This is a genomic window from Paenibacillus sp. PDC88, from assembly GCF_900106725.1.
Classification (GTDB): domain Bacteria; phylum Bacillota; class Bacilli; order Paenibacillales; family Paenibacillaceae; genus Paenibacillus; species Paenibacillus shunpengii.
Genome location: NZ_FNNT01000004.1, coordinates 57,672 through 115,342 on the forward strand (window position 1 = coordinate 57,672; position 57,671 = coordinate 115,342).

At 47.3% G+C, this 57,671-nt stretch carries 51 protein-coding genes and 2 riboswitches (1 of these 53 only partly in view); of the genes, 32 read left to right on the forward strand and 19 right to left on the reverse strand.

Annotated elements, in window-relative coordinates:
* Positions 1-641 carry the 3' end of a polysaccharide deacetylase family protein gene (locus BLW49_RS13605; RefSeq protein ID WP_076313457.1) on the forward strand. 796 nt of this gene lie to the left of the window's left edge, so the window shows 641 of its 1,437 coding nt (coding positions 797-1,437); its start codon lies off the left edge, out of view; the stop codon is at positions 639-641.
* Positions 642-716: 75 nt separating this feature from the next.
* Here the strand turns inward: BLW49_RS13605 and ilvD are convergent, their stop codons facing one another.
* Both ilvD and BLW49_RS13615 read right to left on the reverse strand, forming a co-directional pair.
* Positions 717-2,405, reverse strand: a complete 1,689-nt coding sequence (gene ilvD, locus BLW49_RS13610; protein ID WP_076313456.1) for a dihydroxy-acid dehydratase — start codon at positions 2,403-2,405, stop codon at positions 717-719.
* A gap of 164 nt (positions 2,406-2,569) precedes the next feature.
* A complete protein-coding gene (locus tag BLW49_RS13615; protein WP_076313455.1) occupies positions 2,570-2,824 on the reverse strand; it encodes a KGG domain-containing protein in 255 nt (84 codons plus the stop codon).
* A gap of 277 nt (positions 2,825-3,101) precedes the next feature.
* Between BLW49_RS13615 and BLW49_RS13620 the strand changes: the two genes are divergently transcribed.
* The 5 genes from BLW49_RS13620 (at position 3,102) to mgrA (ending at position 7,569) form a co-directional block, all read left to right on the forward strand.
* Positions 3,102-4,070: a sugar kinase gene (locus BLW49_RS13620; RefSeq protein WP_090725139.1), complete on the forward strand. Its 969-nt coding sequence runs from the start codon at positions 3,102-3,104 to the stop codon at positions 4,068-4,070.
* Between the two features lie 72 nt (positions 4,071-4,142).
* Complete coding sequence (locus BLW49_RS13625) at positions 4,143-4,811, forward strand: bifunctional 2-keto-4-hydroxyglutarate aldolase/2-keto-3-deoxy-6-phosphogluconate aldolase (RefSeq protein ID WP_076313453.1); 669 nt, start codon at positions 4,143-4,145, stop codon at positions 4,809-4,811.
* A gap of 64 nt (positions 4,812-4,875) precedes the next feature.
* Complete coding sequence (locus BLW49_RS13630; protein WP_256209753.1) at positions 4,876-5,661, forward strand: HAD family hydrolase; 786 nt, start codon at positions 4,876-4,878, stop codon at positions 5,659-5,661.
* Positions 5,654-6,394: an NAD-dependent protein deacylase gene (locus tag BLW49_RS13635; protein ID WP_090725142.1), complete on the forward strand. Its 741-nt coding sequence runs from the start codon at positions 5,654-5,656 to the stop codon at positions 6,392-6,394. Before BLW49_RS13630 ends, BLW49_RS13635 begins: the two co-directional genes overlap by 8 nt.
* A 176-nt stretch (positions 6,395-6,570) precedes the next feature.
* On the forward strand, positions 6,571-7,569 hold the full coding sequence (gene mgrA, locus BLW49_RS13640) for an L-glyceraldehyde 3-phosphate reductase (RefSeq protein ID WP_076313451.1): 999 nt from the start codon (positions 6,571-6,573) through the stop codon (positions 7,567-7,569).
* A 129-nt stretch (positions 7,570-7,698) separates the two neighbouring features.
* On the opposite strand, the gene BLW49_RS13645 is transcribed toward mgrA, so the two are convergent.
* On the reverse strand, positions 7,699-8,568 hold the full coding sequence (locus BLW49_RS13645) for an AraC family transcriptional regulator (protein WP_090725143.1): 870 nt from the start codon (positions 8,566-8,568) through the stop codon (positions 7,699-7,701).
* Positions 8,569-8,822: 254 nt separating this feature from the next.
* Between BLW49_RS13645 and BLW49_RS13650 the strand changes: the two genes are divergently transcribed.
* The 11 genes from BLW49_RS13650 (at position 8,823) to BLW49_RS13700 (ending at position 23,343) form a co-directional block, all read left to right on the forward strand.
* Positions 8,823-10,001 carry a galactokinase gene (locus BLW49_RS13650; protein ID WP_076313449.1) on the forward strand — a complete coding sequence of 393 codons (1,179 nt, stop codon included), beginning with the start codon at positions 8,823-8,825 and terminating at the stop codon, positions 9,999-10,001.
* Positions 10,002-10,005: 4 nt separating this feature from the next.
* Positions 10,006-11,007, forward strand: coding sequence for a UDP-glucose 4-epimerase GalE (galE, locus tag BLW49_RS13655; RefSeq protein ID WP_076313448.1), 1,002 nt, complete (start codon positions 10,006-10,008; stop codon positions 11,005-11,007).
* 13 nt (positions 11,008-11,020) lie between these two features.
* Positions 11,021-12,625: a UDP-glucose--hexose-1-phosphate uridylyltransferase gene (locus BLW49_RS13660; protein WP_256209775.1), complete on the forward strand. Its 1,605-nt coding sequence runs from the start codon at positions 11,021-11,023 to the stop codon at positions 12,623-12,625.
* A 163-nt stretch (positions 12,626-12,788) separates the two neighbouring features.
* Positions 12,789-13,952 carry an iron-containing alcohol dehydrogenase gene (locus tag BLW49_RS13665; protein WP_076313446.1) on the forward strand — a complete coding sequence of 388 codons (1,164 nt, stop codon included), beginning with the start codon at positions 12,789-12,791 and terminating at the stop codon, positions 13,950-13,952.
* 906 nt (positions 13,953-14,858) lie between these two features.
* Positions 14,859-15,380: an NfeD family membrane protein gene (locus BLW49_RS13670; protein ID WP_076313445.1), complete on the forward strand. Its 522-nt coding sequence runs from the start codon at positions 14,859-14,861 to the stop codon at positions 15,378-15,380.
* A gap of 45 nt (positions 15,381-15,425) precedes the next feature.
* Positions 15,426-16,955 carry a flotillin family protein gene (locus BLW49_RS13675; protein ID WP_076313565.1) on the forward strand — a complete coding sequence of 510 codons (1,530 nt, stop codon included), beginning with the start codon at positions 15,426-15,428 and terminating at the stop codon, positions 16,953-16,955.
* Between the two features lie 124 nt (positions 16,956-17,079).
* On the forward strand, positions 17,080-17,928 hold the full coding sequence (gene glcT / locus BLW49_RS13680) for a glucose PTS transporter transcription antiterminator GlcT (RefSeq protein WP_076313444.1): 849 nt from the start codon (positions 17,080-17,082) through the stop codon (positions 17,926-17,928).
* A 328-nt stretch (positions 17,929-18,256) separates the two neighbouring features.
* On the forward strand, positions 18,257-20,302 hold the full coding sequence (gene ptsG / locus BLW49_RS13685; RefSeq protein ID WP_076313443.1) for a glucose-specific PTS transporter subunit IIBC: 2,046 nt from the start codon (positions 18,257-18,259) through the stop codon (positions 20,300-20,302).
* A gap of 216 nt (positions 20,303-20,518) precedes the next feature.
* On the forward strand, positions 20,519-20,794 hold the full coding sequence (locus BLW49_RS13690; protein ID WP_076313442.1) for an HPr family phosphocarrier protein: 276 nt from the start codon (positions 20,519-20,521) through the stop codon (positions 20,792-20,794).
* The gene (gene ptsP, locus BLW49_RS13695) at positions 20,787-22,499 is read left to right on the forward strand and encodes a phosphoenolpyruvate--protein phosphotransferase (RefSeq protein WP_090725145.1); all 1,713 of its coding nucleotides are present in this window, start codon (positions 20,787-20,789) and stop codon (positions 22,497-22,499) included. Before BLW49_RS13690 ends, ptsP begins: the two co-directional genes overlap by 8 nt.
* Before the next feature lie 313 nt (positions 22,500-22,812).
* Complete coding sequence (locus tag BLW49_RS13700; protein ID WP_090725147.1) at positions 22,813-23,343, forward strand: GNAT family N-acetyltransferase; 531 nt, start codon at positions 22,813-22,815, stop codon at positions 23,341-23,343.
* Between the two features lie 132 nt (positions 23,344-23,475).
* Here BLW49_RS13700 and gcvPB read toward each other — a convergent pair whose 3' ends face one another.
* From gcvPB to gcvT, 3 genes are read right to left on the reverse strand one after another with little or no spacing between them, the layout of a single operon-like run.
* Positions 23,476-24,960, reverse strand: a complete 1,485-nt coding sequence (gene gcvPB, locus BLW49_RS13705; protein ID WP_090725500.1) for an aminomethyl-transferring glycine dehydrogenase subunit GcvPB — start codon at positions 24,958-24,960, stop codon at positions 23,476-23,478.
* Positions 24,961-25,007: 47 nt separating this feature from the next.
* Positions 25,008-26,360: an aminomethyl-transferring glycine dehydrogenase subunit GcvPA gene (gcvPA, locus tag BLW49_RS13710; protein ID WP_076313438.1), complete on the reverse strand. Its 1,353-nt coding sequence runs from the start codon at positions 26,358-26,360 to the stop codon at positions 25,008-25,010.
* Positions 26,360-27,493 (reverse strand): glycine cleavage system aminomethyltransferase GcvT, encoded by a 1,134-nt coding sequence (gcvT, locus tag BLW49_RS13715; RefSeq protein WP_090725501.1) that lies wholly within the window; start codon positions 27,491-27,493, stop codon positions 26,360-26,362. The genes gcvPA and gcvT overlap by 1 nt, the downstream gene beginning before the upstream one ends.
* 294 nt (positions 27,494-27,787) lie before the next feature.
* Positions 27,788-27,930: riboswitch (glycine riboswitch) on the reverse strand.
* Between the two features lie 235 nt (positions 27,931-28,165).
* Here gcvT and gcvH point away from each other — a divergent pair.
* Positions 28,166-28,558 carry a glycine cleavage system protein GcvH gene (gene gcvH, locus BLW49_RS13720; RefSeq protein ID WP_076313437.1) on the forward strand — a complete coding sequence of 131 codons (393 nt, stop codon included), beginning with the start codon at positions 28,166-28,168 and terminating at the stop codon, positions 28,556-28,558.
* Between the two features lie 181 nt (positions 28,559-28,739).
* Here gcvH and BLW49_RS13725 read toward each other — a convergent pair whose 3' ends face one another.
* The 4 genes from BLW49_RS13725 to BLW49_RS13740 all read right to left on the reverse strand — a co-directional run bounded on the left by BLW49_RS13725 (position 28,740) and on the right by BLW49_RS13740 (position 32,465).
* Complete coding sequence (locus tag BLW49_RS13725; protein WP_090725149.1) at positions 28,740-29,252, reverse strand: hypothetical protein; 513 nt, start codon at positions 29,250-29,252, stop codon at positions 28,740-28,742.
* 107 nt (positions 29,253-29,359) lie between these two features.
* A complete protein-coding gene (locus tag BLW49_RS13730) occupies positions 29,360-29,584 on the reverse strand; it encodes a cysteine-rich CWC family protein (protein WP_076313435.1) in 225 nt (74 codons plus the stop codon).
* Between the two features lie 56 nt (positions 29,585-29,640).
* Complete coding sequence (locus tag BLW49_RS13735; protein ID WP_083655904.1) at positions 29,641-30,255, reverse strand: hypothetical protein; 615 nt, start codon at positions 30,253-30,255, stop codon at positions 29,641-29,643.
* A 206-nt stretch (positions 30,256-30,461) separates the two neighbouring features.
* Positions 30,462-32,465, reverse strand: coding sequence for an endonuclease MutS2 (locus tag BLW49_RS13740; RefSeq protein WP_090725151.1), 2,004 nt, complete (start codon positions 32,463-32,465; stop codon positions 30,462-30,464).
* A 583-nt stretch (positions 32,466-33,048) separates the two neighbouring features.
* A riboswitch (TPP riboswitch) is annotated at positions 33,049-33,159 on the forward strand.
* A 97-nt stretch (positions 33,160-33,256) separates the two neighbouring features.
* Between BLW49_RS13740 and thiM the strand changes: the two genes are divergently transcribed.
* From thiM to BLW49_RS13805, 13 genes are all read left to right on the forward strand, one after another.
* Entirely contained in the window at positions 33,257-34,099 is an 843-nt protein-coding gene (gene thiM, locus BLW49_RS13745) for a hydroxyethylthiazole kinase (protein WP_090725152.1), read from the forward strand.
* Between the two features lie 3 nt (positions 34,100-34,102).
* Entirely contained in the window at positions 34,103-34,915 is an 813-nt protein-coding gene (gene thiD / locus BLW49_RS13750) for a bifunctional hydroxymethylpyrimidine kinase/phosphomethylpyrimidine kinase (RefSeq protein ID WP_090725154.1), read from the forward strand.
* On the forward strand, positions 34,912-35,565 hold the full coding sequence (gene thiE, locus BLW49_RS13755) for a thiamine phosphate synthase (protein ID WP_090725156.1): 654 nt from the start codon (positions 34,912-34,914) through the stop codon (positions 35,563-35,565). The genes thiD and thiE overlap by 4 nt, the downstream gene beginning before the upstream one ends.
* Before the next feature lie 351 nt (positions 35,566-35,916).
* The gene (locus tag BLW49_RS13760; protein WP_076313431.1) at positions 35,917-36,732 is read left to right on the forward strand and encodes a creatininase family protein; all 816 of its coding nucleotides are present in this window, start codon (positions 35,917-35,919) and stop codon (positions 36,730-36,732) included.
* Positions 36,733-36,748: 16 nt separating this feature from the next.
* On the forward strand, positions 36,749-37,555 hold the full coding sequence (locus BLW49_RS13765; RefSeq protein ID WP_083655903.1) for an ABC transporter ATP-binding protein: 807 nt from the start codon (positions 36,749-36,751) through the stop codon (positions 37,553-37,555).
* A 37-nt stretch (positions 37,556-37,592) separates the two neighbouring features.
* Positions 37,593-38,915, forward strand: coding sequence for an FAD-binding oxidoreductase (locus BLW49_RS13770; protein WP_305954043.1), 1,323 nt, complete (start codon positions 37,593-37,595; stop codon positions 38,913-38,915).
* A 36-nt stretch (positions 38,916-38,951) separates the two neighbouring features.
* Positions 38,952-39,839, forward strand: coding sequence for an ABC transporter permease (locus BLW49_RS13775; protein ID WP_083655902.1), 888 nt, complete (start codon positions 38,952-38,954; stop codon positions 39,837-39,839).
* A 58-nt stretch (positions 39,840-39,897) separates the two neighbouring features.
* Entirely contained in the window at positions 39,898-40,935 is a 1,038-nt protein-coding gene (locus BLW49_RS13780; RefSeq protein ID WP_090725158.1) for an ABC transporter substrate-binding protein, read from the forward strand.
* A 144-nt stretch (positions 40,936-41,079) separates the two neighbouring features.
* Positions 41,080-42,462, forward strand: coding sequence for an amidohydrolase family protein (locus tag BLW49_RS13785; protein WP_090725160.1), 1,383 nt, complete (start codon positions 41,080-41,082; stop codon positions 42,460-42,462).
* Positions 42,453-43,736 carry an amidohydrolase family protein gene (locus tag BLW49_RS13790; protein WP_090725161.1) on the forward strand — a complete coding sequence of 428 codons (1,284 nt, stop codon included), beginning with the start codon at positions 42,453-42,455 and terminating at the stop codon, positions 43,734-43,736. Before BLW49_RS13785 ends, BLW49_RS13790 begins: the two co-directional genes overlap by 10 nt.
* 411 nt (positions 43,737-44,147) lie before the next feature.
* The gene (gene pulA, locus BLW49_RS13795) at positions 44,148-47,039 is read left to right on the forward strand and encodes a type I pullulanase (protein WP_090725163.1); all 2,892 of its coding nucleotides are present in this window, start codon (positions 44,148-44,150) and stop codon (positions 47,037-47,039) included.
* 246 nt (positions 47,040-47,285) lie between these two features.
* Complete coding sequence (locus BLW49_RS13800) at positions 47,286-47,912, forward strand: 50S ribosomal protein L25 (protein ID WP_076313424.1); 627 nt, start codon at positions 47,286-47,288, stop codon at positions 47,910-47,912.
* 258 nt (positions 47,913-48,170) lie between these two features.
* A complete protein-coding gene (locus BLW49_RS13805; protein ID WP_090725165.1) occupies positions 48,171-48,413 on the forward strand; it encodes a hypothetical protein in 243 nt (80 codons plus the stop codon).
* 124 nt (positions 48,414-48,537) lie between these two features.
* On the opposite strand, the gene BLW49_RS13810 is transcribed toward BLW49_RS13805, so the two are convergent.
* Genes BLW49_RS13810 through BLW49_RS13820 form a run of 3 tightly spaced genes read right to left on the reverse strand, consistent with a single transcriptional unit; the run spans position 48,538 to position 49,675 of the window.
* Positions 48,538-49,107 (reverse strand): manganese catalase family protein, encoded by a 570-nt coding sequence (locus tag BLW49_RS13810; protein WP_090725167.1) that lies wholly within the window; start codon positions 49,105-49,107, stop codon positions 48,538-48,540.
* A 23-nt stretch (positions 49,108-49,130) separates the two neighbouring features.
* On the reverse strand, positions 49,131-49,397 hold the full coding sequence (locus BLW49_RS13815) for a spore coat protein CotJB (protein WP_047913248.1): 267 nt from the start codon (positions 49,395-49,397) through the stop codon (positions 49,131-49,133).
* Positions 49,398-49,456: 59 nt separating this feature from the next.
* Complete coding sequence (locus BLW49_RS13820) at positions 49,457-49,675, reverse strand: spore coat associated protein CotJA (RefSeq protein WP_076313405.1); 219 nt, start codon at positions 49,673-49,675, stop codon at positions 49,457-49,459.
* A gap of 314 nt (positions 49,676-49,989) precedes the next feature.
* Between BLW49_RS13820 and BLW49_RS13825 the strand changes: the two genes are divergently transcribed.
* Positions 49,990-50,352: an HIRAN domain-containing protein gene (locus BLW49_RS13825; protein ID WP_081872670.1), complete on the forward strand. Its 363-nt coding sequence runs from the start codon at positions 49,990-49,992 to the stop codon at positions 50,350-50,352.
* Positions 50,353-50,363: 11 nt separating this feature from the next.
* Here the strand turns inward: BLW49_RS13825 and BLW49_RS13830 are convergent, their stop codons facing one another.
* The 6 genes from BLW49_RS13830 to fabV all read right to left on the reverse strand — a co-directional run bounded on the left by BLW49_RS13830 (position 50,364) and on the right by fabV (position 57,573).
* Positions 50,364-51,482, reverse strand: coding sequence for a glycosyltransferase family 4 protein (locus BLW49_RS13830; protein WP_177178739.1), 1,119 nt, complete (start codon positions 51,480-51,482; stop codon positions 50,364-50,366).
* Between the two features lie 205 nt (positions 51,483-51,687).
* The gene (locus tag BLW49_RS13835; protein ID WP_090725171.1) at positions 51,688-52,974 is read right to left on the reverse strand and encodes a glycoside hydrolase family 27 protein; all 1,287 of its coding nucleotides are present in this window, start codon (positions 52,972-52,974) and stop codon (positions 51,688-51,690) included.
* A gap of 132 nt (positions 52,975-53,106) precedes the next feature.
* On the reverse strand, positions 53,107-53,991 hold the full coding sequence (locus BLW49_RS13840; protein WP_090725172.1) for a helix-turn-helix transcriptional regulator: 885 nt from the start codon (positions 53,989-53,991) through the stop codon (positions 53,107-53,109).
* Positions 53,992-54,119: 128 nt separating this feature from the next.
* Positions 54,120-55,184, reverse strand: coding sequence for an aliphatic sulfonate ABC transporter substrate-binding protein (locus BLW49_RS13845; RefSeq protein WP_090725174.1), 1,065 nt, complete (start codon positions 55,182-55,184; stop codon positions 54,120-54,122).
* 20 nt (positions 55,185-55,204) lie between these two features.
* Positions 55,205-56,053 (reverse strand): ABC transporter permease, encoded by an 849-nt coding sequence (locus BLW49_RS13850; protein WP_090725176.1) that lies wholly within the window; start codon positions 56,051-56,053, stop codon positions 55,205-55,207.
* A gap of 317 nt (positions 56,054-56,370) precedes the next feature.
* Complete coding sequence (gene fabV, locus BLW49_RS13855) at positions 56,371-57,573, reverse strand: enoyl-ACP reductase FabV (RefSeq protein WP_090725178.1); 1,203 nt, start codon at positions 57,571-57,573, stop codon at positions 56,371-56,373.
* Positions 57,574-57,671 lie beyond the last annotated feature (98 nt).

Here is a 57,671-nt window from a genome sequence, read left to right on the forward strand (position 1 = left end):
AGATATTCCATATGATTACCAAGCTGAAGACGATAACGCCTCAAGATCCATTCTTGCATTATCGAGTGCGTCCTTATCAAGGTAAAGCCATTGAGCTGCCGGATGGTCACTCCCTGCAAAAAGGGGACGACATCATAGAGCTTCATTTTGATAATAAAAAGCTGTATCAGTTAGGAACTTCTTCAAAAACTTCTGTTCATCTCGCAATCCGTATGATTCGGACCATGGAGAAGCAGCTGCCTGATCTCGTGAAGATCGCAGCCCTCGACCCGGAAGTGGCTAATGCGAAGGCATTATACGGGGTCAGCATGATCAATCGTGGACCCGAACAGTTTGGATTCTCGGTGCTGGATCTCCCGCGTGGTTTGTTTGCAGCATCAACGTCAGTGTATTTAAAAATACTGCTGAGTGTAATACATCCGGAAGGTCAAGGCAGATTAAGAGAAGGCAGTCAGCAGATGACTCCGAAAATGATCGTGATGCCGATGGATATTTTATTTGACCGTTTCGGTGACGGACTGAAGCCTAAAAAAGAATCCGTATTTGACCAACGAAGCACAGCTAAAACTGCCTATTCAGAAGAAGAAGATATTTCTATAGCAGGCAATGCGGATTTAACGCGTACTCCGCCTGTGGCATAACAGGTTATTTATCGGAAAAAGAATAAGGGATCCAATGCCATTTACGCATTGGATCCCTTTTATTTATATGTGCAATTATATTTTCAGGACACCGCCGTTGCTGGCGTTGGTAACGAGTTTGGAATAACGAGCCAAATAGCCTGTTTTTACTTTGGGTTCAAACTCGGTCCATTCTTCGGCACGACGACGTTCCATCTCTTCCTCACTGACAAGCAGTTCGATCTTACGATTATTCAGATCAAGCTCAATGATGTCTCCATCGTGTACAAACGCAATCGGTCCGCCTTCAGCAGCCTCCGGAGAAATATGTCCGATACTGATTCCTCTGGATGCACCGGAGAAACGTCCGTCCGTGATCAAGCCGACTTTGGCACCAAGACCCATACCGACGATTTGGGAAGTTGGAGCAAGCATTTCTGGCATACCTGGTCCGCCCTTGGGTCCTTCGTATCGGATAACGACAACATGGCCTTCTTTTACTTTGCCGTTGGCAATGCCTTCAAGAGCTTCTTCTTGAGAGTTGAAGCAAATGGCAGGGCCTTTGTGATAACCGCCGACAGATGGATCTACGGCACCAACCTTGATAATGGACCCTTCTGGAGCCAAATTACCGAAAAGAACGGCAAGTCCTCCGCGTTCGGAATGCGGATTATCCAGTCTGTGGATAACATTCTCGTCCAAGATTGGAGAATTCTCTACGTTCTCACGTAAAGTTTTCCCGGTAACCGTAATGTTCTCTGCATGAAGTGCGCCTGGCTTCTTGAGCAGCTCGTTTAGTACGGCACTTACGCCGCCTGCATTCTGCACATCCTCGATATGATAGTCGGAAGCAGGAGCGAGCTTGGACAAATGCGGTACGCGGTTAGCGACTTCATTGATACGCTCAATTGGATATTCAATGCCGGCTTCATGAGCAAGAGCTAGTGTGTGAAGCACAGTATTGGTGGAACCGCCCATCGCCATGTCCAGGGCAAATGCATTGTCAATTGCTTCTGGTGTTACGATATCACGCGGCTTCAGATCCAGCTTGATCAGTTCCATCAGCTGAGTGGCTGATTTGCGAACAAAATCACGGCGCTCAGGCGCAACAGCCAGAATCGTACCATTGCCTGGCAGTGCAAGTCCTAGTGCTTCAGCAAGACAGTTCATGGAGTTCGCTGTGAACATACCGGAGCAGGACCCGCAAGTCGGACAGCCGAATTGTTCAAGCTCGAGCAGGCTCTGATCATCGATCTTACCGGCTTGATATGCGCCGACACCTTCGAATACAGAAGTAAGCGACAAAGCCCGTCCGTTCTTATCACGGCCCGCTTTCATCGGTCCGCCGCTGACGAAGATGGTCGGAATGTTTACACGAAGAGCACCCATCAGCATTCCTGGCGTAATTTTGTCACAGTTCGGAATGCAGACCATACCGTCAAACCAGTGAGCGGATACGACCGTTTCAACGGAGTCGGCAATGATATCACGACTTGGCAGCGAATAACGCATACCGATATGTCCCATTGCGATCCCGTCATCAACACCGATCGTGTTGAATTCAAATGGAACCCCGCCAGCTTCAATAATAGCTTCTTTTACAATCTTTCCGAATTCCTGAAGATGAACATGACCTGGTACAATATCGATGTATGAGTTACATACGGCGATAAATGGCTTGCCGAAATCCTCTTCTTTTACCCCGGCTGCACGAAGCAAGCTTCGATGCGGCGCTCTGTCAAAACCTTTTTTAATCATGTCTGAACGCATTTTTTTTGGTGCCATGATGTCTGTTTCCCCCCAAGAATCAAATATGGACTAGCACGATGAACAGTCCCTGTTCCTGTGCTGCTTTAAAGAGCTAATAATAAGAATCTAATTTAAATGAGTCTATCACAGATCACGTCATATTTCTACAAATTTAAGGTGATTTGTGGGGGGCTATAAACCTAACGAAGGCCTCCTTTACGTCCGATTTCTCGATAGAAGCTCCGATCATGAGAGCGAGCAGTGGCCTTTCCGCCTTTGCTGCCAATTTCTTGATAAAAGTCAGAGCTGTGATTTTCTGATGTGGTCTCGCCGCCTTTACGTCCGATTTTTTGATAGAAGGATCGATCATACTTTTTGGATGTTGCCTCTCCTCCGAGGCGCCCAGCTTCTGCACGGGTCATCTTGGGGCGATTTCCTTTCAGCGATTGTGCCATGGATGAATCACTCCTCTTTCTTAAAATGGTGTTAAGGATATGCTTGTACTTACCACGAGCAAAAATAGATGAAACGGATAAAATTTCAAAATTTTGGATATATGTCACCAAATTTAGCCAAGTCGAGTAATTGCCTGTTTTATTTTGAGGAAAAAACATATGAATTGTAGATTGACAACGGTTCCATGGATGATAACAATGGAATAAGTAAACGAATTTGAAAGTATGCGCACCTAAATGGAAATGGGAAGGGTACAAGAGAGAGGGAGGGATTGGTATGGGAAATCAAACAGAATATTCTTCGCCTGAAGTCATAACGTTCGGTGAAAGTATGGGTTTGTTTACGGCACAGGATACACGCGGACTGGAATATGCGAGCACATTGTCCAAATCCTTTGGCGGCGCTGAGAGCAATGTTGCAATTGGTCTGGCGAGACTAGGTCACCGTGCAGGCTGGTTTGGAAGACTGGGTAACGATGCGCTGGGTCAGATGATATATAAAGCTATTCGCGGCGAAGGTGTAGATGTCTCCCGTGCTCTACTGATTGAAGGTGAACCTACAGGACTCATGATCAGAGAAAATGTGCCGGGCAAATCATCTGTACATTATTATCGCAAATTTTCGGCTGCAAGCCAGATGACGCCTTCAGACCTTGATATTGACTACATTTCGCGAGCAAAAATTCTGCATGTTACAGGTATTACTGCAGCAATCAGTGAATCCAGCAGAGAGACGCTTCTTGAAGCCGTTCGGATCGCTAAGCAGGCAGGTGTGCTTGTTAGCTTTGACCCGAACCTGCGGCTGAAGCTATGGACACTTCAAGAGGCTAGACCTGTCCTGCTGTCCCTTGCACAAGAGGCTGATTATTTTCTTCCGGGGCTGGATGAACTAAAAATGCTCTATGAGGAAGAGAATACGGATAAAATATTCGATCGACTAAAACAGCTGGATGCTGTCTCCATTGTTAAGGGTGGTCCGGAGGTGATCTATGTACTGCAGCGGGGCTCTGTAGAAGAAGTTCCCTTCGTAAAGGCGGATCAAGTTATAGATACCGTTGGTGCAGGCGATGGCTTTGGTGCAGGCTTTTTATCCGGTATTTTGCAAGGCTTGAATCCTGTCCAGGCAGCGGGCATCGGCAGTCTCACGGGAAGTCTGATGGTTCAAGCGGTAGGTGATTGGGAAGCGCTCCCGACAGCGGCTGAGGTTAAGGCCAAGCTCAGCAATGCTCAACACATAGAACGGTAAGTAATTATATTAGGACGTTCATCTCCATGTTATTGTAATCCATTCATTAATCATACGAAGGGGATAAAAACAATGAAAAAACTAAAGCTGTTACATAAAATGTTTGAACAAGGCGTCGTTGCTGTACTTCGTGCGGATTCGGCCGAACAGGTTGTTCAGATGGCAGAGCAGGCGATTGCTGGCGGCATCAAAGTCATTGAGATCACACTGACCGTACCTGGAGCACTGCAGGCCATCGAACGTTTGAGCCAGAAGTATTCCTGGAATGCAGCGAATGAAGAGGAGTTTGCCATCATCGGGGCTGGGACGGTGCTGGAGCCGCAATCTGCACGTGCTGCGATTATGGCAGGGTCGGAGTTTATCGTAGGCCCAGCCTTGAATCCGGAGACCGTCAAATTGTGTAATCTGTACCGTGTCCCTATTCTGCCGGGAGTGATGACGATAGCCGAGGTTCAGTCGGCCTTGGAGCTTGGTGTAGATGTGGTTAAGCTATTCCCAGGGAATGTATATGATCCCTCCATTATTAAGACGATGAAGGGTCCGCTTCCGCAAGCGAACTTTATGCCAACCGGAGGAGTGTCATTAAGCAATCTGGGAGACTGGATCAAGGGAGGAGCGGTCGCCGTCGGAATCGGTTCAGATCTGACAGCAGAGGCCGTCAAGACCGGCGATATGACCCATGTTCGTCGCAAAGCCGAGCAGTATATGGATGCATTCCGGAAGGCCGTTCAAGAGAAATAGTTGAAAAAACCTTATGAATTCTGACCGAGCTTTCGGTCAGATTTTTTAAGTCATGAAAGAGGAAGTGATTCAAATCGCTCTATTGAAGGTCGGACAGAAGGAAGCGCATATTTCGGGTATTTTATTTGATAAGGATGGCACGCTTCTGGACATAGAGGCATTGTGGACTCCTTGGGGAGATTATGTGCTGGATGCACTGGAAGCTCAGCTGGCTGGAATGGGGAAGAGCTTTACTGGACAACGAGAGCAGGTGCTGGGGACCAGATATGATGCCCAAGGAAAGGTGGCAGGTTATGATGCCGAAGGACCGTTTGCAATCGCGACGGTAAGCGAGTCTACCGCAGTGCTTGCCTGGCAGCTGTATGCAGCCGGTATGCCTTGGAATGATGCAGTAACTTGTATTCGTGAAATTAGCGTCAGAGCCAGCGATTCGATAAGCAAGGATCATGCAATTCCACTGGACGGACTGATTCCGTTTCTGGACCGCTGTAAGGCTCAGGGGCTCTTGCTGGGTGTAGTGACTGCAGATTCAACTTCAAATGCTGCATTGCATCTTGAATGGCTGAATATTCTCGACTATTTTGATGTTATAATTGGATATGACCGGGTGACGAGCAGCAAGCCCGATCCTGAAAGTGTGCATGCGGCTTGTATAGCACTTGGACTTTCTCCTGAGCAGCTGGCTGTCATTGGCGACAGTAACGGAGATATGCAAATGGGAAGAAGCGCAGGTACTCAATTGAATATCGGCATTGTCCCATCAGGAAATACATCCTATTTGAAGCATGCCGATATCGTGATTACCCATTATGATCAAATTTTGCTGAAGGGAGGGCAAGAAAATGGCTGATGCGTTTGAACCCTTAATAACGTGGATTCGTGAGAGCACGAAAATCGTGTTTTTTGGCGGAGCTGGTACATCGACGGAGAGTGGGATCCCAGATTTTCGTTCTGCTGCCGGGATTTATCAGACAGAGCAGCATTCTCCCTACTCACCTGAGGAGCTGCTAAGCATTGATTTCTTTATGCTGCATCCAGATATTTTCTATGATTTTTATCGTTCCAAAATGCTTCACCCTCATGCCAAGCCCAACGGTGCACACCGTTTGCTTGCCCGTCTGGAGAAGGAAGGGAAGCTGTCGGCTGTCATCACTCAAAATATTGATGGACTGCATCAGGCGGCAGGCTGCGGGAAGGTACATGAGCTTCACGGGTCGGTTCATCGCAACTACTGTATGGATTGTTCCCATTTCTATGATCTTGATGCTATATTTGCATCTGAATCATTAGTTCCTAAGTGTAGCAAATGTAATGGTATTATTAAGCCTGATGTCGTGCTGTACGGTGAGTCGCTTGATCAGGCGACACTCTACCATGCTGTGGATGCGCTGTCCGAAGCCGATCTGATGATCATCGGAGGAACCTCGTTGACCGTTCAGCCTGCTGCACAGCTCGTGACCTATTTTCAAGGCAAGCATACGGTCTTGCTGAATGCAACACCCACACCTTATGACAGCAGGGCTGATCTGCTGATCACCGAACCCATTGGCCGTGTACTGGACCAAGTCAACGCAAAATTATAACCATTTGTTATGAACCTTTCTTTCTTTTTTAACGAAAGAGGGTTCTTTTGCTGTCGGAGGCTCAAGATGATATACACTATCTGTAAACGTTTTCTTGTCAAGCTGTAGTTTTGGGTCTATCATAAATAAATGAATGAATAGACTTTACTCGATTGATTACAGGAGGAAGATGAGATATGGCATATGTACCTGATCATAGACGTTATGATGAAATGAAATATAACCGGGTTGGCCGCTCGGGACTTAAACTGCCAGCCATTTCACTTGGACTATGGCATAATTTTGGCGGAATCAATTCGCTTGAGAACGGCAGAGACATGATTAGACGAGCATTTGATCTGGGAATCACTCATTTTGATCTGGCTAACAATTACGGACCTCCACCGGGGTCTGCTGAACAAATGTTTGGACAGGTGCTCGCTCAAGATCTGAAGCCTTACAGGGATGAGCTGATTATCTCAACGAAGGCCGGTTATCATATGTGGCAGGGACCTTATGGTGAATGGGGGTCACGCAAATATTTAATCTCGAGCCTGGATCAGAGCTTAAAACGTATGGGGCTGGATTATGTCGATATTTTCTACTCCCACCGGTTTGATCCAGACACTCCTCTTGAAGAGACCATGCAGGCGCTTGATCATATCGTTCGTTCCGGCAAAGCATTGTATGTAGGAATCTCGAATTATTCAGCTGAAAAAACGAAGGAAGCTGTACATATTCTGAATAAGCTGGGCACTCCTCTGCTTATTCACCAGCCTCGTTATTCCATGCTGGACCGCTGGATCGAAGACGGACTTCAAGACGTACTGACGGAAAATGGGGTGGGAAGCATTGCTTTTTGCCCGCTTGAGCAAGGGGTTCTGACGAGCAAGTATCTGAATGGAGTTCCTGAAGATTCCAGAGCGAAGAGCAGCTCTGTCTTCTTGAATGAGAATCAGATCACACCAGAAACACTGCGTAAAGTGCGTGCCTTAAACCAGGTGGCTGCCTCCCGCGGTCAAAGTCTTGCTCAGCTTGCACTCGCTTGGGTGCTTAGAGAAGGCAGAGTGACTTCTGCATTAATCGGAGCGAGCCGTCCGAGCCAGATCGAAGAGAATGTGGCGGTTCTTAACAACCTTGACTTCTCTCCGGAAGAATTAGCAGACATTGAATCGATCCTGCGTAAAGACAGCTAAAGGGATAGGACTCGAGCCTGATTCTATTGTTTCCATCGTGACAAAAGAACAAGCCTGCCTTATGATCAAATTCATAGGCAGGCTTTTTACTATTTAGTAAGTAGAATATGCTCAAGGATGCGCATGACTTCAGTCTGGAGAGGTTCCATTGGACTGCTCCTGCATCTGTTTGCGATATGCGCTGGGGGAGTGTCTATAGAACCGTTTGAATTGTCTCGAGAAATACAGGGCATCCGGCAGCCCGACAGAGGCAGATATCTGTTCTATGGACAGCTCAGGCCGTTCTCTGAGCAGCTGTCTGGACTTATCAATCCTCAGCTTCAGCAAATACGTGACTGGCGAGAGTCCGATTTCTTTTTTGAAAATACGGGACAAATAAGCGCGATTATAACCCAAGCTGGCACTCATTTGTTCGATGGAGATCGGATGGGCATACTGAGTCGACATGTATTGAATCATCTGCTTCACCGTCCGGCCTACCTGAGAATCCGTCATGGCTACTGCGGATTCCAGTACGAGTCTTTCTTTGGCCTCAGCAAAGATCAGATATAAACAGCCGATGGAGGTGAGATGAGCACTTTCTTTTTTCTCGAAGAAAGCATTTTGCATCGTGGATAGGAGTGTCGACATTTTACTGTCCTGCATGGTTGTAATCACTGGCTGATCAAGACTGAACCCGGCGTCCTTCACCTGCTTATCGGCCTCCTTGCCCGTAAAGGCCATCCAGCGATAGCGCCAGGGCTCCTCCTCGTCGGATACATAACTGACCAGCTCCGAAGGATGAATCAAAAAAATATGCCCTGCGGATAAGTGGTATGTGCGGCTCTCTGTACGAAAAACACCTTTGCCTGACTCCACATAATGAAGAAGGTAATAATCATATATTTTCGGTCCGAGGGCATGTCCCGGTTTGGTTTGGCTCTCGCCAACGAAGAGGACGTGCAGCGGACTTTTCTCGTAATCGACGGGATTGGAAGCTACTGAATATGAATCCTGCATTATTCGTGGATTCCTTTCTTCTGCAAGCGGACCTGCAGAGCAATAATTTGTACGTAAAAGTATAGGTATCACGTCACTAGTATACCATAAAAAGCAGGGAGTACATATGAATGGAACCAGTGTTTTCCATGTATTCAAGTTATCCGTAGTCACATTTGTCCATAGATTGAACACATGCATACATTACCGTTAATAACGCTTCCATGTATACTTTAATTAAGATTAAAACAACTTTTACAAAGAGGTGAAGGTTAATGAACGTACAACAACTCAAACAACAGTTTATTGAAAAATATGGTGAAAATTCTGCTGAAATCCGCGTGTTTAACGCGCCAGGACGTGTGAACCTGATCGGTGAGCATATCGATTATAACGGAGGCTATGTTCTCCCCGCCGCACTTGAATTCGGAACAACGCTGATCATTCGCGAACGTCAGGATGACGAGATCCACTTTTATTCCACCAACCTTTCGCATGAAGCGGTAATCAAGGTGGAGGATATCGGCAAGGAAAAATCAGGCGAGTGGATCGATTATCCTGTCGGTGTAATGGTAGAAATCATTAAGGCAGGCACGAGCATCACTAAGGGCTACGACCTGATGTTCCATGGGGAGATTCCGAACGGCGCAGGGTTATCTTCCTCTGCTTCGATCGAAGTAGTAACTGCATACGCGCTGCTTACGCTTGAAGGAGGCAAGGTGGACACAGTTGAAATATCACTGCTCTCTCAGCGCGCTGAGAACCAGTATGTAGGCGTGAACAGCGGCATTATGGACCAGTTTGCGGTAGCGAACGGTGCAGAGGACCATGCGATTCTGCTGATGTGCGATACACTTGAATACAAGCATGTGCCATTCCGTACTGGAGATTACAAGCTGATTATCGGCAACACGAACAAACGCCGCGGTCTTGTAGATTCAGCTTACAACGAGAGACGTCAGCAATGTGATCAATCCCTTGCTATTCTAAAGGAGCAGCTGCCTTCACTGTCTTATCTGGCGGAGCTTACTCCGGCACAATACAGCGAATTGGAGTCAGCCTTGGGAGATGAAATTCTGAAGAAACGGACCAAGCACGTTGTGGAAGAGAATGCTCGTGTGCTGGCCTCAGTAGATGCACTTAGCAGCGGGGACCTCAAAGCTTTCGGGGAGCTGATGAATGCTTCTCATGATTCGTTGCGCGATCTCTACGAAGTGAGCTGTGAGGAGCTCGACGTGATGGTTGAAGAGGCTCGCAAAATTCCAGGTACACTCGGCAGCCGCATGACAGGTGCAGGCTTCGGTGGATGTACCGTCTCCCTTGTGCATGAGAACGATGTGGATCGGTTTGTGCAGGAGGTTGGTGCAGCGTACAAGGAACGGACTGGACTCACTGGAGATTTCTATGTATGCGGCGTGGGCGACGGCGTTAAAGAATTGAAAGGGGAGGCGTAAGAAAATGGCGATTCTAGTAACAGGTGGAGCAGGTTATATCGGTTCTCATACCGTTGCCGCGCTGCTTGAGCGCGGTGAGGAAGTGGTTGTGCTTGATAATTTGCAGACAGGTCACCGGGAGGCTCTTCTTGGCGGCAAGCTGTACGAGGGAGATCTTCGGGATAAGGAGCTTCTCGCAAGACTCTTCTCCGAGAACGAGATTGATGCAGTCATCCATTTTGCAGCGAATTCCCTTGTCGGCGAGAGTATGCAGAATCCGGGAAAATACTATGACAACAATGTGTTCGGCACATTGTCTCTGCTCGAGGCGATGAAGGATGCAGACGTTAAGCGAATTGTCTTCTCATCCACTGCGGCAACGTACGGTGAGCCTGAAAAAGTACCTATTGAGGAAAGCGACCGCACAGAGCCTACCAATGTATATGGTGAGACCAAGCTCATGATGGAGCGCATGATGTCCTGGTTTGATAAAGTGCTTGGCATCAAGTATGTATCCCTTCGATACTTTAATGCAGCCGGCGCCCATGACAGCGGCAAGATCGGTGAAGATCACCAGCCGGAGAGCCATCTGATTCCTCTAGTGCTTCAGACTGCCTTGAAGCAGCGCAAGCATATTGCGATTTTTGGAGATGACTATGCTACGGAAGACGGAACCTGTATTCGTGACTATATCCACGTAAGTGATCTTGCCGATGCGCACCTTCGTGCTGTGGACTATCTGCGCAAGGGTGAAGAGAGTAACGTGTTCAATCTCGGCAACGGTCAAGGTTTCAGCGTCAAAGAGGTGATCGAAACAGCGAAGAAAGTAACGGGCCTCGACATTCCGGTCGTCATGGAAGCGCGCCGTGCAGGTGACCCTGCGATATTGGTTGCTTCTTCAGATAAAGCCCGGGCAGTGCTTGGCTGGGAACCGAAATATACAGATCTGGACAAGGTCATTGCGAGTGCTTGGAGCTGGCATCAGTCCCATCCGGATGGGTACAGCACTAACCAAAAAGGGGAGTAAGTAAATGGCAGAGATGAACGTGAATACGAATGCAGGAGAGAAACAGAATAAGCAGTCATCCGCTGCACAGGAAGCGCTTCATGCCATTGAACGATTGGTATTGTTTGCAGCAAGACGTCGTCTGATCGAGGATGCGGATTATGACTATAGCCGTAACCAGCTGCTCAGTCTGTTTGATCTTGACGAGCCCTATGCAGGTACGTTGGATGAATCTGAGCTGTCTGGACCACAGCCGCTGATTGATGTGCTGATTGATTACGGTTATGAGATCGGGCTTATTCCGGAGAACACGGATACTTATCGGGATTTGCTGGATGCGAAGATCATGGGACTGGTGATGGCTCGTCCTTCCGAAGTGATTCGGGAGTTCCGTGAGATTCAAGCAGAGAAGGGAATAGAGGCCGCAACGAGCCGGTTCTATGAACTGTCCATCGATTCCAACTATATTCGAATGGATCGCATCTCGAAGAACGTGTATTGGAAGCAGCCTACGGAATATGGGGATATCGAGATTACGATTAACCTGTCCAAGCCGGAAAAAAGTCCAAAAGAAATTGCGATGGCTAAGCTGCTTCCGCCGCCTGTTTATCCTAAATGTCAGCTCTGCCGTGAGAATGTAGGTTACAGAGGCCGGATTAATCACCCGGCACGTCAGAACCTGAGAACCATTCCGCTTACGCTGAATGATGAGAAGTGGTTATTCCAATACTCTCCTTATGTTTACTATAACGAGCACTGTATCGTGTTCCATCATGACCATGTGCCAATGAAGCTGACAAAGGATACGCTGCGCCGCCTGCTTGGATTTGTGGATCAATATCCTCACTATTTCATCGGTTCTAATGCAGATCTTCCCATCGTGGGCGGAAGCATATTAACGCATGATCATTTCCAAGGTGGAAGACATACATTTGCGATTCAAAACGCGGTACAGGAGGCTGTATTCCATAATGATGCGGCTCCAGGCGTTTCACTCAGTCTTGTAAAATGGCCGATGTCTGTGCTGAGACTCTCATCCAAGGATCAAGCGGTCTTACTTGAAGCGGCAAATGATATTTATGAGGCATGGAAGGTATACAGTGATCCAGAAGTAGATATTCTGTCACATACAGAGCAGGATGGACAGAAAATACCTCACAATACCGTAACACCGATTGTGCGGCGTGCGGCAGACGGGGGATATGAGATGGACCTCGTTCTCCGCAATAACCGTACAAGTGAAGAGTATCCGGAGGGAATTTTCCATCCTCATCGCCAAATGCACCATCTGAAGAAAGAAAATATCGGTCTGATCGAAGTCATGGGCCTCGCGATTCTGCCTGGACGACTAAAAGAAGAATTGGATCTTATCGCTAATATTTTGACAGGTGATGATGAGCTTCTAAAATCAGCTGTCGGCGATGAAGCTTCAGACCTTCACAAGCATACAGAATGGATCCACGCACTGATTGAGAAGTACGGTGCTGCGCTGTCTAAGGAAGCAGCTGTGGCCCGGGTGCAAGAAGAGGCGGGCAATAAATTCGCTCAAATTCTCGAGCACGCCGGTGTTTACAAACGAGATGAAGCTGGTAAAAAAGCATTCCGTCGCTTTGTACAGCATCTGGGTTACACGGAATAACGGAATAGAACATTATTTTTAATTGCTATGTAAGCCTGTCCCTTGATTAGGGGTGGGCTTTGTTTTTTTAGGAACGATGCGGAAGTTTGTTTTTTGGAAACAAATGATCCTATAATAAGAAGTGTATCACTATCAAAATGTATGCTTGGAGGCGAATCTTACAATGAGAGCTTTTCAATTTCATAATCCTACACGCCTGATTTTTGGTAAAGGTCAGCTTGCAGCTCTAAAAACCGAAGTCCCTAAATACGGGAACAAAGTGCTGCTTGTTTACGGCGGTGGCAGTATAAAACGCAATGGTCTCTATGACCAAGTTATTCAGCTGTTGTCTGAAATCGGAGCTGAGGTTCATGAACTGGCTGGTGTTGAGCCTAATCCGCGTCTGTCTACCGTACATGCAGGAGCAGACCTTTGCAAAGAACACGACATTGATCTGATTCTGGCTGTTGGCGGCGGCAGTGTAATTGACTGTGCCAAAGCCATTGCCGTCGGTGCCAAATATGATGGCAGCATGTGGGACTTTGCAGAGCGTAAGGCGAAGCCGGAAGCCGCATTGCCGCTGGCTACAGTGCTGACGATGGCCGCAACAGGTTCAGAGATGAACAGCGGCTCGGTTATTACGAATCAAGAAACGCAGGAGAAGCTGGGCTGGGGAAGTCCGCTAGTATTCCCTGCCTTTTCAATTCTTGATCCGGTACATACCTTCTCCGTACCTCAAGATCAAACGGTGTATGGCATGGTAGATATGATGTCCCATACATTGGAGCATTACTTCCATCTGGATACGAATACTCCAGTACAATTGGGCTTTTGTGAAACAATCCTTCGTACAGTGATCGAGACGGCTCCTAAGTTAATTAACGAGCTAGAGAATTATGAGCTGCGTGAAACCATTCTGTACTGTGGTACGATGGCGCTGAACAATATACTGAGCATGGGACTTGCAGGCGATTGGGCTACGCACAATATTGAGCACGCCGTGTCTGCCGTTTATGACATTCCGCATGGCGGAGGGCTTGCGATCCTGTTCCCGAATTGGATGAAGCATAACCTGCATGTGGATGTATCCCGATTTAAGCGTCTTGCAATTAATGTGTTTGATGTGAATCCGGAAGGCAAGAGCGATGAGCAGATTGCACTTGAAGGAATCGATGCACTGAGCTCATTCTGGACAAGCATCGGCGCACCAAACCGTCTGGCAGACTATGATATTGACGCGAGTCAAATTGATGTGATGGCGGATAAAGCGATGCGTTTTGGACCGTTTGGTAATTTCAACAAATTACAGCGCGAGGATGTAGTAGAAATTTATAAAGCATCCTTGTAAAAAAACATAACCAACAGCCCTTTGCTCTTGTTTAATATTGCAAAGGGCTGTTTGGCATGCAATAAGAAAATGTTCTGAGGAACAATCCGTCAACCGTAGCGACAATCCCATGTCCACTCCTTTCGCTTTACCCTCCCCTCCAGGGAGGTAATTGAGCTGGGTCCAGATATTTAAAGAGAGCATGGGTAAGCGAAGGAGGACGGAATTGTTACAGAAGAAGCGAAGCGTTCGCTTTTTGTCTTTGGATTTCTAACCGTTGAATGTTTGATAAGATCAAGAGAATCCAAAGGCAATTTGCGATCTGAGGAACAATCCGTCAACCGTAGCGACAATCCCATGTCCACTCCTTTCGCTTTACCCTCCCCTCCAGGGAGGTAATTGAGCTGGGTCCAGATATTTAAAGAGAGCATGGGTAAGCGAAGGAGGACGGAATTGTTACAGAAGAAGCGAAGCGTTCGCTTTTTGTCTTTGGATTTCTAACCGTTGAATGTTTGATAAGATCAAGAGAATCCAAAGGCAATTTGCGATCTGAGGAACAATCCGTCAACCGCAGCTATTGATCCTGTGCTCACTCCTACCGCTTTACCCTCCGTCCAGGGAGGTAATTGAGCTGGGTCCAGATATTTAAAGAGAGCATGGGTAAGCGAAGGAGGACGGAATTGTTACAGAAGAAGCGAAGCGTTCGCTTTTTGTCTTTGGACTTCTAACCTTTGAATGTTTGATAAGATCAAGAGAATCCAAAGGCAATTTGCGATCTGAGGAACAATCCGTCAACCGCAGCTATTGATCCTATGCTCACTTTCCTTATCCACACCTCAATTAGCTCCCTCTTCATAATTTTGAAACATTTACCTAATACATACGTATATATTGACATGTGCATCTAAGATCTGAGGGAGGTGAACTATGGAGACGTTATACTGGGCTTGCCTGATTGGGGGCGCCATATTTGCACTTGTTAGCGTCTTGTTCGGAGATCTGTTTGATGGTTTGCTTGAGGGATCATTTGAACTGGCAGGGGTAGAATTTTTGAATTCCACAGTCATTGCGAGTGCCATCACTACCTTTGGGGGAGCAGGTATTTTGCTGATGAAGTATACCGAGCTGAATACAGCAGGACATGTGCTGCTATCCCTGTTGTTCGGCATACTTGGAGCGTTGACTGTGTTTTTTGCTTACATAAGGCCTGCACGAAACAGCGAGGTGTCGACCGGTTTTTCCATGCGAGAGCTTGCTGGAAAGATTGGCGAGATCACCGTTCCCGTTCCAGAGAAGGGATATGGCGAAGTGATGATTAAGCTCGTAAGTGGAAATACCCTTCATACAGCCTCCAGCTTCGAAGCCAAACCGATTATGGCAGGTACCAGAGTCGTGGTTGTGGAGGTTGCGGATGGCGTGCTTCGTGTAGCGGAGCTAGACAGTCTGTAGTAAAAACCCATTATACTTAGAGGAGAGATGAGAATGCCAGATTTCATGCAAGAATCTTTACTTATTCCCGCAATTGTAGTGGTTGTTATCTTAATCCTGGGGATTGCCTTCTGGGCGAGATACAAGACCGTAGGTCCAGACGAAGCGATGATCGTAACCGGGTCTTTTCTTGGAAGGAAAAATATATCCAGTGATGAATCAGGAAGGGAAATAAAGATTGTTCGTGGTGGGGGTACTTTTATATGGCCGGTATTCCAGCAGTCGGAGTTCATATCGCTACTATCTCATAAGCTCGATGTAACAACCCCTGAAGTGTATACGGAGCAAGGAGTACCGGTTATTGCAGATGGTGTAGCCATCATCAAGGTCGGCAGCTCCATCGAAGATGTGGCTACAGCGGCAGAACAATTTATTGGTAAACCAATTGAAGCTCTAAAAAGCGAAGCACAGGAAGTGCTCGAAGGGCATCTGCGTGCGATTCTCGGCTCAATGACGGTCGAGGAAGTGTACCGTAACCGGGATCGATTTGCTCAAGAGGTTCAAGGCGTGGCGGCAAGAGATTTGAAGAAGATGGGCTTGACCATCGTTTCTTTTACAATCAAAGACGTACGCGACAAGCACGGATATCTTGATGCACTCGGTAAGCCCCGAATTGCCATGGTGAAACGGGATGCTGAGATTGCAGAGGCAGAAGCTGTTCGAGATGCGAGAATCCAGAAAGCGAATGCAGAGGAACAAGGGCAGAAGGCGGAGCTGCTGCGGGATACGAATATCGCAGAAGCAGCTAAAGAAAAAGAGCTGAAGGTCGCATCCTTTAAGAAAGAGCAAGATACTGCCAAAGCCGAAGCTGACCAAGCGTATCACATTCAGGAAGCCCGGGCGAGACAGACGATGGTTGAGGAGCAGATGAAGGTAGAGCTCGTGCGCAAAGAGCGCGAAATTGATCTTCAGGAAAAAGAAATTACAGTACGTGAGAAGCAATATGATGCAGAAGTGAAGAAAAAAGCCGAGGCAGATCGTTATGCGGTAGAGCAGGCGGCAGAAGCCGACAAGGCCAAAAGAATGCGGGAAGCAGATGCCGTGCAATATTCCATTGAAACACAAGCAAAGGCTACAGCTGAACAGAAGCGTCTTGAAGGTCAGGCCGTGGCAGATGCTGAGCGTGCAAAAGGTACAGCAGATGCAGAGGTGATCCGTCTGCGGGGTCTTGCAGAAGCGGAAGCGAAGGAGAAACTGGCAGAAGCATTCCAGAAGTTCGGCGAAGCGGCTGTCCTCGACATCATTGTAAAAATGCTGCCTGAGCTTGCCGAGCGTATCGCACAGCCAATTTCCTCCATCGACAAGCTTACTGTTGTAGATACAGGCAAGGGAGAAGGGGCTGCAAGAGTCAGCAATTACGTGACCGAGCTTATGTCAACAGCTCCTGAAATGCTGAAGAGTGTGTCAGGTATCGATGTTGAGCAGCTCATTCAAGGCTTTACCAAAAAGGCAATCCCAACCGCTCCTTCGGAGCCGGCAGCAATAGACCATTTGAAGATTCCGGCTGAAGTGGTTGCTACCAAAGAAACGATCTAGTCTAAGTACTTCCAACGGTTAAATATTGACCTTAGCCTCATAATTTGTTAACTTAAGCGTGGTGTATCTTATTGAGATACGACATGCCGAAATTACGAATTATGGGGCTAAAAGAGGTGCAAAAGTGAACCTGAAGGTAGCTAAAGTGTTGAATAACAATGTGATTATCGCGACCCACCCTGAACACGAAGAAGTAGTCATCATCAGCAAAGGGATTGGATTCAATCGCAAATCAGGTGATCAAATTCCTCTGCAGGCAGTAGAAAAAATGTTTATATTAACGAGACAGGAGGAGCAGGAGCAATACAAGCAGCTGGTTCCTCGTGTTAGTGAGAAGTTAATAGAAACGATTAACGATATTATTTTAAATATTACGAGTAAGAGTAACGTATCTCTCAACGAACATATCCATATTGCCCTAACTGATCATATTGCCTTTGCGATGAAGCGCAAAGAGCAAGGCATCGTATTGCATAATCCTTTTTTGTACGAGACAAAAGATATGTATCCCATGGAATATGAATTTGCTGAATATGCCATTGAGCTGATCGAGAAGCGCCTGGGAGTCGATCTTGGCAAAGAAGAGATTGGATTTGTAGCCCTTCACATCTACAGTGCGATGACGAATCAGAATATTTCACAGGTTCAAGAGCATTCGAAGCTCATCGCAGATTTGGTTGGTCTGGTTGAGGAGAAGCTAGATTATCGAATTCCTCGGGATTCTCTCGATTATTCCAGGCTCGTGACCCATCTTAGATTTGCGATTGAACGGATTAGACGGGGGGAAGAAGTAGCCGAAATTCATAAACTGGATTCGCTTCTTAATCAAGAATATCCGGAGATGTATTCGCTTGCTTGGAAGCTGACGAAGATTATGGAAAGAAGGATTAATCTTCCTGTGTATGCTGCCGAGGTGAGTTATTTAACAATGCATTTACAGCGGCTTTCCCAAAAAAAGGAGCAAAACGAATAAACTTCTAATCAATATATCGAGTCTCAATGTAATTTATATCTACATCTTGCGTTTTTTAGATTATTTTGAAATTAAAATAATTTTTTGATTGTAAAGGCTTGCATTCTTTTTTTTCTGGTGCTATGATGTTCACCGTAGTAAATAACAACCTAATATTTTTGACGTGTTACTGATTCGATCAGGCATGAGTTGATTAAAGTATGATTGGCAATGACCATTATTGGGCAATATAACCCACAGGTTGTTGCATACATGCTCTATAAGCTCATGCCTTTTTTGCGTTGTTCGAGATCAACTAACACATATATTCCTTGAAGGAGTGAAACACATGTTCAAAAAGCTTTTCGGCGTGTTGCAGCGTGTCGGTAAAGCAGTCATGCTTCCGGTTGCAATCTTGCCGGCGGCAGGTCTCCTGCTCGGGATCGGGAACCTTCTGGTTAACCCTGACTTCCTGCAGTATGTGCCTTTTCTAGAGGCTCACTGGATCCAAGTCATTGCTAATGTCATGATGAACTCGGGACAAATTGTCTTTGATAACCTGTCCTTGCTGTTCGCGGTCGGCGTAGCAATTGGTCTTGCCGGTGGAGACGGCGTTGCGGGTCTCGCCGCAATTATCGGTTACCTCGTTATGAACGTAACGATGGGTACCGTGATGGGCGTAAATGCAGGGAATATTTCTGAATTAGGAGCCGGTTATTCTAATGTGCTCGGTATCCCAACTTTGCAGACAGGCGTGTTCGGTGGTATCATAATCGGGGTCTTGGCTGCCTCAATGTACAATCGTTTCTTCAAAATCGAGCTTCCGTCTTACCTAGGCTTCTTTGCAGGTAAACGTTTTGTTCCGATTATCACCGCGGTAATGGCGCTCTTGATTGGTCTGCTGCTGACATTGATCTGGCCGCCAATTCAAGAAGCGATGAACTTCATCTCTCGAAGCATGATTGGTGAGAATGAAACACTAGCTGCATTTATCTTCGGTTTGATCGAACGCTCGCTTATCCCGTTTGGTTTACATCACATCTTCTACTCGCCGTTCTGGTTCGAGTTCGGAGAATATGTAAACCAAGCAGGTCAAGTCATCCGTGGTGACCAGAAGATATTCATGGCTCAGCTTCGTGATGGTGTAGAATTTACAGCAGGTACATTTACGACAGGTAAATATCCGTTCATGATGTTCGGTCTTCCGGCTGCAGCACTTGCGATCTACCACACAGCGAAGCCTGAGAACAAGAAAGTGGTCGGATCCTTGATGGTATCTGGTGCACTGACGGCGTTCCTGACAGGTATTACAGAGCCGCTTGAGTTCTCCTTCCTGTTCGTAGCTCCACTTCTGTTCGCAGTGCATGCGGTATTTGCAGGTTTGTCCTTTATGGTAATGCAGATCCTCGGCGTTAAGATCGGGATGACGTTCTCCGGCGGATTCATAGACTTTATGCTGTTCGGAGTATTGCCAAACCGTACGCCTTGGTGGCTGGTTATTGTCGTAGGTCTTGTATTTGCGGTGATCTACTACTTCGGTTTCCGTTTCGTTATTCAGAAATTCAATCTGAAAACACCGGGCCGTGAGGACAAAGTCATTGAAACGGGATCTAACAATACAGGATCGAAGGACGAGCTCCCGCATCACATCCTGAAAGCCTTTGGTGGCTCAGAGAACATCAAGCATTTGGATGCATGTATCACAAGACTTCGTATCGAGGTTAAAGATAAGGGCAACGTTGATAAAGGCCGTTTGAAAGACCTTGGTGCTTCTGGAGTACTTGAAGTTGGTAACAACGTACAAGCAATCTTCGGGACACGTTCCGATACGATCAAGTCCCAAATGAAGGACATCATTGAGGGGCGTACACCAGCTCCAGCAGCTGAGGAGCCTAAACCTGAAGAAGAACAGGCACAAGGTGAAGCAGGTGAAGCGATCATCAACGAGCAGATCGTTATGCCGGTCAACGGTGAGCTTCTCGATATTACGAAGGTTCCAGACCCTGTATTTTCAGAGAAAATGACAGGCGATGGATTCGCCATTCTACCGCATGATGGAACGATTGTATCCCCAGTGAACGGTAAAGTATTCAATGTATTCCCAAGCAAGCATGCGGTCGGCATTATGTCTGACGGCGGCAAGGAAGTACTCGTTCACATTGGTGTTAACACGGTGAAGCTGAAAGGCCAAGGCTTTAATGTTCTGGTTGCTGAAGGAGATCTCGTCTCTGCAGGTCAACCGATCATGGAAGTTGACGTGAATTATGTTAAGGAGCATGCTCCTTCCATTATTTCACCAATTATTTTCTCTAACCTGCCGGAAGGTTCCGCGGTTACGCTGAACAAATCCGGTGTACTGAAAGCAGGCGAAGAGGGAATCATAACAATTAAATAAGACGAGATTTTTACGTTTGAATGTATAGCACCGTAAAAGAGCTCATGCAAGGTCTAGTTCAAATTTAAGGTTTGGCTAGATCTTGCATCTCATTAAACAGCAGCATGATTCTGTGAAAAATCAGTCTATTGTGGTTCGATACTCCTGTGTAACAGGTAATATACGTATATGACGTAATCACAACCAACTAAAAATGACGAAAGTGGGATGAAAACTATGCAACAAACATTCAGAATTACTGACGAAGATGGAATCCATGCACGCCCTGCAACAGCACTTGTAAACACAGCGAACAAATTTAAAGGTGCTGAGTCTTTTGCAGAAGCGAAAGGCAAAAAAGTAACATTGAAATCCATTCTGGGTGTTCTCTCCCTTGGTCTTGAAAAAGGCGACACAATCAGCATCATCGTTGAAGGCGAAGGAGAAGCAGAAGCGATTCAAGCGCTGACAGACGTGATGGTTAACGAAGGGCTGGGCGAAGTTCATGCCTAATGTTTCCGGGATTGCTGCCTCGGCGGGTATTGCCATTGCCCGGGCGTTTATCTTGGAGCACCCTGATTACTCTGTAGAAAAACGCTCGATCACCGACGTTGATGCGGAGATTGCTAAACTGGAAGCGGCTTTGGAGAAATCCGAAGCCGAGCTCCAGGCAATCAAAGCACGTACTTTGCAAGAATTGGGTGAGAAAAAAGCAGAAATTTTTGAATCTCACTTGTTGATATTGAATGACCCAGAACTTATTGATCCTGTTAAATCGAAAATTTCGGATGAAAAAGTAAACGCTGAATTCGCTCTTGAAGAAACAGCTGCTACATTCATTCAAATGTTTGAAAATATGAAGAGCGCATATCTTCAAGAGCGTGCAGCTGACATGCGCGACGTTACAAAACGTGTGCTTGGTCACTTGCTTGGATTACAAGTGGTCAATCCGGCGGAGATCAGTGAAGAAGTGATCGTACTTGCTGAGGATTTGACTCCATCCGATACAGCACAGTTGAACCGTAAATACGTGCTTGGCTTTGCTACCAATATCGGTGGTCGTACTTCTCACTCCGCCATCATGGCCAGATCCCTCGAAATTCCTGCAGTCGTAGGAACGAAGGAAGTACTGACTCAAGCGAAGAATGGTGATCTGATCATCGTTGACGGCTTGGACGGACATGTACTGATTAATCCAGAGGATTCCGTTGTGGAAGAATATAAATCCAAGCAGGCTGCTTATGCGGCACAAGTTGCAGAATGGAGAAAACTGCGCGACGAGCCTACAGTTACGGTAGACGGCGTGCATGTTGAGCTTGCTGCAAACATCGGTACTCCTAATGATGTCGCGGGTGTGCTTGAGAACGGCGGAGAAGGCGTAGGTCTCTATCGTACAGAATTCCTGTACATGGGACGCGACAAGCTGCCATCTGAAGATGTACAGTACAACGCCTACAAAACCGTTCTTGAGAAAATGGAAGGAAAACCTGTTGTCGTGCGTACGCTCGACATTGGTGGAGACAAGGAGCTTCCTTATCTAGATCTTCCAAAAGAAATGAATCCATTCCTGGGCTTCCGTGCGGTTCGTCTATGCCTGGATCGTCAAGACATTTTCCGTACACAGCTTCGTGCCTTGCTTCGTGCGAGTGTACATGGCAACCTGCGTATTATGTTCCCGATGATTGCAACCCTAGGGGAATTCCGTGAAGCAAAAGCGATTCTTCTCGAAGAGAAGGAAAAGCTTGCAGCTGAAGGTATTCAAGTATCTGACAGCATTCAGCTCGGAATCATGGTTGAAATTCCTTCAACTGCGGTGCTTGCTGATCAATTTGCCAAGGAAGTGGACTTCTTCAGCATCGGTACAAACGATCTGATCCAGTACACAATGGCCGCTGACCGGATGAATGAACGCGTATCTTATCTGTACCAGCCGTATAATCCATCCATTCTTCGTTTGATCAAGATGGTCATTGATGCAGCGCATCGCGAAGGACGCTGGGTTGGCATGTGCGGAGAGATGGCGGGTGACTCTACCGCTATTCCGCTCCTTCTGGGTCTTGGCCTGGATGAATTCAGCATGAGCGCAACTTCTATTCTGCCTGCACGCAGTCAGCTGACCAAGCTGTCTCAAGCAGACATGAAAGAGCTTGCTGCAAAAGCACTGGATATGCAAACAGCTGAACAAGTGGTAGAGCTTGTTCAAAGCATCGAACAGTAATTTTTGTTTTTTTCGAAATTTTTAAAATCTCTATTTTTTAAATCAATTTCATAGATCATTAAGCTAAAGGTATTATGAAATTGATTTCTAATTCTTTATCTTTTCCAACACTTTCACGGTATTCGCTCCATGCGGATACCGTTTTTTTATCTAATATCATCCTTATAGCTTAATCCAGATCTACTGTGTCCATGCTCTAATTTGGTTTAAATCGATCTATACCTGGTGATCGCTCTGCTTCTAAAATAGAATGAAATGAAGGGTTTACATAATTTGTGAAATACATAGATATCACGATAATAAAGGAGATTCCATGTACAAAGATAAGGAAATTACAATCCGACCGATCGAACAGGGAGATTTGCCACGTTTATGGGAGTTGATCTATAAGGACGAGAATCCAGAGTGGAAGCAGTGGGATGCACCTTACTTTGCTCATCATACGAAGAGCTGGGAAGAGTTTGCTGAGATGCAGGATAGCTGGATTGCATGCGATCATCGCTGGGTCATCACGGCGCATGAAGAGATAAGCGGCTTGGTTTCCTACTATTATGAGGATGAGCAGAAGAATTGGCTGGAGATGGGGATTGTGCTGCATCAGCCAAACAGCTGGAACAAGTCGGTGGGAACCAGAGCATTAAGCTTATGGATCGATCATCTGTTTAATCATTTGCCTCTTGCTAGAGTGGGACTAACGACTTGGTCAGGGAACACCCGAATGATTCGGGTCGGAGAGAAGCTGGGGATGCAGATCGAAGGCCGTATCCGTAAGGTTAGATTCTATAATGGAAAGCACTATGATTCCATCCGGATGGGGATGCTGCGCGAAGAATGGGAGATATGAAGAAGGAGTCAGTGGAGGATATGAAAACTTGAGCAATTGAGTTAAGAGAAGGAATGAATAAACAAACCCCCAATACAGGATTGGAGGTTTGTTTGGTTTGTTGCTTTTCTCCTTAGAGTAATACATATCCAATTAGCTGCAAGCGCAGTTAAGGACAGGCTTACGTGCAGCAGTCGTTTCATCCAAACGAGTGACCGGTGTACCGTATGGAGCATTGAGCACGAGCTCCGGATTCTCTTCGGCTTCCTTGGCAATGCGGATCATGGTGTCGATGAAGCCGTCGAGTGTTTCTTTGCTTTCGGTTTCTGTCGGTTCAATCATGATGCATTCTTCCACGTTCAGCGGGAAGTAGATCGTTGGCGGATGATAGCCGAAATCGAGCAGGCGTTTGGCCACATCAAGTGTACGTACACCATACTGCTTCAACCCTTTGCCCGACATGACGAATTCATGCTTACACACGCCTGGATATGGAACTTCGTAATATGGCTCAAGACGTTTCATCATGTAGTTGGCATTCAGCACCGCATATTCGGAGACTTGGCGCAGTCCAACTGGACCATAGGTACGGATATAGGCATACGCACGGACAAGAATACCAAAGTTACCATAGTAAGCTTTAACACGGCCGATGGATTGTCCTTCTTCACGATCCAAGTAGAATGTTCCCTCTTCTGTACGTTTCACGTGTGGTTTCGGAAGGAACGGCACGAGCAGCTTCTTCACGCCGACCGGACCAGCACCCGGACCGCCGCCGCCATGGGGAGTACTCATCGTTTTATGCAGATTTAAGTGGACTACGTCAAAGCCCATATCCCCCGGACGAGCAATACCCATAATCGCGTTAGAGTTAGCTCCATCGTAATAGAGAAGACCGCCGGCATCATGCACGATCTTGGCAATTTCCACAATTTGTTTCTCGAACAGACCGAGTGTATTCGGGTTCGTCAGCATGAGTGCGGCTGTATCATTACCAACGGCTGCACGCAGCTCATCCAGATCGACCAGCCCCTCAGCAGTTGAAGGAATCGTCACCGTCTCGAAGCCTGCCACTGTCGCACTGGCCGGATTCGTACCATGGGAAGAGTCAGGCACGATGACCTTGGTACGAACTTCACCGCGGCTCTCATGATAGGCGCGAATCATCATCAGTCCTGTCCACTCACCATGCGCACCGGCTGCCGGCTGAAGCGTTACTTCGTCCATTCCAGTAAGACCTGCAAGGTCAGATTGCAGCTGATACAGCAGCTCTAGTGCACCCTGTACACTTTCTTCCGGCTGATAAGGATGAATCTTGGCAAATCCGGTATAACGGGCAACATCCTCGTTAATCTTCGGATTGTATTTCATCGTACAAGAGCCCAGCGGATAGAAGCCGTTATCTACACCAAAGTTGCGGCGGGACAAGCTTGTATAGTGGCGAACGACATCCACTTCATATACTTCTGGCAGTGCAGCTGCTTCCTTACGCAAAAATTCAGAAGGAATGAGCTCAGCCTGACTGACCTGAGGCACATCGAGCTCGGGCAAGGAGTATGCGACGCGACCTGGTTTGCTAAGTTCAAAAATCAGCTTCTGCTCAGGAGCTTCTGATCCAGCTGTTCTAGCAAAATCCAGTTCTGCTGTCTCGTTCTGAACCTGTGGTTTCTCTGCTTCAATCTTACTCACAGCAATCCCTCCAATACCGCTTTGAATTCATCGATTTCTTCTTTGCTCCGGCGTTCTGTAACGGCAATCAGCATATGACCGCTTAGCTCCGGGTATTCACGTCCCAAATCATATCCTCCGATAAATCCTGCAGCAAGCAGCTTGCTCTGAACATCTTCCATGCTCGTATGGTCCGGCAGCTTAATCACAAATTCGTTAAATGTCGGTGAAGTGAAAGGAGTGCTTACCCCTTCAATAGAAGCTAATGTCTGCTTGGCATAATGACTCTTCTGCAAATTAAGCTCCGACACATCAAGCATGCCTTGTTTACCGAGCAGCGACATATAGACTGATGCACTTAGTGCAAGCAGGGCCTGATTGGAACAAATATTGGAGGTCGCTTTTTCGCGGCGGATATGCTGTTCACGAGCCTGCAGAGTCAGTACAAAGCCTCGTCTGCCATAACGATCCGTCGTTTGACCGACAATCCGTCCAGGAATTCTGCGCATGTGGGCCTGGGATACAGCAAAATATCCACAGGTAGGACCGCCATAGGAGCCTGCAATCCCTAGCGGCTGAGCATCACCAACAACGATATCTGCACCAAGCTTACCCGGTGCTTCCAGAAGTCCGAGTGAAATTGGATTCGCACTGACGATGAGAAGTCCTTTATTGGGATGAATCAAGTCAGCTGCAGCCTGGATATCTTCTACACTGCCGAAGAAGTTCGGGCTTTGAATCATAACCGCAGCCGTATCCTCACTGATTGCAGCAGCGAGTGCTTCCATATCAGTGACACCATTTTGATAACCAATCTCTACAATTTCAAGATTCAGACCATGTGCATAACTCGCAAGTACCTGGCGGGATTCCGGATGTACGGTGCTCGATACGACCAGCTTCTTCCGGCGCGTTGCAGCTGCAGCCAGATTACCCGCCTCTGCAAAAGCGGTTGCTCCATCATACATACTCGCATTGGCGACAGCCATTCCGGTAAGCTCGCAAATATAGGATTGGAATTCAAAAATCGCCTGCAGCTCGCCTTGGCTGATCTCGGGCTGATAAGGCGTATAAGCGGTATAGAATTCGGAGCGGGAAATGACATGGTTAATGACAGAAGGTACATGATGGTCATAGATACCTGCGCCGAGAAAGCTTGCATGTGTATCTGCGTTCACATTGCGTCCGGCAAGACGGGTCATATGGCGTGTGAGTGCATATTCGTCCAGCTTGGATGAAACAGGGAGTTCGCCTTTAAAGCGGATTTCTTCAGGAATGTCGGAGAAGAGATCCTCTATCGTTTCAGCTCCGATTGCTGCCAGCATTTCCGCCTGATCTTGTTCCGTCATCGGAAGATAACGATTTGTCATTACGAATTCGCTCCTTTTGCCGCTTGGGCTGTAGGTTTTGGTCTTCTATAGAATGGGGTTTTGATCACTTCTGCCTTGAGGCGTTTGCCCCGGATTTCGACATCAACCGTGGTGCCTGGTTCTGTAAACCGGATATCCAGCAGTGCAAGACCCAGATTGCGTTTCAGGGTAGGCGACTGGGTACCTGTTGTTACCTCGCCGATTTGTTCTTCGTCAGCAAAGACCGGATAATGAGCTCGTGGAATACCGCGGTCTGTAATCTCTATTCCGACGAGCTTTCGGGTCAGGCCTTCTTCTTTTTGCTTCACCAGTGCATCCCGACCGATAAAGTCACCAGCTGCCAGCTTCACGAACATCCCTAGACCGGCTTCGAGCGGTGTAATCGTTGATGAGAGCTCCTGTCCATATAACGGAAGCTTAGCTTCAAATCGAAGTGTATCTCTCGCACCAAGCCCGATAGGAAGCAATCCTTCATCTTCGCCAGCGGACATAAGTGCAAGCCATACTTTCTGAGCGTCATCGGCACTGACATAAATTTCGAAGCCGTCCTCACCGGTATATCCTGTGCGTGAGAGAATAACGGTGCTTCCGCTCACTTCTGCTCCGTCGACAAAACGGAAAGAACCAAGTTCAGCAAGGTTCACATCTGTCACTTTAGATAATATAGCCTCTGCCTTTGGACCCTGCAGTGCCAGCAGAGCGGTTGCATTCGATTCATTCACCATCTGTACGTTCGCAGGCAGATGTTCTTGCAGCCATGTCCAATCCTTATCAATATTGGATGCATTCACTACAAGCATGAACAAATGCTCGCTGCGCTTATACACGAGCAAGTCGTCCACTACACCACCTGTGGGATAGCACATAAGTGTGTACTGTGCCTGACCAATTTCGAGCAGGGATATGTCATTTGTCAGCATTCCTTGCAGGAAGTTGGCTGCATTCTCGCCTTCTACTCGAAATTCGCCCATATGGGATACATCGAATAATCCGGCCTGCTGTCTAACAGCCTCATGCTCTTTCTGGATACCGCTGAAGGAAACCGGGAGCTCCCAGCCTCCAAAATCGATACAGCGTACATTTGGATATTGTTCATAAAGAGGGAAAAGCGGTGTTCTCAATAATTGGGACATAATTTTCACCTCGTCAAAAGCCGGCTTCCGGCTGTAGTTAAATAGAAGGAATGAAGAAGAATAATCATCAGGATAAATAATAGGAAAAGGGAAAAAGGGCGATTGGAAAAAGAAAAAGGACAGGCCAAAGAAAAATACACGCAAATAAAGCATGTGTTCTTCTTAGGCTCTGTCCTTGGTACCTGAGAGTTACCCCGTATGCAATGCTCACGAGTTTCCCCTTGGGTGATCCTTTTATTAACAACGTTCGCTTCTAGTAAGCAGGCGAACGGTTATGGATGCTCTCCAGAGTCGCGTCCGGTAAAAGTCCTTTTGCCTGAGAGATTCACCCTTTGCTTATCAATGGGCTTACTCCTTCGGCGTTACCATGCGGAAAATGTCCCTTGCTCAGAAGCTCAGAACAAGAATCCTGCGGTAATCTCTCCCTTTACGTTCAACCGCTTAACGAGCTAGAATGTTCGGAAATAGCGAACTCTTCCGCTCAATCTAACGCTTATACTACATTAATACGTGATTAAATCCGAAAAGTCAAGGAGTATATCCATAAAACATATTTTTTGTTAGCAATCTTGACATTGTGATAAGGATTGTTTTACGCTATGGGTGGAAAAAGGGCAGGAACCAGAGAAGAAACACAATTCTAACTTTTGAAAAAGCGAGGCTGACGAGATCATGAGCGAAGTAATTAACGGTTTGTTGTATAGTGAAGAGCATGAATGGGTTCAAACGTTAGAAGGAGATACGGTACGTATCGGAATTACTGAATTTGCTCAGCATCAGCTGGGAGATATTGTGTTTGTGGAGCTGCCTGAAGTAGGAACGGACATTAATAGTGATGATAGTATTGGTACGATTGAATCGGTTAAGACCGTATCTGATTTGTTTGCCCCAGTTAGCGGAACGATTATCAGTGTAAATGATAAGCTTCAAGACGAGCCGGAGCTTGTGAATGCTGCACCTTATAGCGATGGCTGGATGATTGAAGTGAAGCTGAGTGGAGATTACAAGGCTGCTCTTGCTAAACTGCTGGATGCAGATGCTTATCGTGCACATACTGAAGAGTAGAAGTTTGATTCGATTCTATAATATATGACGAAATTATTTAGATTGTTTGAGCTGATCTTCCTGTTTATAGGGGAGGTCAGCTCTTTTTATATGATGTCGTCTTATAACCTATAGTCATAACTAAACCTAGTTTTAGATTATTTGTGAAAAAAATGTTTCTCGTGGAACGAATCTCATGGGGTTAATTAATTTTGTAGAAGCCATCATGATCTTGCACGATGTGGACAGAAGCAGACCCCGCAGCTGAATTCGAGCGAAGAGCTCGGCTCGTTACCGTAATGGTAGTTTCTTTTACGGGTGGAGATGCAAGAGGGGACCAATAAATGATGCTGGCCTGCTTCACCTCAAGGGATGTTCCTGATGACCTCACCTGTGTGCCCGTCGAACCATCCATAACCAGTAATTTACCTGAAGAAGCTGTAACGGTTAGCGGAAATGAGGTGTTTTCTTCCCTTATTTCGATGGGGAATCCAGGAACGCTGCTCATCACCATAGCATATTTATCAAGCGGAAATGTAATTTGAAGCGGGCTGTATTGATCGGACTCTGACGAAATGCTTGTAGATGGAGATATAGCAGAAGGTACATTGGGCCACAGAATGAACGCAGAGGCGAGAAGGATGGATGAGACAGTAACATAAGTACTTTTGACTTTAGATGGTGAGTGTGTTCTCATTACTTGCGTCTTCGTCATGATAACCTCCCAGAAAGTTTAAGTATATATTCAATATAACGTTTACTTGCCGCAAAGGTTGTAACCAAAATAATTCATTGAATGCAATTTCAGATAGGCCAAGGGGTTCAGGCTTTATCCGTTCCCCTGGCATGAAACGCAATTACACAGGCTTCACACACACATGCCTTGCGTCTCTGCTCGTCCGGAATACGTGACAGCAGTTCCTGTGGAACAGACCGACTCATACACCAGCATTCCGTGTAAGGCTTCCCGGCTGCATAGGCACACTCATTAGACTTGTGGCACAAAGGGCAGAGGAGCGGATTGATTTCAATAGAGGATGAAGACATATTTCACCTGCTTTATGATAGGGTCATTGTTGATTATGGATGCAAAGCGTTAGATTCTATGATGAATGTGATCTGCTTGAATTGCGTTCTTGAATTTCAAAGAACAAAAAGCAAGCTAGGTTCAAGGCAAAAAACAAAATATTAAGCCAGATCTGATTCATATAGAGGATGTAAGAGATCAGAATCAAGAATATGAGCATTAGAGCAGTAACAATAGCATATTCAAATTTAAGCTTAAGTTTATCATATGGATAGCTGAATCCGAAGTTGTATTTATACATAAGCCAGGATATGATCAACAGCACAGCGCTGCTGTAGCTTTGTAACAGATAACCGCTGCGAACACTCTGCTCCAATACATCTGTATCTCCGTAAAGGATGATCAATAAGAGACTCTTGATAGCACCGTACAGGACTGTCACTAATATAGTGCGGAAGGCCGAAGGCAGCAAAGGAATTTTTACCACAACGGTGAAGAATAGGGTCAAAATGATAATGGTAATAACCGGCACCAGATTAGCGACATCCAGCTCACTCTGCAGAAAGTAGCTCTGTAAATTAACGAGCATAAGGACAAATAGGGCTCGCTTGGCATAATGGGCAGGATTAATCTTGAATAACATAATAATAAGGATGAAAAGTGCAAATGTCTCGAGTGATGAAAAAAGCATGAACGCTAGAAATTCCAGAATATTCTTCCCCCAGTAATATGTAAATATATGCAATACCCGAACAAAGCAGCTTGACCATAATAATATGTGCTTAACTGTGAAGTAAAGTATTTTTTTATGGAAATATTAAAGATGGACGAGGAAGAGACATTCCCCGTCCATCTTTGTTTATTCATTTGCATCATATCACTTATTCAATGGCACACTTAAGACTCATCTCTTGGCATTTCAATGGTGAGACCCGGAACATGCTTCTTGGACATTTGTTTTCGTTTTTTTCGATTCTCCTTGGTCTGGGATACAACGTCAAAATCATAGTCGTCCGGATATAGTTCCTTGCCTGCAATGTGCAGCTTCACTCGCTGCTTGGCAATTTTCAGCTTTTTACCTCGTACAAGTACGGTAAGCTTGCCTCTTGCATCCTCTGCTTCGACAATAATTCCTCCTTCCTGCATATAAGGGATGTGAACCCTGTCACCCACCTCCAGCGGCCGGACCGGCTGTGCTTCCATATCACTTGGCTCAGCTCTTTTGCCATGGGCGGCTCGTGACTCTCGGCGATCGTTATCTACCCGTTTTGTATGGTCTGGTATTGGTTCATGAGAATTTGTATTGCAATGCATGGTGTTATGCTTCTCTTCGTTATCAGCGGCTTTCGGTTCTCCTGAAGAATCTGCAATTGCTGTCAATGATGTGGCAGAGATCTGTTTGGAACGCTCAATGATATAAGGCGGAATCCCGAGCTTCAGGGCAATGGCATAAGCATAGCTGTTCCCTGCTTCCCCGATCGTCAGCCGATATAACGGCTTCAAAGATTCTGTATCAAATTCCATGCGGGCATTCTCAAATCCGTCAGCCGACGCTGCGAAATTTTTGATCTCCGAAAAATGAGTCGTTGCCACGACCGTCGCCTGCCTTCTATGCATCTCTTCGAGCAGAGCGATAGACAATCCGGTTCCTTCCCCAGGATCTGTACCCGACGCCATTTCGTCAATAAGAATAAGCGTGGAAGGGTCCGCGATCTTTAGAATTTCGATAATGTTCTTGATGTGGGCAGAGAACGTGCTCAGCTGATGCTCAATGCTCTGACCATCCCCGATATCGACGGCGACTTGCTCAAATACGCTCAGCTGACTGTCTTCTCCGACAGGAACGAGTAGACCGGACTGGGCCATGAGTGTTAGCAGCCCAATGGTCTTAAGACATAAGGTTTTGCCGCCGGTATTGGGACCTGTAATAATCAAGGACTTGAATGCATCACCAATGTGGAAATCGAGCGGAACCATATTGTTCACGAGCGGATGCCGTGCGGACCTTAATCGAATGACCCCATGATCAACGAGGTGAACCGACCGTCCCTGATAGGAGAGGGCATAACGTGCTTTGGCGAACAAAAAGTCGTATATGCCTACTGTATCCGTATTCACACGCAGCTCATATTCAGCTTGGTCTGCTAAACGCGTCAATTCACTGAGTATCTTCATCTCCTCCCGCTGTTCCGCTGCACGATGCAGGCTGAGCTCCATCTGAAGACTGGCGATCTCGTCCGGCTCGATAAATACCGTTTGGCCACTGGCGGATTCGCCGTGAACCGTTCCTCTGATCTGCTTGCGGAATTCCTTCTGGACAGGCAGGCAGTAGCGGTCCCCGCGTTTTGTTATGAGCTGGTCCTGCAGAATAGAACGGTGCTTGGACAGAAGGGTATCCAGCTTTTTTTTCAGCCGTTCCTCGATGACCTGAGCCTGTTTTCTCGTCTTGAGCAGTTCTTTGCTGGCATGATCGGTAATCCGGCCTAAGTAAATACAGCGTTCCACCTCTTCACGGAGGGAATCCAGGGTGTACATAGAGCCTGCATAGGCACTTATATTCGGGGCAATCTCTCTCTTAGACTGCATGTACTTCATAAGCTGGGTGCAGCTTCGCAGAAATTGCAGGAGATGCATGAAATCCTGTTCCGTAAATAGATAGCCTGTGCCCAGCAGATTCATAATATTTTCGATTCCTGACAATGAAGGAAGTGGGACGCTTGCTCCGTGCCGGATCAATCCCAGTGCTTCCTCTGTTTCAGCCAGTGCCTGACGAATCTGGGTTAGACGGGTCATGGGAGTCAGTGAATCGATCTGCCGTTCTCCAAGGTAGGATACCGCGTAAGATCGCAGTTGTTCTTTGACAGTACTGTATTCGAGTCTTTGCATGCTTTGATGATTCATGGGTTATTGCTCCTTTTTTTTTGTATTAATGAATGACGTTGAAGCGGATAAAACAAAAAAAGACGCAAGAAGCGAACAGTAGGGTTCGTTCTTACGTCTGTATGCATGAGTTAGCTTATGGATCGGCAAAGGATGCTGCCAAGCCATAAATATCAACCTGTGAATGGTGCCCCGCCATCCATAATTTGTTGACTACAGAGCATAGATCTCTGTAAATCGATGGTTTTACGGGTACAAAAAAACCGCGCTGCAAAAACAGCGCGGATGAGTTCACAAGTCAATTGTACATCACTCATGTTCATAGAGAGTTTAGTTATCCGCTGTTCTTAACTGATTTCATGAGGCATCTATAGCGTACACATGTAAATGCGCATTAAAAAATAAACATCGCAATTTCAGGCGATGAAGCAATAGATCAAGCCTCTGTATGAAATTTGATTAGTTAAGAACGATCACCGACATCAAAAATCTCTCCTTTTTGGATGAGTTACTTTGTATCATATGCTACAGGGCAGCGAAAGTCAACAAATTGAATGTTGGGAAGATGTACTATACAATGAAGAGGCACGAGCAATTTTAATAATTATATAGATACGGGAGCCTGCGGAAGCAAGCTGAGAGTACAACTAATCTGTTGTTGACCGGTTGAACCTGCCATGGATAATGCCAGCGTAGGGAGCGAACATGACGATGACGCATGCTTTCGCATGCGTTTTTTTAGTTTTGCGACACCCCTCTCAGTTCCAAGATCGGCTCCTGTGTACCTTCCAAAAAGAAAGGACTCGATCCCAATGTCTAATGTTGAACTTGAACTATCATCTCTTATCACTCGTATCCACGAAGAACAACCCTTGATCCATAACATAACGAATACGGTCGTTACGAATTTTACGGCGAACGGCTTGCTAGCTCTTGGCGCTTCCCCGGTCATGGCCTATGCGGAGGAGGAAGTGGCTGATATGGTTCAGCATGCCCGTGCACTGGTGCTCAATATCGGGACACTTACCACAGACCTAGTCCATACGATGATTGCAGCAGGCAAGGCGGCAAATGTATACGGTGTACCTGTTCTCTTGGATCCGGTCGGAGCGGGAGCTACACCTTATCGGACAGATGCGGCACTTCGGCTTCTTCGGGAAGTAGAGATCGCGCTCATTAGAGGCAATGCAGGAGAAATCAGCCATTTAATCGGGGAAGGGATGACCGTAAAAGGTGTAGACGCGGGTCAATCTGAGGTCATAGATCGAGCACAAATGGCGGTGCGTGCAGCCCGAACACTCGGAACAACCGTCGTCGTATCTGGTCCAGAAGACGTCATTACGAATGGAGATACAGGATTTATTATTAAATCCGGCCATCCTTTACTTACACGTGTCACAGGGACAGGCTGTCTCTTAACCTCGGTCATCGGTGCCTTTCTTGCCGTTCATGACTCGGTATTGGAAGCAGGGGCCGCAGGTCTTGGGTTTTATGGAGCGGCGGCAAGCCTCGCGGGGCAGAAGACCGAGCAGAAGGGGGCCGGCAGCTTCCAGATTGCATTCTTGGATGAGCTGTCCAAGCTTGAGCCGTCTGTATTTGAGAAGTATGTTGAACTTACCGACATGAACGAGCTGTTTATTCAGGAGGAGGCATAGTCGATGAATATACCTAAGGCGCTTACCATTGCAGGCTCAGACAGCGGAGGCGGTGCTGGAATTCAAGCCGATATCAAAACCTTTCAGGAGCTGGATGTCTACGGTATGTCGGCACTCACCTCAGTTACTGCCCAAAATACCCTTGGCGTACAAGGTGTGCATTCTTTGCCGGTTCCCTTTGTAGCTCAGCAGATCGAGTCCGTCTTTGCGGATCTGAGACCAGATGCCGTGAAGACAGGGATGTTATTCAGCAGTGAAATTATTGCAGAGGTTGCAAGGAAGGCTGCGCGCTATCAGATAGATAAGCTGGTTATTGATCCAGTAATGATTGCAAAAGGCGGTGCGTCCTTGCTTCAGTCGGAAGCAGTGACGGCGCTAGTTCAGCAGCTTCTTCCGCTTGCACTTGTCGTTACACCGAACATTCCCGAGGCGGAGGTGATGACAGGCTGCCCTATTCATTCGCTGGCAGACCGCAAGGAGGCGGCTAAACGAATACATGATTATGGTCCTGCCTACGTCATTGTAAAAGGTGGCCATGATGCAGGCAGCGATACGGTTACGGACCTGGTATACGATGGGACAGGATTTACGGAGCTTGCAGGGCCAAGAGTAGACACGGTTCATTCCCATGGAACAGGCTGTACCTTCTCCGCGGCGCTTACCGCAGAATTGGCAAAAGGAAAGGACGTCCTGTCAGCGGCGAGGACGGCCAGAGATTTTGTCCAAGCTGCACTTACCGATGCACTGGGCATCGGAGGAGGACAGGGTCCGACGAATCACTGGGCTTATCGCAGGCAAAAAGGAGTGAGCGTATGAGCCGGATTTCGAGTGTCCGTATGAAGGAACTGCTTCGGGTCTATTTTGTAATGGGTAGTAGAAATTGTGTTCAAGCACCGGAGGATACACTGGAGGCTGCACTCACCGGCGGGGTGACATTATTCCAGTTCAGAGAGAAAGGTCCCGGCTGCCTTGAAGGCGCTGAGCGGATCGAACTCGCCCGGCGTTTGCAGAAGCTGTGCAGAGAGCATAAAGTACCTTTTATTGTGAACGATGATGTTGACTTGGCACTGGAAGTGGATGCGGACGGTGTCCATGTCGGTCAGGAGGATGAGGAAGCGGGCTTGGTGAGACAAAGAATTGGAGATCGAATCCTCGGCATATCGGCTCATACTATTCAAGAAGCGGCGAGAGCTTATGCGCAAGGGGCCGATTATATCGGAGTAGGCCCCATTTATCCAACAAAATCAAAGGATGATGCACAGGCCGTGCAAGGTCCAGAGATCATTAAGGTTATGCGGAACGCGAATGTTACACTTCCCATCGTTGGCATTGGAGGAATTACAGTAGACAATGCCAAAGAAGTGTTTGCTGCAGGAGCAGATGGGATAGCCGTCATTTCCGCGATCAGCTATGCAGAGGATATTGCAGGCCGTGTGAGACAGCTTCAACATAACTTTAAAGCTTAACAATGTGAAAAAAAGAGAAGGATAGCTGACATGAAACAGTCATCCTTCTCTTTTTTATTTATAAAGCATGAAAACGAAGGTTGTATTACATTCATACTTTACATAACAAATTCAAACCTCTTTTATTGCTAATCCCTCCTTAATAACGAACAATATTAAGTTTTTTCTTCTGATTTTTCGTATATAGACCCTTGAACCTAACATTAAAATAACATGGTTAAGTGCTTGAGGCACAAAACAAAGTTGCCATTTTATATAAAAAACCAAAACGACGTAAATTTTGTTTACATCATCTCCTCCTCCCATTACATTTGATTCTAACAACAATACATAACTGAGGGGTGGATATGAATGACCGCACGTTATCAAGGAATGGCTTACAACGAGTTGTTCCTCCCCAGACTGTCCGGGCCGGAGATCGGTGAACTCGCCAAGACGGGAGCTATGCTGATCCTGCCAATCGGTGCAATGGAACAGCACGGGCCGCATCTTCCTGTTTATACCGACACGCTGATTGGAGAAGGGTTGTTAACGGAGGCATTCAAGCATCTGACTCCAGAGGATAATATATGGCTATTGCCGCATCTCCCTTATGGAAAAAGTAATGAGCATGCGGGGTGGAGCGGCACGGTGACATTATCAGCGACGACTCTGCTAGCTGTGCTGATGGATATTGCAGAGAGCCTTGCCAGATCCGGCTTTGACAGGCTCGTATTATTTAATACACACGGCGGAAATGCGGATCTGCTTAACCTGGCTGCCAGAGATATTAGAGAGAAGACAGGGATGATGGTATTCAGGCTTGATGGAGGCGGGCTCGATAACGATAAGGAGCTCCTCACACCTGAAGAACGCATGTACGGAATTCACGCAGGTGATTCGGAAACATCGATGATCATGCATCTCCATAACGATTGGGTGCATCGCGATTTGCTTCCCAATGAATACCCGCCTGTTACTCCAGAAATGAAGCTTCAATTCAGCAACAAACGGTTTGCATGGGTAATGAAGGATTTATCGGAATCCGGTGTTTGTGGAAATGCACAGCTGGCTACAGCGGAGAAGGGCCGCACACTATTGTCATCAGCAGGCAGGAATGCAGCGGAGCTGTTTAGACTGATGCTTGAGTTCCAGTTCGACAAGAAAGTAAAAATGGAATCCGTTTAAAGGGAGAGATGAAACGATGAGCAGCTTGATTACAGCACAGGGAAATAAGGCAAATCTTAACCCAGGAATGACACCGCTAGTGGAGATGGAAGGCATCAGCAAGATCTATCAGACCGGCACTATCGCGCTGCAGGACGTCAATCTCAGCATACCGGAAGGAGAGTTTGTCAGCTTTGTAGGTCCATCCGGCTGCGGTAAATCTACGATATTCCGTATGATCGCTGGACTTGGAGACCCGACAGCCGGCAGAATGCGGCTGATGGGTATGGAGCCTGCCGAAGCGAGAAAACAGAGTGACATTTCCTTCGTATTTCAGGATGCAACACTGCTTCCATGGTGCAAAGTGATTGACAACGTAACGCTGCCGATGGAGCTGCGAAAGATCCCGAAGAAGGAAAGAGTGGAGAAGGCAATGCATGTGCTTGAGATGGTTGGTCTGCAGGATTATGCGAACGCCCTTCCGCGCCAGCTCTCAGGCGGGATGAAGATGCGGGTATCGATCGCGAGAGCACTGGCATCCGATCCGAAGCTGCTTCTCATGGATGAGCCTTTTGGAGCGCTCGATGAAATGACCAGACAGACGCTTCAGGATGAGCTGCTCGGCATATGGCAGAAGGATAAGAAAATGACGGTCTTATTCGTTACACATAACGTTTTTGAAGCGGTATACCTCTCGACTTCCATCGTTGTCATGACAGCAAGACCTGGTAAAATCGCGAGTACGATCCCGGTACCTGTACCGTTCCCGAGAGATGAAACGTTCCGCACCGCGCCGGAGTTCAGCAAGCTGGTCGGTCAAGTGTCAGAGGTGCTGCATCACTAGCATAAGTGAAAAAAATCCGTGTTCAAGGAGGATGAAGATGATGGCTGTTGAGATCGAGAAGGTGTGTATTGACGGGCTTGGAATAGATAAGGTGCTGCTTGATCTTGATTCGAGGGAGAAGCTCTCGAAAGATTACTACTGGTATTCTCCTGTCCTTGAAAAACGGCTGAAGGATAAGATTGCGGACAGCATTGTTCGACCCGAGTCGGATGCTGAGGTCGAGACATTGCTCAAGATTGCGTATCACCATAAAGTTCCTGTTACGGTTAGAGGGGCAGGCACTGGAAACTACGGTCAGGCGATCCCGCTCGAAGGCGGCATTGTACTCGATCTAAGCAAGCTGGATCAAATCCTTGAATGGGGAGAGAATTCAGTTCGCGTGCAATGTGGAGTCAGACTTGGAGCTCTGGAACGGGCAGCCCGGGAACGAGAGCTTGAACTGCGAATTTATCCGAGCACGTTCATGAAGGCGACCGTCGGAGGTTATGTATGCGGTGGTTCAGGAGGGATTGGTTCCATCACCTGGGGGGACCTGTGGGACGGCAATGTATCGGAGGTCGTCGTCTATACCATGGAAGAGGAGCCGAGAAGACTGGTCGTGTCCGGCGAAGATCTTCCGGCCTATATTCATAACTATGGCACAACCGGAATTCTGACCGAGCTTGTGATTCCACTTGCACCCAAGACCGAATGGGAGCAGTCTATCGTATTCTTTGATGATTTTATGCAGGCTATGGAATTCTCCCATGACCTGTCTCATGATGATTCCATTCGCAAGAGACTAATCTCTCCCCACGAATGGCCCATACCTTCCTATTTTAGACCATTGAAAAAGGTGGTCCTCCCCGAGAAAGCGGCGGTTCTGCTAGAGACAGAGGAGGGAAGCCAGCCTGCCCTTGCACGTCTTGCGGAGCTGCATGGCGGAACAGTTGGCCATTACATTCCGGCTGAGAAGTACCGATCAGGCATTGGCTTGTCTGACTTTGGCTGGAATCACACCACATTATGGGCGCTTAAATGCGAGAACAATATTACCTATTTGCAGGCCGGATTCTCCTTAGCACATTTCAGAGAACAAGTGAAGCTTGTTAAAGAAACATTTGGAGATGAAGTGCTGCTTCATTTTGAATGGATGAGAAGCCGTGGCACAGTCACTCCGTCTTCACTGCCCGTCGTGCGTTATACGACCGAGGAGCGCTTGAACGAAATCATTGACTTCTTTAACACTAACGGAATTCATGTGGCAAACCCGCATACGTATTCACTGGACTCCGGTGGACGAGGAATATTGCCGCTTATGAAACAGAAGAAACAGGAGAATGATCCGTTAAGGCTGCTTAACCCTGGCAAGATCGATTAGAAGAAGCTCTCTTGAAAGAAAGGACGTGCTTAAACAATGGCAATGAATCAGCCGAAGCTTGCTTATGAAAAAAAGGGTCAGAAAGAGGACAGTAATACGCCTTCTGCCTCAGCTGTCCAAACCCCGAAAGCTGCGAAGAACAATAATTTCATGCAAAAATTTCTTCCTCCCGCCATCGCCTTCATCGTTGTAGTCGGCCTATGGGAGATCGTAACGAGATTGCTCGGATACGCTCCCTATTTGCTTCCTAAGCCATCGGACATCGTATTATCGGCCGTAGAGAATTGGAGCAACCTGATGACATCGGTCATGACGACGGTATATGAATCGGTGTTTGGATTCTTGCTCAGCATCGTTATCGGGGTATCCGGCGCCATACTGCTTGCCAGTTCCAAAATCATCGAAAAAGCAGTCTATCCCTATGCTATCGTGCTGCAAACGATTCCGGTTGTCGCGATCGCCCCGATTATCGTCATCTGGTTTGGTGCCGGCGTGAATTCGATTGTCATCATTGCCTTCCTGATTGGCTTCTTCCCGATGATATCCAACACCTTGATTGGTCTTAATTCTACCGATGGCAACATGCAGAACCTGTTCAAGCTCTACAATGCTTCACGCTGGCAGATCATGTGGAGACTGCGTCTGCCTGCCGCAATGCCTTATATTATTGCAGGACTGAAAATATCCTGTACCCTGTCTGTCGTAGGGGCTATTGTCGGTGAATACATTGCTGGCATTGGCGGCGGAGAAGGTGGTCTTGGTTATGCCATTACAGTTGCTTCTTCAAGACTCCAGACACCTTATTTGTTCGCCTGCGGACTGTGCGCTTCCATTCTGGGGATTACCTTCTATCTGCTCGTAAGTGCCTTCTCCAAGTGGGCGCTCAGCTCTTGGCATGAGTCTGAAATGAAATCCGAGAACTAAGATGAGATTTCTGAAATCAAAATATTCTGAAATCAAAATATAAGGGGGATTCAAGAGAATGAACAATTCATGGAAGAAGAAAATGTCAGGTCTCACAGTAACGATGGCACTCGCCCTTATATTTTCAGCATGCAGCAGCTCAGGCTCTGGCGGCAGTACAACCGAAGGAAGCGCCAGCGCTAGTGAAGAAGGCGACAAGGAGCCGGTAAAAATCACCCAGGTGACGAACTGGTTTGCACAGCCTGAGCATGGAGGGCAGTATACCGCTCTAGCGCAAGGCTACTACGAGGAAGCCGGTATCGATATGACCATCGAGCCTGGTGGACCTCAGGTATCCTCTATGCAGATCGTAGCTTCCGGCAAAGCCCAGTTCGGTATGGGGCAAGCGGATGAAGTGCTCACTGCCAGAGACAACGGAATTCCGGTTGTAGCCATTGCAGCCATCTTCCAAAAGAGCCCGCAGGCGATGCTGTTCCATGCAGATGCGGATATTCAGGATTTTGAGGATTTAGACGGACGTAACGTATATATTGCACCAGGGTCTGGCTATTGGGATTTTATTAAGAAGAAATATGATCTGACAGAAGTGAAGGACCAAACCTATACAGGGCAATTCGTTAACTTCATTGAGGATAAGGATGCGGTCACACAGTCCTATGTCACATCAGAGCCCTATACACTCGAGCAGCAAGGGATTGAGACCCGTTATTTACTGACTTATGATGCAGGATTTCAGCCTTATTCCAATGTGCTGTTTACTACAGAAGAGTTCCTTGAGAAGAATCCTGAGGTTGTAAAATCGTTCCTTGCCGCCTCTATCAAAGGCTGGAATTATTACAAGGACAATTACGAAGAGATGAACGAGTTTCTGAAGGAAAGAAATCCGGATCTCACGCTGGAAGGGATGAAGTATGGAGCGGAGCAGGAATTTGAGCTGATTTTTACAGACGAGACGGAATCGAACGGGCTGCTCAGCATGACAGAAGAACGTTGGACGAAGCTTCAGGAGGATATGTACAGTCTTGGATTACTGAAATCCAAAGAGGATATAGGAAATGTCTTCACGACCGAATATCTTCCCGGTCCCAGCGAATAATGGATTGACAGCTTATTAAGAGCTGCAGCCTCCTGGCTTATCGGACGCCGGCCTATTGGGCAGCTGACGCATAAGCTGCAGGGGGTTTTTTTAATGAGAGTGATATGCACGATTAGGTCTGTCCTTAGATAGGAGGAGCGAAGCATGACAGGAACACTGCGTTTTATCAATGCCTCACTGCACGAACTTAAGAGCCGGGGCAAGCTCTATGATATTCGGATTCGTGATGGGAAATTTGAATCTGTTCAGGAGCAGACCTCAGGCGAGGAAAGGGTTCAGGCTGCGGACATTGCGTCATTTGCGCTTCCCATGAGGAGGGATATGAGCAATGAGCAGAAGGTGTTTGATCTCAAGGGACGAATGATGCTTCCTGGCTTAGTGGATATACATATGCATCTGGATAAAGCCTTCAGCCTGCCCCAGGTAGGTAATCAAACGGGGACACTGCTTGAAGCCATTCAAAATTACAGCCGTGCAGCGTCATCCTTCTCGAAGGAAACAATTCGTGCACGGATCGTAAGGACTGCTCTGCAGGCGGTATCTTATGGATCGACCAGGCTGAGATCCCACCTTGATTTTAATGTGAATGCAGGGGAAGATGTTGCAATTCGTACAGTGGAAGCTGCACTGGAAGCTAGAGCGTTACTGAGCGGTGTGGTGGATCTGGAGCTGTATCCCATGGTTCCTTATCGCGATCTTGGAAGAAGGGGCATGGAGCTGATTGAGGAGTCGCTCAGAATGGGACTTGACGGCATTGGTGGTGCGCCGCATTTATCCCATCACCCCGATGCAGATATTGAGGGTATATTTGAGCTGGCGGTACGTCTTGGAGTGCCTATTGATCTGCACTGCGATGAGACGGACAATCCCGAGATGAAGACAGTACTTAAAGTAGCTCAGGAATCACTGAAATATGATTATCATGGAAAGGTCACTGCCGGACATTTATGCTCTCTGTCTTCCATGCCCCCAGCTGAGGCTGAAGAGCTGATCGCGATGATGTCACTCGCTGGAGTTCATGCGGTTACTCTTCCGGCGGCCAATCTGTATCTTCAAGGCAGAGCAGACCTGGGTCCTGTAAGACGCGGAGTGACCCGGGTCCGTGAGCTGATGGATGGGGGAGTTGCTCTCGCCGCGGCATCAGACAATATCCACGATCCATTCCATCCCTTCGGGAGAGGAGATCTGCTGCAAATTGCGCAGCTTACAGGCTATGCTGCCCATTATGGAAGTCCCGAGGACATGGTGCAGCTTCTCGATATGGTAACGGTGAAGCCTGCCATCATCGCCGGCTTGGAGAATTACGGTATTCGCAGGGGGGGAGCAGCCGACTTCGTTATTGTGGATGCGAGGAATCCGGAGGAAGTGTTCACACGCCTGCCGGCCGGCCGCTGGGTCGCCAAAGCAGGAGGATGGGTCAGTGTGACAAGGGCAGCAAGCCAATATGGGGATGAACGAATTCAAAGGTTGTGGGAGGCGTCCGTGTTAGAAACAGAAGGAATCGGGGGGACAGCGGTATGGAAGTGACGACATTAAAAAATGTAATGACACAGGAAGGCCGTCATGTGGATGTATTCCTTGCATCAGGGCACATTCATTCCATTGAGCCATCTGACAGCAGTAAGGCTTGGAAAGACGATCAGGAAGTAGAACATACCATTGATGGGCAAGGGGGACTCCTGCTCCCAGCGTTTGTAGAATCTCATATTCATTTGGATACCGTGCTCACTGCAGGTGATCCGGACTGGAACCGAAGCGGCACGTTGCTGGAAGGGATCCGGCTATGGGGTGAACGCAAGAAGCGGCTCACCCCGGAAGATGTGCGGCAGCGGGCGAACGAAGTCATACGTCTTCTGGTCGGACATGGAGTACTCTATATTCGGACCCACGCAGATATTTCCGATCCCCGGATGACAGCGTTAAAGACACTTCTTGCATTGAAGGAGGAGTGGGCGTCTGTTGTCCAGCTTCAGGTGATCGCTTTTCCTCAGGACGGTATCGTCGCCTGTCCTGGGAATGCAGAGCGGATGGAGGAGGCGCTGCGGCTCGGTGCTGATGGTGTAGGGGCGATCCCGCATGGAGAACGGACCCGGGAGGATGGGGTAGAGTCACTTGAGATTTGCTTCGAGCTTGCGAAGAAGTACGGTGCATTCGTTCACGTCTTCTGTGATGAAACAGATGACGAGCAGTCCCGCTTCCTGGAGTGCACAGCAGCGCTTGCCATTAAGCATGAGCTGTACGGGAAAGTAACTGCCAGTCATTGCAGTGCTACCGCTTATTATAATGAGCCGTATTTCCAGAAGCTGCTGGGACTTGTCAAAGCCTCGCGCATCCATATTATTGCCTGCCCGCTGATTAACAGCTCGATGCAGGGACGATTCGATGCGTATCCAAGAGGCAGGGGGATCGCGCGGATCCGGGATATGTCGAGAGCCGGCATTCCGGTTGCCATTGCCCACGATGACATGCTGACACCTTTCTATCCCTACGGAGACGGCAATCTGCTGCAGGCGGTTCATATGGCGGCCCATTTGGAGCATATGACCGGAAGAGATGATGCTGGCTTGCTGCTAGATATGGTCACGAAGCATGGAGCCGGCGTTCTCGGTCTGGAGGACCATTACGGAATCGCTCCTGGACATCCGGCTAATCTGGTTGTTCTTCCCGCCCAGCAGGCCGCGGATGCCATTCGGCTTCGTCCGAAGCCGCTGTATGTTATTCGCCAAGGCAGAGTTATTGCTCATACCCCTCCCGTGAAGACCGAATTCTCCTTCGCTCCCTCCTATTTACAGGTCTACTAGAACTTCGATACTATGGCAAGCGGCGTCCTATTGCATATTGGCTGGGACGTCTTTTTTTGTGATGTGTATAAGCCTTTTTTTGTGGAGCAGGTATCATTAGCCGACAACCTTTGTAGGATGGTGTCATATACTATTGTGTAAGCGTTTTCTGATTTTACAATATCAGCTCTGCTCATTTCTTTCTCGTTTGGGCGGTTATAGTTTCTCTATGAAAGTGGCATAAATGATAGTAATGACGATAGAGTCATTACTCTGTAGTTTATATATTTGAGGATTTGGTTTATTAAATCCTCAACAACTTTGAATCGATCACCGTGTGCAGGGAGAAGCAGGCGAGTCTAAGAGTCATAACGCACAAACGGGTAAGACTGCAGGGTCCGTACATTATTACAATCACGGGCGGTGAGCTTGATGCAGGATTTGAATAACGTTTATTATGACAAACATGATCTCGGGTTGATTTATACACGTGAGAGCAGCGCTTTTAAGATTTGGGCTCCTACAGCGTGCAAGGTTGAAGTGGTTCTCTATGAAGATGCGGGTCAGTATGATGCTAACGGCTTGGTTATGAATCATGAGGGTGGAATGGCTTATGTCATGAATCAGATGCAGGCAGGTACATGGGGGCTTACACTTCAGGGAGATTGGGAAGGGAAATTCTATATGTACAAGGTCAGTTTCTCAGACGGACAGGTACATTATGCAGTAGACCCTTATGCAAAAGCAGTTGCTGCTGGAGGCGCGCGCACAGCAATCATTGATATGAGCAAGACCGATCCGGACGATTGGGAGGATGATGTGCGTCCCCCGCTGATCAAGTCAACGGATTCCATCATTTATGAGCTTCATGTCCGGGATTTCTCGATGGACGAGGAATCACCTTTTCAGAAGAAAGGGCTTTACAGTGCTTTTTCGGAAGAGGGCTTAACCGATCGAGAGGGACATCGTATTGGAATAGACCATTTGAAGGAGCTTGGGGTAACCCATGTCCACCTGCTTCCGGTGTTTGACTTCAAGACGGTTAATGAATTAACCGTGCATGATGCAGAGGCAGCAGATAACAAATACAACTGGGGCTATGATCCGCAGAACTTCAATGTACCCGAGGGCTCCTATTCGAGTGATCCTTCCAATCCATATACAAGAATTCGAGAGTTCAAGGAAATGATTCGTGCCCTGCATCGCTGCGGCATTCGGGTCATTATGGACGTCGTATACAACCACACCTATGGCGTGGACGATGGACCTTTTGACGGCATTGTACCGGGGTATTATTACCGTAGAAATGGTCACGGATTTCTGTCCAATGGTTCAGGTGTAGGAAATGAGCTGGCAACAGAAAGACCGATGGTTCGAAAATATATTAAGGACTCTGTTCGATATTGGACGGAGGAGTATCACATTGACGGCTTCCGCTTTGATCTCATGGGGCTTATCGATACACAGACGATGACGGAAGTTACGGCAATGCTCAGACAGGAGCTGGATTCTTCGATCCTGGTATACGGCGAGCCTTGGACTGGCGGCGATTCACCGCTTCCGGACAAGACGCTTAAGGGAGTACAGCGAGGCAAAGGCTTTGCGGTATTTAACGACCATTATCGTGCGGCGGTCAAGGGTGACAGCGATGGTGCTGGAAGCGGATTTGCGACAGGCTGGTGGGGAGTGGAAGGTGCGGTGCTGGCTGGAGTGCAGGGAGCGATACATGACTTTGCGTATTCACCGGCGGAGACGATCAATTATGTGACAGCTCACGATAACCTGAATCTCTGGGACAAAATTGTCACATCCCAAGGCATCAGAGATCTGCTAGCCTTTCCTGAATGGAGGGATGGCCGTCCAACGAGCGGAATCAGTGCTGCAGAGGCCGTCAAGCATGCGGATCCTTATCGTCATGTAGATCCAATGAACTTGTTAGACAACGATACGGTAAGACGTTCCCTGCTTGCGAATGGTGTAATTCTCACTTCACAAGGGATTCCTTTTATTCATGCAGGGGATGAACTGCTCCGCTCCAAATTTGGAGACCATAACAGTTATCGGAGCGGAGATGCAGTGAATGCGCTGAGGTGGAGTAATAAGGCGAGGTTCCGTCCCGTATTTGATTATTATAAGGGGCTCATTGCGCTTCGGAAAAAGCATGCTGCCTTTCGTTTGGAGCATCGGGATCAGGTCGAGCAGTATTTGAAAGTGCTTGAGTGCGGTAATGGGGTTCTGGCCTATATGCTGGAAGGCTATCGAGCAGGCGATGCATGGAACCGGATCATTGTTATCTATAATGGGAAAGAGCAGGACGAAATTATAGCCGTACCACAGGATACTTCCTGGAACATCGTTGTCAGTGATCGTGCAGCCGGTGAGAAGGTGCTGGCGCAAGTGACTTCGCAGGTTGTCGTCCCAAGGCTGTCCATGATGGTGCTCTATGATCGAATGAGCGGGATCGAAGTGCCTGTGCTGTCTTCCATTGAAATTATGACCAATAGAAGAGCGGTGGCAGCAGGAGAACATTTTCAATTCGAAGCGGTTTATCGAGATCAGCACGGCAAGCGAATGGACGGAATTACAGCGGTCTGGCGCTCCTCGGATGAACGAGTAATCCGGGTAAGACAGACGGGCAAAGCGAGCAGTCTCATGAATGGACAATGCTTCATCACTGCAGCTCATGGAGAAATATCCGGGGCGGTTCAGATGTGGGTCGATGATCTATATCCTGCCCGCATTGAAATCGCTGTCGACAAATCCATCTATGCCACTCAGACGTATCGTCCTCATGTAACGGTCTGGAACCAATATGAAGAAGTGATGGCAGGTGCTCCTTATACGCTGGAGACAACGACACCCCGAGTGATTGCGCTGGATAATGGCAAAGTCAAAGCCATACGACCCGGCACAGCAGTGGTGGCTGCAACTGCAGGTGAGGTCAGGGCAGAGCATCATTTTCAAGTTCAGCCGTATTATGTGCGCACGGTGGAAATAGAATATTCCCGGCCAGATGGACATTACGAAGGCTGGAACGTCTGGGTATGGGGCACGGGTATCCACGACGGCAAAATCCCTTTACATGCTGAAGGTGGTCATTCTGTGAAGGCAAGGATTAGAGTGGCACCCGGCATTAAACGGATCGGGTATATCATTCGGTTGAATGAGTGGGAGAAGCGCGAAGGGGATCGTGATTACTTCATAGATATCCCGCCTTCTCCTGCGAACGAACGAATCAAGGTTCATGTACACAGCGGGACAAGAGAAGTGGTCGTTGCCGTCGGTGGTCAGAAGATACGCTTGCATGGACTTAGCAGTGCATGATGATGGGAATAGAAATGCTGGATTTAATAAGTCGTTATTGTGGGAAAAATAGTGGCGTTTATGTAATGACACGTGAAGTTCAGGCTGTCGAGAGAGACTCGGCAGCTATTTTTATTTCTTTTTATGAGCAAATCGAGATTCAATCCCGTTCATAGGGGGTAGTTATACATATGGCCCTGATTCTATTTTGTTATTTGTTATTGGGGGCAAATTCGAACCATGGACTTGTAAGGAGGATGTTTAGATATGAAATCCAACGGAGAAACGGTCCAACTAATTGCCGAGCAAAGGACACAGAAAAAAGGTTCAGGTTTACGAAATCTAAGACAGAGCGGGCGCGTTCCGGCTGTTGTATACGGACAGCAATTTGACAGCATTCCGATTCATGTGGATGCGAAGGAATTCTCCCGCGTATCCCATACGGGACGCTCCGAGCTGTTCGAGCTGAAATTGGACGGCAAAACGGTGCCGGTGCTGATCAAGGATATGCAGAAACAAAACGATCGACTGCTTCATGTTGACTTTATAAAAATTGCCAAAAATAAACCAATTCAGGTCTCGATCTCAATCGATTTCCAAGGTACAGCGGTGGGCTCCAAGGCAGGCGGCGTATTCCAGACGCTGTTGACAGAGCTCGAAGTCGAAGGATTGCCAAATGATCTTCCAGCTGTCATTGAAGTGGATATCTCCAAGCTGGAGGTAGGGGACAAGCTGGCTGCATCCGAAATTGGGTTGCCGAAGGGCGTGTCGCTCGTTACACCTGAAGATACACTCGTTGCTTCTGTAGGGGTATTGCGTGCAGCGGATACGGATACAGGCGAGGCAGCTGAATCTAGCGCTGACGAAGAGGTAGCGGCTTCCGAAGAAAAATAATGATAAGTTGAATAAAATATAGAGTAAGCTCGAGGACTCTGCGCATTTGAATGCGCAGGGTCCTTTTTGCCGTCTGCAAGCTAAAAAAACTTGCGATATACTATTCTCAATTAATAGTCTTTATTATGTTGTTTATTTACCAAGGCGATATTTAAACGAGTTAGTGGAGTGATTGAATTATGCGAAAGAAGAAAGTGAATATCGGAGATGTATTTGTAATCCAATTTGGTATTTATTGAGGATGGGTATTGGACTATATTGGGAAATGCTGAACTACCTGTTGATTTAGCTTTACCTGAGTATTATATACGAGAGGGCCTTGATGATTCCGAACTAGTTACTGCAGAAGAAGATTATGTCCGTATTGCTACAGAAGAAGATCTGAAAAAATACACGAGAAATGCAACGTATACTCCTGGCGTTCTTGAAGATATTCTGAATGCTATTGTCGATGGAGAAGACTGGAAAGAGGAGTATGGGGATGTAGTATACAAACCATAAATGATTTTCTATTCTGAAAATCACTAGATCAAATTTTTTACTGTTCCGTTTGATTTCCAAACCAAACAACCTTAGTCCATATGAAATGCGGACTCAGGTTGTTTTAATTTGCTTATTATTATCGCTAAAAGTACTTCTGATGACTCCGATCATCCTTAATGATCTCAACGGCTTCACGGAAGCGCTGGGAATGTACGACCTCCCGCTCTCTGAGGTACTTGAGACCGTCCTGCAGGTCCACATCATCGGTCATGTCAATGAGCCACTGATAGGTCGCCCGCGCCTTCTCCTCAGCAGCAATATCCTCATACAGATCAGCAATCGGATCACCCTTGGCCTGAATATAGGTAGCCGTCCACGGCACGCCGGAGGCATTCTGGTAGAACAAGGCATGATCGTGATTCACGAAGTGATCTCCAAGTCCAGCCGCCTTCATCTGTTCTGGTGTCGCATCCTTCGTTAGCTTGTAAACCATAGTGGCAATCATCTCTAGGTGGGCAAACTCTTCAGTTCCGATATCCGTCAGCAGTCCGATGACTTTGTCGGGAATGGTGTACCGCTGATTCAAGTAACGCAGCGCTGCAGCCAGTTCTCCGTCAGCACCTCCGTATTGCTCAAGCAGAAATTTGGCCATCATGGGATCGCATTTGCTTACGCGAACGGGATATTGCAGTTTTTTATCGTATACCCACATGGTATGAATTTGCCTCCTTTACGTTAGACTTGCCATGGCCAAGGGGATTTGGCCCATTGCCAGGAAGACTGCTGTGCTCCGCTTTGACCGTATTGAAGCAGGGGACCGTACAGCGCCTCAAACTGATCGGCCAGCTCTCTTCTCGTTTTGGCATACAGATTGAACTGCTCAAGTGCAGCAGGGTCATCGGGGTGCGTATCCAAATACAAAGTCAACTCGACAAGCACAAAATCCAGCGCCTGCAGCTCGTGCAGCAATTTGTAATAGTTCTCGTCAACCGTATGGTTCACATCTACTCGCCCCTTTCTTATCAGGTTGTTGCTCGGGTCCAGTGCAAGAGTTGCTCTAGTTACTTGCTCTTTGGCGGATCATACGGGCTATATAGTGCTTTCCACAACGTACCGTATTTCAACGCGTCAAATGCACTGAACTGGGGCAGGTTAGGCGGCTGAAATCCTAGATATAGATTGGGCGGTGTGCTGTAGTATTTCACACGAATCGGGGGGCACGGATCAAACGGACCAACAAAGGGCTCATACGATTTAAACTGTGAGTGGGAAGAATTCATGAAGCTTGATCAACACCTTTCTCTAAAGTAGAGAGCAATGGAATCTGTAAGATGTATATGCCAGTCAGTTTTGTCCACATACGTATAATAAAAAGGAATGAACTATTTGCGTATTTGCGAAAGTTTAACATGGTAATACGATAAAATATGAAATACAAATTCCGTATCTGTTATATAATATCAGGTCTTAAGGTCCGTATTTTCGATTTATATTTTTATAAAATAGTTCAAAAGTTTTGTTTTTTCTGTAAAAAAACCTAAAACGGTTACCGATAAACTTATCATTGACTACTACGAGCAAAGGAGGTATTTACGTGCATAAAAAAGTTTATGCCGCAATAACAGATATGAAGAACCATCGGTACTCCTCTAAATTACGAGTAGGAGAGCCTGTTTTTCTAATTAAAGATCCAGATAACTTGTCCGACTCTGAAGCGATTCGCGTTGTTCTGCCTCCTCATGGACAAATCGGTTATATAGCAAATAGTCCGGAGATCGTACCTAGAGGCTGCTGCAGCGCAGGAAGAATTTACGATACCTTCAAACAGCAGACACTGGGTATAGTACAGTTTATTTTTCAAGATATGGCGATTATCGAGCTTAGAGAAGTGACCTCTATGCCAGGGGCGGAAGAGAAGGAAGTCTTCATTATGTATCGAACATCCGAAAGGATCTAGAGATTGAAGCCTTATCCTTCGTTGCCCGTTAAGTGCTGGTAGGTGGTTTCCAGCCGCGAAGCTGTTGCTTGCCAGGTATAATGGAGCAGTGCTTTCTCTCTCCCGTTTGCTCCCATGGACTGAGCCAGCTCAGGGTGCTTAGCAAGCCTAGCAAGCCGATTAGCAAAGCCAAGCGGATTCTTATAATGTGTAACTAAAAATCCGTCATGACCATCTTCGATGATTTCACGGATCCCTCCATTTTTGGAAGCAATGACGGGGATACCGGAAGCCAGCGCCTCTACGTTAACCAGTCCAAACGCTTCATGCTTCTGAGAAGGGCATACAATGCAGTCTGCAAGCGGGTACAGCTGGTGGATTTGTTCATGCTGAATTTCACCTAGAAAAAGGAGCTCAATTCGTAGTGCTTTGGCAAGCTGTTTAAGTCGCGCAGGATAGGCTGCGTTCTTGCTCTTGCCGGCAATGATGAGCCGGGTCCTGATGGAAGGCTGTATTCGATAGAGGGCCCGCAGGATAACCGGAATTCCTTTTTGAGGGATGACTCTGCCAACAAACAGTACATTAAAACGATCTCGGGATATACCGTAGCGCTTCATATGAACTTGTTTTTCTTCCATAGTTAGAGGCTTGAAGCGATGAATATCGACGCCCAAAGGTATCGTTATGATGCGATCGGAGGATAGAGAGAATCGGCTTATAATCCGTCTTTTCAAAGAGCGGCTGTTTGCGATAATAAGATCGGCTTTTTGTAGAAGGGAAGAGATCGAAGCGGACTTTGGGATAAAGGTCATGGAGTGGAGAAAGAGAGCTACGGGTTTATCCGGAAAAGCCAGTTTAATCTTTGCCATGCAGCGGGGACGGTTATCTACTTGAATGAGATCCACATGATCCAGCGTTTGGATGCACTTAATTACCTCTGCTGCATAATCCTTTCTACTGAGAGCGGGTACTCTTTTGATGACGAGATGATCATTCATAGATGTCTCAAGAGGAAGCTGCGGTGTTAATTTGCTAATTATCGTAATTTGATGGTGTACCGAGAGCTCCCTGGCGATGGCGAGCATGCAGATTTCTACAGAACCGCTTCCCGGCAGGGGGAATTGCTCAGGGCTAACCATCACGATATGCATGTATATTTGCTCCTTTCCGTTTGTCATCTCTATAAAAACGAGTCGAAGAGATATGGCTCAATCCTGAGTTATATATATGCTGCCAGGCAATGAGGAGTTAGTAAATCGGGCAGACATCAGAGCGAATTCCAAGGGACAGTAAGAAAACCGTACCCCTCATAACTCATAGGGAGCACGGTTCTTTCGTGTGTGAATTGTTTCTTATTTAAAAGGAGATTCGGTATAATACCGCACCATGGGCGGGAACTTCCGCTTTAATGACTCCGGTCTCAGAACGTGTCCCACTTCCACTCCACAGATCCACAAGCTCTACATCCTGACCCTGAATACCCAACGCGTTGAGACTAACGACGATTTCATTCGCCGTTTCCCCGATGTTAAACAATGCAGCATAAACGATATTGTCACCTTCCTGCCCGGACCATACGATGCTATGCTCTGAACGGCTAATCTGTTTAGCATCATGACTGTGCTGGTGCATATGAAGTACTTCTTGATTCGTGATCAGGGATAATGTCCAGTCATCGTTGTCGCGCAGTTCCCCGCCAAACATAAGCGGTGAGCGGAAGATAGACCATAAGGTCATCATCGTAATCTGCTCGTCTTTGGTAAATCGGGTCCATCGGTCACTTCCTCCGCCATCCACTGAGCGAATTCCGATATGACCGAGCGGCAGCATATCACAATCCGGCCAGTTGCCGGGAGCAGGACGGCCTTCCCAGGCCTTGCAGCGATCAAACATATCCAGCAGCAGGCTCCAGTGATCCCAGAAATCATCGGTCATTCGCCACATGTTGGCGTACTGCTCAAGATATTCGGCATGCTCTACTTTAGCAGGACCCGGTGAGAGACTAAGTACAATATCCCGACCGCAATGCTCAATCGCATCATGAATCAGCTGGATCTCCGGGAGGTGAGGTTCATACAGGCGAGAGGCTGCGATATCGTCGACTTTAACAAAATCAACGCCCCATTCTGCATACAGTTCAAACAGTGAGCGATAATAGGCGGCTGCGCCTTCCTGCGAGGCATCGACACCGTACATATCCGTATTCCAGGGACAGATAGAGTTCGGATGCGCGATCTCTCTTGCATTCTGCTCGGAGCCCTTGATCTTCGTTGCCGCGTGAGCAGCTTGTCTGGGAATTCCCCGCATGATATGAATTCCGAATTTGAGTCCAAGGCTGTGCACATAGTCTGCGAGCGGTTTGAAGCCAGCTCCGCCCTGTGCAGAAGGGAAGCGATTGACGGCCGGCATCAGACGTGAATATTCATCCATTTCAAGCGGGACAAATTTCCGGTAGATGGATGAATTGGCATGCGGCTCATACCACTGTATATCGACAACAACGTATTCCCAGCCATAAGGCTTTAAGTGCTTGGCCATATATTCCGCATTGCCTCTGATCTCGGCTTCTGTGACTGCTGCTCCGTAACAATCCCAGCTGTTCCAGCCCATAGGCGGTGTCTTGGCATAATCTCGATGTGACATATTGATCTTCTCCTTTGCCTCTCTCATGTATTGAAATCTAAATAATAAAAAATAGCTCTTATTCAATATTGTAGAAGGCAGGGAGTACAGAAATCTATAATAATAAAACGTGTTTAATAGTAAAATATTGCTCTAATCAAAGAAGAGGCGGTCATAATTTAACCGGTGGTCTCGTTCACGGAACGATCCTGGGGTTTGTCCCGTTTTGTGATGAAAGACTCGAATGAAATAGCTGCTGCTCGAAAAACCGACTGCTTCAGCGACCTGTGCAACACTCAAATCAGGTCTTCTGAGCAGTTCCACGGCCCTTTCGAGTCTGACTTTGTTTAGATATTCATTTGGAGTCATACCCACCGTACGAGAGAAGAGTCTGAGCAAGTGATACTTGGAGATGTGGAGCTCACTTGCAAGCTGATCCAGGCTGATCATCTGGTCGTAATTGGACTCGAGATAATCTACAGCAAGCCGGATGCTGTCCGGCCAGCCGTCACGATGCTTGTGCTCATGACTCGCATATCTGCTGAGCTCGAGTATAAATTGATACACCAGTGAGGATGCATGGTAAGGATCTGTAATTCGTCCAGCTCTTGCTTCTGTATATATTTCACGCAGCAGCTTTACCGGACGGCTTACCGGAGGAAGCGAGGGGACGCTGCCGAGCTTTTGCTTTATTTCTTCCCAGAACGGGGCAATCAAGGCAGGACGGATTAACATGAAATAAAATTCCCACGGTTCATTTCCTTCACTCCAATAATACTCGTGAGTACCCGGAATATCCGCTAGAAAAGCACTGCCAGAAGTCATTTCGAAGGCTTGTTCATTTAATCTGAACATACCTTGGCCTTTAGTGGTGTATTGGATTAGAAATAACGGGCCGTCCGTACGCTCCAGCCCATTCCAGTAGTAATCGGCATGGTTGATCTTGTCGTAGCCAACCGCATAGAGGTAGCAGAAAGGATGCTGTAGAGCTTCTGTGAAGCGGAACCCATAGATGCCATAAGGTTTATCTGTTTTCATCAGGTGCCTCCATTGTCATGGAAATACCCCTGCTGTCTTTAATGTGCAGGGGTGAACATACATGATCCTATTTTAAGGGAATGGAAGAAGAAAACAAATGGGACTGAAGCGAATTGCTCTTTACCTCTTTAATTTGTATCTGTTTCTAGCTTCCCTTCCTCTTTAAGCTCCTTAAGTGCCTGTTCAATATATTTGTTCTCAAGGACTAAGGAAGTGTCGAGCTGTTTGTCGATCGCATTAATGGAATAGAGGAAGTCTGCCTGCTCCTGATGTGCGGCTGCAAATTCAGGTGTAATTGGGGACAGGAGAGAGGTGTTGTTATTCATAATTTTCACGAGCATGTCTGCGTCTACGTTTTTTGTTTGTCCAAAATGGGCGGCAACCTCCTGGGTATGACTTTCATAATACTGCCTTAGCTGTTCGTAGGTCTTGAGGAAAGTCACGGTCAGCTCCGGATGAGTCTCGATGAAGCCGGTGCGTGCGATGAGAAAACCGGGTGCTAATAGGTTTAATTGTTCACCGTCAACAAGAACCTGCGCGCCTGTCTGCGTGGTAGCTGTAGTCACATAAGGCTCCCAGACAGACCATGCGTCCACTGCTTTGGAGTCGAGGGCAGGCCTCGCTTCATCCGGCTGAAGCTGGATCAGCTCGATGTCATCTCCAGTGAGTCCCACGGTATTAATGACCTGGAACAGAAAATTGTAGGCACTGCTGCCTTTGGCTACGGCAATTTTCTTGCCTTTCAAATCCTCGATGCGCTGGATATTACTGCCCTCAGGCACGAGAATGGCATTTCCTTTCTTACCGTCACCGGTGACAGCTATCGCTTTAAAGTCAATCCCACCGGTCTGACCTGCAATGACAGGCGTACCGCCTGTACTGCCAAAATCCAGTCTGCCTGATGCGAGTGCTTCAAAATGGGGTGGGCCGCTCGCGAACTCATGCCATTTGACCTCGGCACCCACCTGTTCAAATGCTTTTTCAAAAGCCTTCGTGTCTCTTGCATAGGAGAAAATGCCGGTGGCTCCTTGAACTCCAATATTGATGACAACCTTATCTCCGGGGCTGACGGCTCCTGCCACATCGCCAGTGCTGCCGCCCTGATTGGCACAACCACTCAACATGAGCAGGACCATGAGCGCTGCCAGTAAAATGGTGATACTGTGTCGTTTTTTCTTTAATTGTTCAGACATCGTTATCGAGCTCCTCTCATTTATCCATTGAAGCTGTCCCGCCAGCGAAGCAGCCTTCTTTCTAAGTACCGGACGAAGGAGTCCGTAATTTTTCCTACTGCCGCAAAGATGATAATGCCGACAAACACCACAGACGTCTGTGTGAATTGACGTGCATCCTGTATCATGTATCCGATTCCCTCACTTGAGCCCATCAGTTCAGCCACAACAAGTCCCAGCCAAGCAACGCCGAGAGATAAACGAAGCCCTAGCAGGATGTTAGGCAGTGCAGCGGGCAACACGAGCCGGATCAACTGCTTGAAATGACTGAACTCAAGCACCTTCGCAACCTCAAACAGCTTAAGATCGACTCCGCGAATACCTAGAAAGGTATTTACATACATCGGGAAAAAGGCGCCTTTGGCAATAAGCAATATTTTGGAGGTCTCCCCAAAACCGAACCATAGAATAAATAACGGAGTGAGTGCCAAATGGGGGATCATGCGCAGCATTTGAAAGGTGGGGTCTAAGGTCTGCTCGAACCGGCGCAGGAAACCGACAAGGGTCCCGAATAAGAGACCTAGCCCAGCACCCAACAGAAAACCGCTTGCTGCTCTAGCGATACTGATTTGCATGTGACCAAACAGCTCGCCCGAGATGATCAGGTCTCTGAAGGATAAGGCAATTTGCAGCGGGGTAGGGAGCATGGTGCTTGAGATCCAACCTAAGCCCCCTGCGATCTGCCATAGAATCAGAATGGAGCCTGGAACGAGAAAGCCTAACAGAATGGAGCTGAGATGACTTGTTCTTGAAGCTTTAGCCTTAGAGTGCTTATTGCTTGTGGCTGCAGGCTTTATTTTGGTGCCTAAAGACTTTCCTTGCTCAATCATAAGCTGACCTCCTTAGTGGGGTGGATGATGGGACATACAGTGTGTGGGGAAAAATGGGTACAAAAAAGAGGCATCTTCATATATCGAAAATGCCTCCGTTTGTACGGTAGACGGTGAGAACAATGTCAAAACATATAATTCCCATCGAATTGATATGTTATTGAGGTAAATCATACCAATGGATATGGAGCATGTCAATCCTTATTTTCATATGAAATTCATCACTTGCTATACATCGATATGGAATCGGCATGCAAAAAAAGCCCCTGGATCATGATCCAGAGGGGCCGGTTGTGGGTTACAAAGCACTTGCGAGCTTATTCTACTTTGTAGGCACCAGGTATTTGGACGTCTGGATTTACATCGCTCTCATAGTCGACACCATCCATCTCGAATCCAAACAGCTGGAAGAACTCTTGGTTGTATCCCTTCAGGTCTGAAATGTCATAGATGTTGTCACTGTTGACCTCAGACCAGATGCGAAGAACCTCTTCCTGTACATCTTCTTGCAGCTCCCAATCATCGATACGAATACGTCCTGCATCATCAACCAGAGCTGGCTCGCCATGATACAGACGATCTGCAAATAAGCGGTACATCTGTTCAATGGTACCTTCATGCAATCCTTTTTCCTTCATCACCTTGTACAACGCAGATACATACAGAGGAACGATCGGGATTGCCGAGCTGGACTGGGTCACCAGCGCCTTGCTTACAGCAACATAAGCTCGTCCGCCCGTACTGGACAGCTCCTCGTTCAGCTGATGTGCTGTCGCCTCCAGATGATCCTTCGCCTTACCGATGGATCCTTCACGGTAAATAGAACGGGTAATTTCAGAGCCGATATAGGAATAGGCAATAGTCGTGGCATGGTCTGCCAGAACTCCTCCGTCCTTCAGAGCCTTAATCCACAGCTTCCAATCATCACCGCCCATTACCGTTACGGTGTTACGCACTTCTTCCTCAGTTGCAGGCTCAATGGTGACTTCTGTGACTTCACCGGTATGGAAGTTAACCGTTTTGTTCGTGAACGCTTCTCCGATCGGTTTGAGCACAGAGTTAACCATTTCACCGGTAGCAGGGTCCTGGCGTCTTGGCGCAGCTACACTGTATATGACAAGATCAACCTGTCCCAATTGCTCACGAATGACCTCTACTGTTTTTTGTTTTGTTTCATCTGTGAAGGCATCTCCGTTCACGCTGTATGATTTAAGTCCAGCGGCGTTTGCAGCCTGTTCAAATGCAGCGGAGTTGTACCAGCCCGCAGAAGCCGTTCTTTTCTCACTTCCTGCACTTGGACGGTATACTCCGATCGTGTTCGCACCTGCACCAAAGGCAGCAACGATGCGGGAGGACAGGCCGTAGCCTGTAGAAGCACCAAGTACAAGTACGTTCTTCGGTCCACCATTAATTTGCGGCTGAGCCTGTACATATTTAATCTGCTCCTCCACCTGCCGTGCGCATCCTACTGGATGTGCGGTTGTACATATAAAGCCGCGTGTTCTAGGTTTTATAATCATATTCGTAATATTCCTCACTTTCACTTCGTTAGACATATCTTGGCCTGATATCTAGATCAGCCACACCCTATTGTAACAATTTTTCAAGAAAGTAAAAC

Excerpts from the sequence above, each read along its gene's own strand:
- thiD (WP_090725154.1), top strand. The coding sequence starts at position 34,103 with ATGAATATACCTAAGGCGCTTACCATTGCAGGCTCAGACAGCGGAGGC.
- BLW49_RS13800 (WP_076313424.1), top strand. The coding sequence starts at position 47,286 with ATGAAATCCAACGGAGAAACGGTCCAACTAATTGCCGAGCAAAGGACA.
- mgrA (WP_076313451.1), top strand. The coding sequence starts at position 6,571 with ATGGCATATGTACCTGATCATAGACGTTATGATGAAATGAAATATAAC.
- BLW49_RS13700 (WP_090725147.1), top strand. The coding sequence starts at position 22,813 with ATGTACAAAGATAAGGAAATTACAATCCGACCGATCGAACAGGGAGAT.
- ilvD (WP_076313456.1), bottom strand. The coding sequence starts at position 2,405 with ATGGCACCAAAAAAAATGCGTTCAGACATGATTAAAAAAGGTTTTGAC.
- BLW49_RS13770 (WP_305954043.1), top strand. The coding sequence starts at position 37,593 with ATGATGGCTGTTGAGATCGAGAAGGTGTGTATTGACGGGCTTGGAATA.
- ptsG (WP_076313443.1), top strand. The coding sequence starts at position 18,257 with ATGTTCAAAAAGCTTTTCGGCGTGTTGCAGCGTGTCGGTAAAGCAGTC.
- BLW49_RS13790 (WP_090725161.1), top strand. The coding sequence starts at position 42,453 with ATGGAAGTGACGACATTAAAAAATGTAATGACACAGGAAGGCCGTCAT.
- BLW49_RS13635 (WP_090725142.1), top strand. The coding sequence starts at position 5,654 with ATGGCTGATGCGTTTGAACCCTTAATAACGTGGATTCGTGAGAGCACG.
- ptsP (WP_090725145.1), top strand. The coding sequence starts at position 20,787 with ATGCCTAATGTTTCCGGGATTGCTGCCTCGGCGGGTATTGCCATTGCC.
- BLW49_RS13735 (WP_083655904.1), bottom strand. The coding sequence starts at position 30,255 with ATGCTTTTTTCATCACTCGAGACATTTGCACTTTTCATCCTTATTATT.
- thiE (WP_090725156.1), top strand. The coding sequence starts at position 34,912 with ATGAGCCGGATTTCGAGTGTCCGTATGAAGGAACTGCTTCGGGTCTAT.
- BLW49_RS13620 (WP_090725139.1), top strand. The coding sequence starts at position 3,102 with ATGGGAAATCAAACAGAATATTCTTCGCCTGAAGTCATAACGTTCGGT.
- BLW49_RS13725 (WP_090725149.1), bottom strand. The coding sequence starts at position 29,252 with ATGACGAAGACGCAAGTAATGAGAACACACTCACCATCTAAAGTCAAA.
- BLW49_RS13850 (WP_090725176.1), bottom strand. The coding sequence starts at position 56,053 with ATGATTGAGCAAGGAAAGTCTTTAGGCACCAAAATAAAGCCTGCAGCC.
- BLW49_RS13625 (WP_076313453.1), top strand. The coding sequence starts at position 4,143 with ATGAAAAAACTAAAGCTGTTACATAAAATGTTTGAACAAGGCGTCGTT.
- BLW49_RS13730 (WP_076313435.1), bottom strand. The coding sequence starts at position 29,584 with ATGTCTTCATCCTCTATTGAAATCAATCCGCTCCTCTGCCCTTTGTGC.
- BLW49_RS13840 (WP_090725172.1), bottom strand. The coding sequence starts at position 53,991 with ATGAAAACAGATAAACCTTATGGCATCTATGGGTTCCGCTTCACAGAA.
- BLW49_RS13830 (WP_177178739.1), bottom strand. The coding sequence starts at position 51,482 with ATGCATATCGTGATGGTTAGCCCTGAGCAATTCCCCCTGCCGGGAAGC.
- BLW49_RS13665 (WP_076313446.1), top strand. The coding sequence starts at position 12,789 with ATGAGAGCTTTTCAATTTCATAATCCTACACGCCTGATTTTTGGTAAA.
- fabV (WP_090725178.1), bottom strand. The coding sequence starts at position 57,573 with ATGATTATAAAACCTAGAACACGCGGCTTTATATGTACAACCGCACAT.
- BLW49_RS13810 (WP_090725167.1), bottom strand. The coding sequence starts at position 49,107 with ATGTGGGTATACGATAAAAAACTGCAATATCCCGTTCGCGTAAGCAAA.
- BLW49_RS13775 (WP_083655902.1), top strand. The coding sequence starts at position 38,952 with ATGGCAATGAATCAGCCGAAGCTTGCTTATGAAAAAAAGGGTCAGAAA.
- gcvPA (WP_076313438.1), bottom strand. The coding sequence starts at position 26,360 with ATGACAAATCGTTATCTTCCGATGACGGAACAAGATCAGGCGGAAATG.
- pulA (WP_090725163.1), top strand. The coding sequence starts at position 44,148 with ATGCAGGATTTGAATAACGTTTATTATGACAAACATGATCTCGGGTTG.
- BLW49_RS13835 (WP_090725171.1), bottom strand. The coding sequence starts at position 52,974 with ATGTCACATCGAGATTATGCCAAGACACCGCCTATGGGCTGGAACAGC.
- BLW49_RS13785 (WP_090725160.1), top strand. The coding sequence starts at position 41,080 with ATGACAGGAACACTGCGTTTTATCAATGCCTCACTGCACGAACTTAAG.
- BLW49_RS13675 (WP_076313565.1), top strand. The coding sequence starts at position 15,426 with ATGCAAGAATCTTTACTTATTCCCGCAATTGTAGTGGTTGTTATCTTA.
- gcvT (WP_090725501.1), bottom strand. The coding sequence starts at position 27,493 with ATGTCCCAATTATTGAGAACACCGCTTTTCCCTCTTTATGAACAATAT.
- BLW49_RS13690 (WP_076313442.1), top strand. The coding sequence starts at position 20,519 with ATGCAACAAACATTCAGAATTACTGACGAAGATGGAATCCATGCACGC.
- BLW49_RS13760 (WP_076313431.1), top strand. The coding sequence starts at position 35,917 with ATGACCGCACGTTATCAAGGAATGGCTTACAACGAGTTGTTCCTCCCC.
- galE (WP_076313448.1), top strand. The coding sequence starts at position 10,006 with ATGGCGATTCTAGTAACAGGTGGAGCAGGTTATATCGGTTCTCATACC.
- BLW49_RS13645 (WP_090725143.1), bottom strand. The coding sequence starts at position 8,568 with ATGCAGGATTCATATTCAGTAGCTTCCAATCCCGTCGATTACGAGAAA.
- BLW49_RS13670 (WP_076313445.1), top strand. The coding sequence starts at position 14,859 with ATGGAGACGTTATACTGGGCTTGCCTGATTGGGGGCGCCATATTTGCA.
- BLW49_RS13615 (WP_076313455.1), bottom strand. The coding sequence starts at position 2,824 with ATGGCACAATCGCTGAAAGGAAATCGCCCCAAGATGACCCGTGCAGAA.
- BLW49_RS13765 (WP_083655903.1), top strand. The coding sequence starts at position 36,749 with ATGAGCAGCTTGATTACAGCACAGGGAAATAAGGCAAATCTTAACCCA.
- BLW49_RS13820 (WP_076313405.1), bottom strand. The coding sequence starts at position 49,675 with ATGAATTCTTCCCACTCACAGTTTAAATCGTATGAGCCCTTTGTTGGT.
- BLW49_RS13660 (WP_256209775.1), top strand. The coding sequence starts at position 11,021 with ATGAACGTGAATACGAATGCAGGAGAGAAACAGAATAAGCAGTCATCC.
- BLW49_RS13845 (WP_090725174.1), bottom strand. The coding sequence starts at position 55,184 with ATGTCTGAACAATTAAAGAAAAAACGACACAGTATCACCATTTTACTG.
- BLW49_RS13650 (WP_076313449.1), top strand. The coding sequence starts at position 8,823 with ATGAACGTACAACAACTCAAACAACAGTTTATTGAAAAATATGGTGAA.
- BLW49_RS13780 (WP_090725158.1), top strand. The coding sequence starts at position 39,898 with ATGAACAATTCATGGAAGAAGAAAATGTCAGGTCTCACAGTAACGATG.
- BLW49_RS13740 (WP_090725151.1), bottom strand. The coding sequence starts at position 32,465 with ATGAATCATCAAAGCATGCAAAGACTCGAATACAGTACTGTCAAAGAA.
- thiM (WP_090725152.1), top strand. The coding sequence starts at position 33,257 with ATGTCTAATGTTGAACTTGAACTATCATCTCTTATCACTCGTATCCAC.
- gcvH (WP_076313437.1), top strand. The coding sequence starts at position 28,166 with ATGAGCGAAGTAATTAACGGTTTGTTGTATAGTGAAGAGCATGAATGG.